Source organism: Limosilactobacillus galli (assembly GCF_947381495.1).
In the GTDB taxonomy this organism is placed as follows: Bacteria; Bacillota; Bacilli; order Lactobacillales; family Lactobacillaceae; genus Limosilactobacillus; species Limosilactobacillus galli.
This window is the reverse complement of the sequence record NZ_CANCWK010000001.1, coordinates 57,672-100,324: the sequence shown is the minus strand read 5'-3', so window position 1 is coordinate 100,324 and position 42,653 is coordinate 57,672. Positions and strand designations below refer to the sequence as shown.

At 50.9% G+C, this 42,653-nt stretch carries 45 protein-coding genes (1 of these 45 only partly in view); 36 read left to right on the top strand and 9 right to left on the bottom strand.

Going from position 1 to position 42,653, the window contains the following annotated elements; genetic code table 11:
• The first annotated feature begins 155 nt into the window (after window positions 1-155).
• The 7 genes from QOS10_RS00520 to QOS10_RS00490 all read left to right on the top strand — a co-directional run bounded on the left by QOS10_RS00520 (window position 156) and on the right by QOS10_RS00490 (window position 8,796).
• Window positions 156-623, top strand: coding sequence for a MarR family winged helix-turn-helix transcriptional regulator (locus QOS10_RS00520; protein WP_283593045.1), 468 nt, complete (start codon window positions 156-158; stop codon window positions 621-623).
• A complete protein-coding gene (locus QOS10_RS00515; RefSeq protein ID WP_283593043.1) occupies window positions 620-2,380 on the top strand; it encodes an ABC transporter ATP-binding protein in 1,761 nt (586 codons plus the stop codon). The genes QOS10_RS00520 and QOS10_RS00515 overlap by 4 nt, the downstream gene beginning before the upstream one ends.
• Complete coding sequence (locus tag QOS10_RS00510; RefSeq protein WP_283593042.1) at window positions 2,346-4,184, top strand: ABC transporter ATP-binding protein; 1,839 nt, start codon at window positions 2,346-2,348, stop codon at window positions 4,182-4,184. Before QOS10_RS00515 ends, QOS10_RS00510 begins: the two co-directional genes overlap by 35 nt.
• A gap of 109 nt (window positions 4,185-4,293) precedes the next feature.
• Window positions 4,294-5,307 (top strand): serine hydrolase domain-containing protein, encoded by a 1,014-nt coding sequence (locus tag QOS10_RS00505; RefSeq protein ID WP_283593041.1) that lies wholly within the window; start codon window positions 4,294-4,296, stop codon window positions 5,305-5,307.
• Between the two features lie 221 nt (window positions 5,308-5,528).
• The gene (gene arcA, locus QOS10_RS00500; RefSeq protein WP_283593039.1) at window positions 5,529-6,761 is read left to right on the top strand and encodes an arginine deiminase; all 1,233 of its coding nucleotides are present in this window, start codon (window positions 5,529-5,531) and stop codon (window positions 6,759-6,761) included.
• 126 nt (window positions 6,762-6,887) lie between these two features.
• Window positions 6,888-7,358 carry an arginine repressor gene (locus QOS10_RS00495; RefSeq protein ID WP_283593037.1) on the top strand — a complete coding sequence of 157 codons (471 nt, stop codon included), beginning with the start codon at window positions 6,888-6,890 and terminating at the stop codon, window positions 7,356-7,358.
• A gap of 16 nt (window positions 7,359-7,374) precedes the next feature.
• Complete coding sequence (locus QOS10_RS00490; protein WP_283593036.1) at window positions 7,375-8,796, top strand: basic amino acid/polyamine antiporter; 1,422 nt, start codon at window positions 7,375-7,377, stop codon at window positions 8,794-8,796.
• A gap of 131 nt (window positions 8,797-8,927) precedes the next feature.
• Here the strand turns inward: QOS10_RS00490 and QOS10_RS00485 are convergent, their stop codons facing one another.
• Genes QOS10_RS00485 through QOS10_RS00475 form a run of 3 tightly spaced genes read right to left on the bottom strand, consistent with a single transcriptional unit; the run spans window position 8,928 to window position 11,285 of the window.
• Window positions 8,928-9,203 carry a hypothetical protein gene (locus QOS10_RS00485; RefSeq protein ID WP_283593035.1) on the bottom strand — a complete coding sequence of 92 codons (276 nt, stop codon included), beginning with the start codon at window positions 9,201-9,203 and terminating at the stop codon, window positions 8,928-8,930.
• A gap of 34 nt (window positions 9,204-9,237) precedes the next feature.
• A complete protein-coding gene (locus QOS10_RS00480; RefSeq protein WP_283593033.1) occupies window positions 9,238-9,945 on the bottom strand; it encodes a type 1 glutamine amidotransferase in 708 nt (235 codons plus the stop codon).
• Window positions 9,945-11,285, bottom strand: coding sequence for a Mur ligase family protein (locus QOS10_RS00475; RefSeq protein WP_283593032.1), 1,341 nt, complete (start codon window positions 11,283-11,285; stop codon window positions 9,945-9,947). The genes QOS10_RS00480 and QOS10_RS00475 overlap by 1 nt, the downstream gene beginning before the upstream one ends.
• 181 nt (window positions 11,286-11,466) lie before the next feature.
• On the opposite strand from QOS10_RS00475, the gene QOS10_RS00470 reads away from it, so the two are divergent.
• From QOS10_RS00470 to QOS10_RS00350, 25 genes are all read left to right on the top strand, one after another.
• The gene (locus QOS10_RS00470; RefSeq protein ID WP_283593031.1) at window positions 11,467-12,054 is read left to right on the top strand and encodes a thymidine kinase; all 588 of its coding nucleotides are present in this window, start codon (window positions 11,467-11,469) and stop codon (window positions 12,052-12,054) included.
• 11 nt (window positions 12,055-12,065) lie between these two features.
• Complete coding sequence (prfA, locus tag QOS10_RS00465; protein ID WP_283593048.1) at window positions 12,066-13,148, top strand: peptide chain release factor 1; 1,083 nt, start codon at window positions 12,066-12,068, stop codon at window positions 13,146-13,148.
• A complete protein-coding gene (gene prmC / locus QOS10_RS00460) occupies window positions 13,141-14,007 on the top strand; it encodes a peptide chain release factor N(5)-glutamine methyltransferase (protein WP_283593030.1) in 867 nt (288 codons plus the stop codon). Before prfA ends, prmC begins: the two co-directional genes overlap by 8 nt.
• 5 nt (window positions 14,008-14,012) lie before the next feature.
• Window positions 14,013-15,041, top strand: a complete 1,029-nt coding sequence (locus QOS10_RS00455; RefSeq protein ID WP_283593029.1) for an L-threonylcarbamoyladenylate synthase — start codon at window positions 14,013-14,015, stop codon at window positions 15,039-15,041.
• A gap of 110 nt (window positions 15,042-15,151) precedes the next feature.
• Entirely contained in the window at window positions 15,152-15,787 is a 636-nt protein-coding gene (upp, locus tag QOS10_RS00450) for a uracil phosphoribosyltransferase (RefSeq protein WP_283593028.1), read from the top strand.
• Window positions 15,788-15,900: 113 nt separating this feature from the next.
• Complete coding sequence (locus QOS10_RS00445; RefSeq protein WP_283593027.1) at window positions 15,901-17,016, top strand: YibE/F family protein; 1,116 nt, start codon at window positions 15,901-15,903, stop codon at window positions 17,014-17,016.
• Window positions 17,013-17,801 (top strand): YibE/F family protein, encoded by a 789-nt coding sequence (locus QOS10_RS00440; protein ID WP_283593025.1) that lies wholly within the window; start codon window positions 17,013-17,015, stop codon window positions 17,799-17,801. The genes QOS10_RS00445 and QOS10_RS00440 overlap by 4 nt, the downstream gene beginning before the upstream one ends.
• 133 nt (window positions 17,802-17,934) lie before the next feature.
• Entirely contained in the window at window positions 17,935-19,212 is a 1,278-nt protein-coding gene (locus tag QOS10_RS00435; RefSeq protein WP_283593024.1) for a solute carrier family 23 protein, read from the top strand.
• Window positions 19,213-19,445: 233 nt separating this feature from the next.
• Entirely contained in the window at window positions 19,446-20,153 is a 708-nt protein-coding gene (gene atpB / locus QOS10_RS00430; RefSeq protein WP_283593023.1) for a F0F1 ATP synthase subunit A, read from the top strand.
• Between the two features lie 24 nt (window positions 20,154-20,177).
• Window positions 20,178-20,396, top strand: a complete 219-nt coding sequence (gene atpE, locus QOS10_RS00425) for a F0F1 ATP synthase subunit C (protein ID WP_003666561.1) — start codon at window positions 20,178-20,180, stop codon at window positions 20,394-20,396.
• Window positions 20,397-20,443: 47 nt separating this feature from the next.
• Window positions 20,444-20,962: a F0F1 ATP synthase subunit B gene (gene atpF, locus QOS10_RS00420; RefSeq protein WP_283593022.1), complete on the top strand. Its 519-nt coding sequence runs from the start codon at window positions 20,444-20,446 to the stop codon at window positions 20,960-20,962.
• Window positions 20,952-21,494 (top strand): ATP synthase F1 subunit delta, encoded by a 543-nt coding sequence (gene atpH, locus QOS10_RS00415; RefSeq protein WP_283593021.1) that lies wholly within the window; start codon window positions 20,952-20,954, stop codon window positions 21,492-21,494. The genes atpF and atpH overlap by 11 nt, the downstream gene beginning before the upstream one ends.
• 32 nt (window positions 21,495-21,526) lie before the next feature.
• Entirely contained in the window at window positions 21,527-23,059 is a 1,533-nt protein-coding gene (atpA, locus tag QOS10_RS00410) for a F0F1 ATP synthase subunit alpha (protein ID WP_283593020.1), read from the top strand.
• Window positions 23,060-23,094: 35 nt separating this feature from the next.
• Window positions 23,095-24,057 (top strand): F0F1 ATP synthase subunit gamma, encoded by a 963-nt coding sequence (locus QOS10_RS00405; RefSeq protein WP_283593019.1) that lies wholly within the window; start codon window positions 23,095-23,097, stop codon window positions 24,055-24,057.
• Between the two features lie 23 nt (window positions 24,058-24,080).
• Window positions 24,081-25,505 carry a F0F1 ATP synthase subunit beta gene (atpD, locus tag QOS10_RS00400; protein ID WP_283593018.1) on the top strand — a complete coding sequence of 475 codons (1,425 nt, stop codon included), beginning with the start codon at window positions 24,081-24,083 and terminating at the stop codon, window positions 25,503-25,505.
• Window positions 25,506-25,518: 13 nt separating this feature from the next.
• Window positions 25,519-25,947, top strand: a complete 429-nt coding sequence (locus QOS10_RS00395; RefSeq protein ID WP_283593017.1) for a F0F1 ATP synthase subunit epsilon — start codon at window positions 25,519-25,521, stop codon at window positions 25,945-25,947.
• Window positions 25,948-26,173: 226 nt separating this feature from the next.
• A complete protein-coding gene (locus tag QOS10_RS00390) occupies window positions 26,174-26,404 on the top strand; it encodes a DUF1146 family protein (protein WP_283593016.1) in 231 nt (76 codons plus the stop codon).
• Between the two features lie 18 nt (window positions 26,405-26,422).
• Window positions 26,423-27,739 (top strand): UDP-N-acetylglucosamine 1-carboxyvinyltransferase, encoded by a 1,317-nt coding sequence (gene murA / locus QOS10_RS00385; RefSeq protein WP_283593015.1) that lies wholly within the window; start codon window positions 26,423-26,425, stop codon window positions 27,737-27,739.
• Between the two features lie 83 nt (window positions 27,740-27,822).
• Window positions 27,823-28,815, top strand: coding sequence for a rod shape-determining protein (mreB, locus tag QOS10_RS00380; protein ID WP_283593014.1), 993 nt, complete (start codon window positions 27,823-27,825; stop codon window positions 28,813-28,815).
• 5 nt (window positions 28,816-28,820) lie between these two features.
• Window positions 28,821-29,057: a membrane protein insertion efficiency factor YidD gene (gene yidD, locus QOS10_RS00375; protein ID WP_283593013.1), complete on the top strand. Its 237-nt coding sequence runs from the start codon at window positions 28,821-28,823 to the stop codon at window positions 29,055-29,057.
• Window positions 29,058-29,072: 15 nt separating this feature from the next.
• Window positions 29,073-29,297 carry a DUF2969 domain-containing protein gene (locus QOS10_RS00370; RefSeq protein WP_104688323.1) on the top strand — a complete coding sequence of 75 codons (225 nt, stop codon included), beginning with the start codon at window positions 29,073-29,075 and terminating at the stop codon, window positions 29,295-29,297.
• A gap of 46 nt (window positions 29,298-29,343) precedes the next feature.
• Complete coding sequence (locus QOS10_RS00365; protein ID WP_283593012.1) at window positions 29,344-30,537, top strand: FtsW/RodA/SpoVE family cell cycle protein; 1,194 nt, start codon at window positions 29,344-29,346, stop codon at window positions 30,535-30,537.
• 14 nt (window positions 30,538-30,551) lie between these two features.
• Complete coding sequence (locus QOS10_RS00360) at window positions 30,552-30,851, top strand: glycine cleavage system protein H (RefSeq protein WP_283593011.1); 300 nt, start codon at window positions 30,552-30,554, stop codon at window positions 30,849-30,851.
• Between the two features lie 136 nt (window positions 30,852-30,987).
• Window positions 30,988-32,118, top strand: coding sequence for a D-alanine--D-alanine ligase family protein (locus QOS10_RS00355; protein WP_283593010.1), 1,131 nt, complete (start codon window positions 30,988-30,990; stop codon window positions 32,116-32,118).
• Between the two features lie 245 nt (window positions 32,119-32,363).
• Window positions 32,364-33,206: a helix-turn-helix domain-containing protein gene (locus QOS10_RS00350; RefSeq protein WP_283593008.1), complete on the top strand. Its 843-nt coding sequence runs from the start codon at window positions 32,364-32,366 to the stop codon at window positions 33,204-33,206.
• Window positions 33,207-33,332: 126 nt separating this feature from the next.
• Here the strand turns inward: QOS10_RS00350 and QOS10_RS00345 are convergent, their stop codons facing one another.
• From QOS10_RS00345 to QOS10_RS00325, 5 genes are all read right to left on the bottom strand, one after another.
• Complete coding sequence (locus QOS10_RS00345; RefSeq protein ID WP_283593007.1) at window positions 33,333-33,821, bottom strand: universal stress protein; 489 nt, start codon at window positions 33,819-33,821, stop codon at window positions 33,333-33,335.
• Between the two features lie 66 nt (window positions 33,822-33,887).
• Window positions 33,888-34,181: a hypothetical protein gene (locus QOS10_RS00340; protein ID WP_283593006.1), complete on the bottom strand. Its 294-nt coding sequence runs from the start codon at window positions 34,179-34,181 to the stop codon at window positions 33,888-33,890.
• Window positions 34,182-34,466: 285 nt separating this feature from the next.
• Window positions 34,467-35,771, bottom strand: coding sequence for a replication-associated recombination protein A (locus QOS10_RS00335; RefSeq protein ID WP_283593005.1), 1,305 nt, complete (start codon window positions 35,769-35,771; stop codon window positions 34,467-34,469).
• Entirely contained in the window at window positions 35,771-36,262 is a 492-nt protein-coding gene (locus tag QOS10_RS00330) for a YueI family protein (protein ID WP_283593004.1), read from the bottom strand. Before QOS10_RS00330 ends, QOS10_RS00335 begins: the two co-directional genes overlap by 1 nt.
• Window positions 36,263-36,368: 106 nt before the next feature.
• Complete coding sequence (locus tag QOS10_RS00325) at window positions 36,369-37,109, bottom strand: fructose permease (RefSeq protein ID WP_283593003.1); 741 nt, start codon at window positions 37,107-37,109, stop codon at window positions 36,369-36,371.
• A gap of 245 nt (window positions 37,110-37,354) precedes the next feature.
• On the opposite strand from QOS10_RS00325, the gene yaaA reads away from it, so the two are divergent.
• Window positions 37,355-38,098 (top strand): peroxide stress protein YaaA, encoded by a 744-nt coding sequence (gene yaaA / locus QOS10_RS00320; protein WP_283593002.1) that lies wholly within the window; start codon window positions 37,355-37,357, stop codon window positions 38,096-38,098.
• Between the two features lie 49 nt (window positions 38,099-38,147).
• On the opposite strand, the gene rpsD is transcribed toward yaaA, so the two are convergent.
• Window positions 38,148-38,753, bottom strand: coding sequence for a 30S ribosomal protein S4 (gene rpsD, locus QOS10_RS00315; RefSeq protein WP_283593000.1), 606 nt, complete (start codon window positions 38,751-38,753; stop codon window positions 38,148-38,150).
• A 316-nt stretch (window positions 38,754-39,069) separates the two neighbouring features.
• Between rpsD and ezrA the strand changes: the two genes are divergently transcribed.
• The 3 genes from ezrA to thiI form a co-directional block, all read left to right on the top strand.
• Window positions 39,070-40,770, top strand: a complete 1,701-nt coding sequence (gene ezrA, locus QOS10_RS00310; protein ID WP_283592999.1) for a septation ring formation regulator EzrA — start codon at window positions 39,070-39,072, stop codon at window positions 40,768-40,770.
• Between the two features lie 206 nt (window positions 40,771-40,976).
• Window positions 40,977-42,125 carry a cysteine desulfurase family protein gene (locus tag QOS10_RS00305; protein ID WP_283592998.1) on the top strand — a complete coding sequence of 383 codons (1,149 nt, stop codon included), beginning with the start codon at window positions 40,977-40,979 and terminating at the stop codon, window positions 42,123-42,125.
• A 35-nt stretch (window positions 42,126-42,160) separates the two neighbouring features.
• Window positions 42,161-42,653, top strand: the 5' end (the start) of a protein-coding gene (thiI, locus tag QOS10_RS00300) for a tRNA uracil 4-sulfurtransferase ThiI (RefSeq protein WP_283592997.1). The gene runs 728 nt beyond the window's last position; 493 of the gene's 1,221 nt are visible here — the first part of the coding sequence; the start codon lies at window positions 42,161-42,163; the stop codon falls past the right edge of the window.

The following is a 42,653-nucleotide window of genomic DNA, read 5'->3' as shown; positions in this document are numbered from 1 at the left end:
GAAGAACCATTCAGAATTTCTTTGGAAATTCCGAATGGTTCTTTTATTTCAAGGGACTTTTGTCACAGCCCCTTTTTTGTTTGCATTTTACCGATTGTGTAGTAGAATGATCAATCGTTATGTACCTAACTATTTTATGTGAGGAGGAAGATGTGGTGACGGTCACCGACGAAGAGTTTTTTAAGCGCTTGGCAAGCCTGGTTAAGGATATTAACAACACCATTCATTATTCCGCGCTGCCGTCTAACTTTCGCGGACAAGGGCGGATCATCGAATTGATTGCCCGTCATGAGGGATGTACCCAGCGAGAACTCGCCGGTCTGGCACAGATCAAGCCGGGATCCTTGACCGAGGTCCTGGAACGGCTGGAACGCAACCAGTACGTGACCCGGCGGCGCGATGAACGGGATCGGCGGATGATCAGAGTTTACCTGACCGACCAGGGCCGGCATTTTCATATCCAGCTGGATAAGCACCGCATTGCATTTGCTGACCGCCTGCTTGCGGAGGTTACGCCCCAGGAACGCGAACAGTTTATTCGGGTGGTCGATAAGATGCAGGTTCAACTCCATAAATACTATGGTGAGGCATTGAAAAAAGAGGAAAGGGATGAAGATAAGTGATTAAGATTGCCAAGAAGAACTTGGTTTGGTGGGCGACAGCTTTGGCAGTGGTGTTCCTGCTGATTCAGGTCGCCTGTGACCTTTACTTGCCGACGATTACGTCCGACCTGGTTGATAAAGGGATCATGCAGCAAAACATGCACTTTATCTGGCGTGAGGGTGGTCTGATGCTGCTGGTAGCAGCCATTGGCCTGGTGGCTGCGGGCGGCAATGTCTACTTTGCTGCCACTCAGTCCATGCAGGTTGGGGAGAAACTGCGCCGGCAGATTTTCAGCAAGGTGCTGCGCTTCTCAAGCAAGGAGGTCAATGCCTTTGGTGACTCCTCGCTGATCACGCGGTCAACAAACGACATCGTTCAGATCCAGAACGTAATGGTTCAGGTATTGCGGATGATGCTCCAGTCACCAATTATGCTGGTGGCGGCGTGCGTCCTCGCCTATGTCCGCGAGCCGCGGCTAACCCGGGTGTTCCTGATCAGTTTGCCGATTTTGGCCGTGGTGGTCGTGATCGTAATGTACTTTGCGGTTCCGTCATTCAAGAGCATCCAAAAGAAGACGGATAAGATCAACTTGGTCTTTCGCGAAGGCCTGACCGGGATCCGGGTCATCCGGGCCTTCCGGCAAGAGCAGCGTGAACAGGACCGTTTCAAGGCGGCAAACGAAGACTACACCCAGACTGGGATTAAGGCCTTCACCCTGGTTTCATTCCTCTTTCCGGTAATGACGCTGATCCTCAGCTTGACTAACGTCGGTATCATCCTGCTGGGCAGTCACCTGATAGCCAACATGACGATGCAGGTGGGGAACCTGATTGCCTTCATGACCTACGCTACCCAGATCATGATCAGTTTCATGATGCTGTCGATGGTCTTTGTGTTTGTGCCAAGGGCCTCTGCTTCTGCCAGCCGGGTCAACGCGGTGCTGGATACGCCGATCAGTGTTGCCGACTTACCAGCAGACCAGCAGGTCAAGATTGATCCGGCGCACCTGGCATCTCTTCAATTTGACCACGTTGATTTCCGCTATGATGGGGCCGAAAAGCTTGCTCTTCAGGATCTCAATTTTAACGTTAAGGCTGGACAGACGCTGGCGATCATCGGGGGAACCGGCTCTGGGAAGTCCACCCTGGTCAACCTTATTCCCCGACTCTTCAACATTGAAAGCGGCCGGATCGAAGTGGACGGTCAGCCGATCGACCGCCTCAGCCAGCATGACCTCCATAAGGTAATTTCAATCACGCAGCAGAAGGCCGTTCTCTTCACGGGAACGATCCGCTCCAACCTGCAATTCGGTAATCCGCAGGCCACTGATGACCAGATCTGGCGGGCCCTGGAGATTGCTCAGGCGGATGGCTTCGTGAAGGAGGCTGGCGGCCTTGACACCGTGGTTGAGCAAAACGGGAGCAACTTCTCCGGTGGTCAGCGGCAGCGGCTGGCGATTGCCCGGACGATTATCAAACCGGCTTCAATCTACATCTTTGATGATTCCTTCTCGGCCCTCGACTTTAAGACGGATGCCGAGTTACGGATGGCCCTGCGTCAAGACGAGCAGGTTCAGCAGGCCGTGACGGTGATCGTGGCCCAACGGGTTTCCACAGTTGCCGACGCAGACCTGATCATCGTCTTGGATGACGGAAAGGTTGTCGGTCAGGGAACCCATGCCGAATTGAAGGCCCACAACAAGACCTACCAGCAGATCGTTAACTCACAGATTCAGAAGGGGGATGAGGAACGTGCGGAACGCACCAGCCAAGACTAGGAAGGCTAAGCACTTCTGGCCGACGACCAAGCGGCTAATTGATTACCTGCGGCCGTGGAAAGCGGGCGTCATTTTCTCAATCTTCCTGGCGATTGTCTCGGTCATCCTCTCGATCATTGCCCCGAAGATCCTGGGGGAAGCAACAACGATCATCTATAACGGGGTGATGAAGGGGTACGCGGCGATTAAGGCCGGGCACCACCTGACGGCTTTGCCGATTGACTTCCACCGGATCATGATCATTGGAGTTACGGTGATCCTGCTGTATGTTTTCTCAGGCCTCTTTAGTTTTGCCCAGCAGATCATCATGACCCGGATCTCGCAACGGGTAGTTTATAACCTGCGGCAGGACCTGGAGGAGAAGATGGGCCGGGTGCCCGTCAGCTTCTACGATACCCACAGCAATGGGGATATCATGAGCCGGATGGTCAATGATATGGATAACATTGCCGGAACCCTCCAGCAGAGTTTCATCCAGATCATTACCAGTGTGATCACCTTCGTCGGGGTATTGATCCTGATGATCACGATCAGTTGGAAACTGACCCTGGTGGCCCTGCTCACGATTCCGCTGAGTCTGGCAGTGGTCGCCTTTGTGGCCCCGACTGCCCAGCGGCTCTTCAGCCGACAGCAGGCTGAGTTGGGGAAGATCAACGGCCAGGTTGAAGAGACCTACGCCGGACACACGATTGTCCGGACTTTCAATAAGGAAGAAGACGAGGAACGGCAGTTTGCCGAAAAGAACCATCGTTACTATCAAGCTGCCTGGAAGGCCCAGTTCTTCTCTATCCTGATCTTCCCGCTGATGAACTTCATCCGGAACCTTGGCTATCTGATGGTGGCCGTTACGGGGGCTATCCAGGTCATCCACGGTCAGATCACGCTGGGGAATGTTCAGGCTTTTCTCCAGTACACCAACCAGTTCTCGCAGCCAATCACCCAGATCGCTAACCTGAGCAGCACTATCCAGCAGACGGTGGCGTCGGCCGAACGAATTTTTGCCGTCTTGGATGAACCAGAGATGAGCGAAGAATTAGTTCCGGATCATCCATTAACGACTAAACCGGTCTCGAAGATTGAATTCCAGCATGTTCAATTCAGCTACCAGCCAAGCGAGCCGCTGATTGAGGACTTCAGCCTAAAGGCGCCGGCTGACCATATGGTGGCGATTGTCGGGCCAACTGGGGCTGGGAAGACCACCATCATCAACCTGCTGGAACGTTTCTATGAGGTTCAGGGCGGACACATCTACCTGGACGGTCATGATACCCGTTCAATGACCCGTCACGACCTGCGGCAGCACATTGGGATGGTGCTCCAGGATACCTGGCTGTTCACCGGCACGATCATGGACAACATCCGCTTTGGTCGTGAGAACGCGAGTGATGAGGAAGTCTACCGGGCCGCCAAAATGGCCTACGCCGACAGCTTCATTCGGGAGCTGCCGGATGGCTATCAGACGGTTCTGAATGAGTCGGCTTCCAACATCTCCCAGGGGCAGCGGCAGTTACTGACGATTGCCCGGGCCTTCCTGGCTAATCCCGAGATTCTGATCCTCGATGAGGCCACTAGCTCGGTCGATACCCGGACTGAGGCCCTGATTCAAAACGCCATGAACGCTCTCCAGAAGGGGCGGACCAGTTTCGTGGTGGCTCACCGGCTATCGACCATTCGGAATGCCGAACAGATCATTGTGGTCAACCACGGCCACATCATCGAGACTGGGAACCATGACCAGCTGATGAAGGCCAACGGTTTCTACGCCGACCTGTATAACAGTCAGTTCATGGGGCAAACAATTTAATCTATATAGAAGGGTCGTCCATTTGGGCGGCTTTTTTCCTTTGCCGGAAACTACCATTTTTCGATGGCGGGTTATAGAATGAGGAGGACATTTTAAAGGAGCTTGAGAGATGGAACAATATCAAGAAACAATTAATCAATTGAATGCCATGGTTGATGAGGGGATCGTTCCGGGGATGACCTACATGATCTTTGATGGCACGCAGGAATGGACGGCCACCCGCGGCTGGGCCCAGTTGAAGCCGACACGCGAGAAATTACGGTCGGGGATGCTCTTTGACCTGGCTTCCCTGACTAAGGTCGTTGGAACGGTGCCCGTGATCGCGATGCTCATCCAGGAAGGGGAGCTGCACTTAGATGACCCGGTGCAAAAGTACCTGCCGGAATTTACTGACAGCCGACCGACAATTCGCAACCTCCTGACCCATACTTCAGGCATCAGGGGTTACATTCCGCACCGCAATGAGTTGCCGGCCGCTCAATTAAAGCGGGCTTTTCTCACCCAGCAAACGGTTGATAGCACCCTGAACCGGCAGATTCGGTATGCTGACGTCAATTATCTTTACCTTGGCTGGATCATTGAGCGGCTCTGCAATCAGCCGGTGCAAGAGGTGATCAGGCAACGTGTGCTGGAGCCGCTGGGGATGACCACAGCCGGCTTTCATCCCGATCCGGCAGAAGCGGTACCGACAGAAATTCAGAAGGGCCGGGGGCCGATTCGCGGGCAGGTTCATGATCCCAAGGGCTATATCCTGGGGGAACACTGCGGCTGCGCGGGGCTGTTTGCCGGTCTGCACGATTTGGTAATTTTCGGCCGGCAGCTGATTGAAAATAACTTAGAGGGAATGCTCAACGATGAGCTGGTGGATGCGATGTTTAAGGATCAGACCCTAATTTCCGGACCACATAGCCGTTCTCTGGGGTGGAAATTGCTGCATGACCGCCGCGACGGCCACTTCTTGATTAGTCACACCGGCTTTACCGGAACCTGGATGATCCTCGATCGGCAAAACGATCAAGGCTTTATCCTCTTATCAAATCGGGTCCACCCGACAGCCCGCAACCAGAAATACCTAGATTGCCGTGACCAGATTTATGCGACCTACCTGCGTGAAAAGAACTAAATAAAAAGTTTGTGAAATTATTATTCAACTTTCATGCATACAGCAGACGCAAAATATGCAATTACGACCGGCGCAGTGCATAAAATAAGAGAGCTGATTTAAATTGATACATCCGGATGCATAACTACACAAAATATTGTCAAATCAGCATTTGACAACGGTTACATTCGTGCTATTATATATTACGTAATCAAGTGAATCTCTAAAAGGAGTGATTGTATATGCAAAGTCCAATTCATGTAACATCTGAAATTGGAAAGCTGAAGACAGTTATGCTTCACCGACCAGGGCACGAAATCGAAAACGTTTACCCTGACATCCTTCATCGGATGCTTGTCGATGACATTCCATACCTGCCAATTGCACAGGAAGAACACGATTACTTTGCCGACACGCTGCGTAAACAAGGAATTGAGGTATTATACTTCGCCAAGTTAGCCGCAGAAGCTCTGCAAGACAGTCAAGTTAAGGACAAGTTCCTTGAACAAATGCTGGCAGAATCCGGCTACGCAGCTGGTGCTGTTCACGATGCATTGAAGGAATACTTGCTCAGCATGGATACCCAAGCAATGGTTGACAAGATCATCGCCGGTGTTCGTAAGGACGAGATCGATGTTAAGTTTGTTTCACTTGCTGAAATGGCTGAAGACAAGGACTACCCATTCTTCATGGACCCAATGCCAAACGCCTACTTCACTCGTGACCCACAAGCTTCCATTGGTGACGGTATTACCATCAACCACATGACCTTCAAGGCTCGTCGGCGTGAATCTCTCTTCACTGAATACATCATCAAGTACAACCCACGTTTCGCAAACAAGGGCGTACATGTATGGCGTGACCGTTACCACGACACCCGGATCGAAGGTGGGGACGAATTGGTACTTAGTGACCACGTATTCGCCATCGGTATTTCACAACGGACGTCAGCAGATGCCATCATGGACATCGCACGGAACCTCTTCAAGGACTCCAACTACGACACGGTTATTGCTATTCACATTCCACACAACCACGCTATGATGCACCTTGACACCGTCTTTACGATGATCAACTACAACCAGTTCACTGTTCACCCGCAAATCTTGGATGAAAACGGTAAAGTTGACACTTACATCCTTCACCCAGGCAAGGATGGCGAGATCGAAATCAAGCACCGGACTGACTTGCAGAACGTTCTGGAAGAAGCTCTGGGCGAACCTGAAATCGACCTTATTCCAACTGGTAATGGTGACCCAATTGTTGCTCCACGTGAACAATGGAATGATGGTTCCAACACCTTGACGATTGCTCCAGGTGAAGTTGTAACTTATGACCGGAACTATGTATCAAATGATTTGCTGCGTAAGCACGGAATTCTCGTTCATGAGGTTCGGTCAAGTGAATTATCCCGTGGTCGTGGTGGTCCACGGTGCATGTCCTGCCCACTTGTTCGTGAAGATCTTAAGAAGTAATTTTAACTAAATGAAAGCAGCAAATATTATCCGCTTAACTCTTAGACGATCACGGAGGAAGGGTATAATTTTGCTGCTTTTTCTAGTATTATTTAGGTGTAACCACTTTATTGAGAGGGACCGCGAATGGATCGAAAAGCGAGACGGAAATTTATTGAGCATTTAGTCAATGATCGTAAGATTGAGACCCAAGACGAGTTGTTGCAACTCCTGACAGAGGCCGGCGTTGAGACAACCCAAGCGACCATTTCTCGTGACATTCATGCGCTTAATATTGTCAAAGCCAATGACGGCAAAGGACATACCTATTATGTTCAGCTGCATTTGGCGCCCGAGCACGATTTTAACCGGCTTTATCAGGGGATTCATGATAATGTCCGGACAATCGAGACTGTTCAGTTCTTAAATGTCGTCAAGACGGCACTGAATTCGAGCTACGCGACAATTTTAGCGGGGATGTTCGACGAGCTTGATATTCCAGAAGTTGTCGGAACAATCGCGGGAAATGACACCTTAATCATTATTAGTAAGGATAATGCGGATGCCAAGCTGGTCTATAATCTGATTACAAAGCACATTAACACACGCATTGTGTAGAAACGAGGGGATATAAATGGATACTGAGAAAAAAGGTATCGGTAAGGGCGAATTAATTGCCCTGATTGTTAGTTCATGTATTGGTACTGGGATATTCGGGATCACTAGTGATGTCTCAGCTGCCGCTGCACCAGGTCCAGCACTGCTTGCCTGGATCTTTGCAGGTTTAGGTTTCTTGATGTTAGTTCTTTCATTGAACAACTTATCTGAAAAACGGCCAGACCTTGAAGCCGGGATTTTCTCTTATGCCGGCGCTGGCTTCGGACCAATGGGTGAGTTCATCTCTGGTTGGTCCTACTGGTTATCAGCATGGCTGGGTAACATTGCCTTTGCCACGATGCTGATGGCTTCTCTGGGGACTTTCTTCCCAGTCTTTAAAGGTGGTCAGAACGTTCCGTCAATCATTGTAGCTATTATTTTCTGCTGGTTATTGACTATTCTGGTTAACAATGGTGTTGAAACTGCTTCATTCGTTAACATGATTGGGACGATCTGCAAGGTTCTGCCACTGATTATTTTCATCATCATCATGATTGTCAGCTTCAAGGGCGGCATGTTCACTGCCGACTTCTGGGGCCGGGTTGCCAACAACGCATCTAAGGGTACGACCACTGGTCCCGTTTGGAGTCAAATGAAGGGTACTCTGATGACACTGATCTGGGTATTTATCGGGGTTGAAGGTGCCTCCGTTATGGGTCACCGTGCTAAGTCCCGTTCTGATGCTCAACAAGCTACTTTGATCAGTTACGGCCTCTTGGTATTAGCTTACGTTCTGATTTCTGTTCTGCCTTACGGTGTTCTGACTCGTGCTCAATTAGCCGGAATGGGTCAACCTGCTATTGGTCACGTTCTTCAAATGACTGTTGGTAACTGGGGTTCAATCCTGATCAACGTTGGTCTGATCATCTCCACCATTGTTTCCTGGCTGTCATGGACCATGCTGCCAGCCGAAACGACGATGCTGGTTGCCGAAGATAAGGCTATGCCAAAGCTTTGGGGTAACACCAACGCCAAGAACGCCCCAACGGCTTCTCTGATGATCACTGGTGTATTGCAGACGATCTTCCTGTTCTCACTGCTGTTCACGCAAAAGGCTTACGAATTTGCTTACTCCCTTTGTGCCGCAGCTATCCTGTTCTCCTACCTCTTCGTTGGTCTTTACCAAATGAAGTACAGTAAAGAACACGGTGAATGGGGACAATTCACCATCGGACTTCTCTCCGCTGCCTTCATGTTTGCATGCATGTTCTTAGCTGGTTGGCAAGAAGTTCTGCTGGTTTCCATCAGTTTCATTCCTGGTTTCTACATTTACTACCTGGCATGCAAGGAAAACAACCACAAGATGTCTGCTGCTGAAAAGTGGGTTATGACCTTGATTCTGGTATTATCCGTTGTTGCCATCTGGCTTGTTGCTAACGGCACAATTGCCATTAGCTAATTAAGCGGGTAAAACTAATGCGAATGCAATAAGGTGATTAGGTGCTAAATGCATCTGATCACCTTATTTTTGTTGAGAACAACAAAAAAGCTAACATGAAGTTCATTAAGACTTCATGTTAGCTTTTTTTGCTAGCGGGTAATTTGATGTCTGAAGTAACTTACCCGAAAGACTATCACGGTTTCGATCGTAGTGAGAATACTGATCAACAGGATCGAATAGCGCTGGGACAGAATAATGAGGAGCAAGAAGAGCAGCCATGATAGCCAGTTCCAGGCCTGCTCAATTTGCAATATTCTTGGCAGATGGTGGTGATTGTCAAAGTGCGGAGCGTGCTGGGCAATAAACTTGAGTGACAGATATTGGTATATTTCGTAGAGACTCTCCACCAGGAAGGTGATCGTCAATCCTAAAAGCAGTAGCGAGTTCCCAGGTTCCTCCTTAAAAGGTTGGCTTGATCTTCAGGGCTTCCTGCTGGCTGAAGTCGACGTCCGGATACTTATTCTTTAAGGCCCGCAAGAGAAGGGTTTTAGCAATTTCGCCGTTCCGGGTCAGAATTGGACCATGGAAGTAGGAACAGTAAGTGGACTTGTAGATGGCTCCCTCAGTGTGGTCCTCACCATTATTACCGTGGCCCTTGACCACCATTCCCAGCGGCTTTTCTCCCTTCCCGATGAAGGTTCGGCCGTTGTGGTTCTCAAAACCGTGGTATTCCTGTCCGGTTTCAGGGTTCTTGATGGTGATATTGCCGATGAACCGGTTGTTGTCCTGGCTGAGGGTGTAGTGGTCGAGGATGCCCAGACCGGGGATCTTCTCGCCGTTGGCACCGATGTAGTAGTGGCCCAGCAGCTGGTAGCCCCCGCAGATTGCCAGCATCGGCTTGTTATCATTGATGAACTTGTCGATGCCGGCCTTCTTGTTGGGAAGGTCGCGGGAGACGACTAGCTGCTCGTAGTCTTGGCCACCGCCAAAGAGGGCCAGGTCGAAGTCGTTGGGATTGAACTGGTTATCGATGCTGATAACCTTGACACTGATGTCGGCGTCCATTTGCTTGGCGTAGTAGCGCAGGGCAATGATGTTGCCGACGTCGCTGTAAGTGTTCAGCAGGTCGCCATAGAGGTGGGCGAGCCGAAGATGATACTTTGCCATTAGTCCATTCCACCTTTCTTGATGTATTCCTTTTCTGCCAGGAGCTTACGCAACTGGAGCATGGCCGTGTAGGTGGCCAGGATGTAGACGTGTTCAGTCGGCATCTGCTTGATTTTGTCGATGACCTTGGTAAGGTCCGGCTCGTGCCAAACGTTATCGATGCCGGCCATGGTCAACCGGGTGGTGATGTCCTTGTAGCGTTCACCACCGGTCATGTACTGCGGAATCTGGTGGCGGGCTAGCTTCTCGAAGTCGCCGTCCCAGATCCAACTGGTGTCGATTCCGTCGGCGTAGTTAGCGTTGAGCAGGAAGGCGAAACTGAACGGCTTCGGGTCAGTTTCGATCATGTCAAGGACCTGGTTGAGGCCCACTGGATTCTTGACCAGGATGATCGTGACCTGCTTGCCATCCACGTTGATAATTTCCTGCCGGCCAAAGACCCGTTCGTCGGATTCAAAGGCGTGCTTGATCTGCTCAGGTGCAACGCCCATGAAGCGGCCCAAAGAGTAGGCGGCCAGGGCATTGTAGATGTTATAGAGACCACCAATTCCGATCGTGTACTGGTGCCCATCGATCTCAAAGGTCGAGTTGGTTGGGGTCAGCTTGTCAATCTTAGTGACGCTGTAGGTCAACTCTGGCCGCTTAAAGCCGCAGTGGGGGCAGAAGTAGTCGCCCAGGCCAGCATAGGTCCGCATGTGGTATTGCAGAATGTGCTGGCACTTTGGGCAGAGCAGGCCGTCGGTATTGGCTGGCGCATTGAAGGCCTCGTGGTGCTCGTGGTTAAACCCGTAGTAGATGATCGGGTTAGGCAGATCCTTGCTGTGGAAGAGCTGTTCGTCCCCGTTGGCGATGATCGTCGCCTTGGGAGCCAGTTTGACCCCGCGGAGGATTTTATTGTAGGTTGTGTAGATTTCCCCATAACGGTCCATCTGGTCCCGGAAGATATTGGTGAAGACGAAGGCCTTTGGGGTGATGTAGCGGCAGACAATTGGCACGTTGGCCTCATCGACTTCCAGCACTGCCAATCCCTTCTTCTTGGCACGAGGGGCCGTGATGAAGGTCGTCACGATTCCTTGTTCCATGTTGGAGCCGGTGGGGTTGGTGAGCACTTGGTCGTACTTTTCCCGGAGGACCCGGACGCTCAGAGCCGTGGTCAGGGTCTTTCCGTTGGTCCCCGTTACGATGACCAGGTCATACTTCTTACTGAAAGACTGCAGAATATTGGGGTCGAGTTTAAGGGTGAGTTTACCGGGCAAAGAGCTTCCACCATGCATGAAGGTGTGGAGGAACCAGTAGCTTGACCGGCCGGCAAACTCAGCAAATGAGCTTCGAATTGACATCGAGACAATTCCTTTCTTTGTGAGATTAAATACCGTTTAATTTTAAGCTTTATGGGGGTAAAAAGAAAGTTATTAGATTAAATACTTTGGTCGATACCAATGGCGGGGATGGTTAGTATTTAAAAGCATCCGGATTTTAGATATAATGAAAGGTAATATTGTAAAAAAAGGAGCGTTCATCGTGGCACAGCTATTTTTTAAGTACGGGGCAATGAATTCAGGAAAATCAATCGATATCCTGAAGGTCGCTCATAACTATGAGGAACAGGGCAAGCCGGTGGTACTAATGACCAGCGGTGTTGATAACCGGTCAGGCCAGGGCGTGATCGCTAGCCGGATTGGCCTCAAGCGGCGGGTGACCCCAGTCATGGATGACACCGACATCTACGAGTATGTCAAGGGCATTGACCATCCAGTATACTGTGTGCTGATCGATGAGGCACAGTTCTTGAAGAAGCACCATGTTCTGCAACTGATTAAGATTGTAGATGAGCTCAACATTCCAGTGATGACGTTTGGACTGAAGAACGACTTCAAGAATGAACTGTTTGAAGGCTCCAAGTACTTATTGATCTATGCTGATAAGATCGAAGAGATGAAGACCATCTGCTGGTTCTGCCCCCACAAGGCGACGATGAACCTGCGTATTCATGATGGCAAACCGGTCTACGAGGGTGAACAGGTCCAGATCGGCGGGAATGAATCGTACTATCCCGTCTGTCGTAAACACTACTTCCACCCATTGTTAGACCAAGGACAGGAGGAATAATTTTTATGGAAATGAAGGACATTTTCGATAAGTTGCAAGCGGTAGCAGACCGCTACGACGAATTGAACGAATTGATCAGCGACCCAGCCGTGATCGCTGACTCCCAACGTTTCATGAAGCTCTCCAAGGAAGAGGGGAGCCTGCGGGAAACAGTTGAGAAGTACGATGAATACAAGAAGGTCACCCAAACCATCAGTGACGATGAGGAAATGCTGCGAGAAATCGACGACCCTGACCTGACCGCCATGACCAAGGACGAGCTGAGTGACGCCAAGGAAAAGCAGGCTAAGCTGGAGAAGGAACTTGAAGTTCTGCTGATCCCGAAGGACCCGAATGATGATAAGAACATCATCATGGAAATCCGCGGGGCCGCTGGTGGTGATGAGGCCAGTCTCTTTGCCGCTGACCTTTACAACATGTACCTCCACTATGCTGAACGGCAGGGCTGGAAGGTTGAAGTGGTTGATAAGAACGAAACCGAAGTCGGCGGCTTCAAGGAAATCGCCCTGATGATCACTGGAGATAAGGTCTACTCCAAGCTGAAGTTTGAAAACGGGGCGCACCGGGTTCAGCGGGTCCCCGTTACTGAATCTGCTGGGCGGGTTCATACCTCAACGGCGACGGTCGGGGTAATGCCCGAGGCTGAGGACGTTGACGTGGAGCTGGATCCAAAGGACATCCGGGTTGATGTCTACCGTTCCAGCGGTGCCGGTGGTCAGCACGTTAACAAGACCTCTTCAGCAGTGCGGATGACCCACTTGCCAACGGGAATCGTGGTTGCCATGCAGGATGAACGGTCCCAGCAGCAGAACCGGGCCAAGGCCATGCGGATCCTGAAGTCCCGGGTTTACGACTACTACCAGCAAAAGGAACAGAGCGCTTATGACCAGAAGCGGAAGGATGCAATCGGTACCGGGGACCGGTCTGAACGGATCCGGACCTACAATTATCCCCAGAACCGGGTTACGGACCACCGAATTGGCCTGACCTTAAACAAGCTGGACAAGATCATGGCCGGTGGCCTCGATGAGATCATCGAGGCCCTGATTGTTGCCGACCAGACGAAGAAGCTGGAACAGTTGCGGAATGAGTAGCAACATCCAGAACTACTTTATGGCGCAGCGCTGGGCAAAGACACAACTGGCCGGGACGGACATTGATCCAGGAGCGCCGCAGTTCCTGCTGCAGATGCGGCACGGCTGGGATGCCACTCATCTGCTATTGCATAACCGCGATCAGATGCCGGCAGACGAGCAGGCGTGGTTCCACCAGGCCATCGAGCGCCTGCTGAAGCATGAACCGGCCCAATACATTGCCGGGAAGGCGCCGTTTTACGGGCGGACCTTCACCGTTACGCCAGCGGTCCTGATCCCGGAGGCGGAAACGGCCGAGCTGGTGGATTGGGTTTTGGCTGAGCTGCCAGATCGTCCCCTGAAGGTCCTCGATCTGGGAACCGGGAGCGGGGTGATCGGGATTACCCTGGCCCTGGAGCGTCCCCAGTGGCAGGTCACCTTGAGTGATGTTTCACCGGACGCCCTAAAGGTTACCTGCCAGAATGTGCGGCGGTTCGGCTTGGATCTGCCGGTAGTGGAGAGCAATCTTTTTGACGGCTTGGCTGGGCAGCGTTTTGACGTGATTGTCACCAACCCGCCTTACATTGACCCGGCGGCAACCGGCATAATGGATACGGCGGTACTGGAGTATGAGCCGTCGCTGGCCTTGTTTGCCGACGAGGCCGGGCTGGGCTTTTACCACCGGCTCTTTACCCAGGCGGGGGCCCACCTGATGGCAGAGGGTCAGCTGTTCGGTGAGACGGGCTTTGACCAGGAGAATTCGATTCAGACCCTGCTTCAGCGGTGTGATCGCCAAGCGAAGATTGAGAAACGCCATGATGTGGCTGATAAGATGAGGATGATACATGTATGGGATTTTTCAGGCGCAGGAGGAAATTAGCGAGAATGGATACCAAGATTTTTCAATTAAGTGAAATTGATCAGGCCGCGGCCGCAATTAAGCGGGGCGAACTGGTGGCGTTCCCGACCGAGACGGTTTACGGGCTCGGCGCTGACGCAACGAATGAGGACGCCGTTAAGAACGTCTACCTGGCCAAGGGACGGCCAAGCGATAACCCATTGATTGTCCACGTTAATTCGGTGGCAATGGTGGAAAAGTACGCGGCGGAGATTCCGGATAATGCTCGGAAGTTAATGAAGGCTTTCTGGCCGGGTTCACTGACGATCATCTTGAAGATCAAGAAGCACGTGCTTTCCAAGACGGTTACCGGCGGCTTGAAGACGGTGGCCTTCCGCTTTCCTGACTGCCAGCCAACCCTGGACCTGATCGCCAAGGCAGGAGTACCGATGGTGGGCCCATCGGCTAATACATCTGGTAAGCCAAGTCCAACCACGGCTCAGCACGTCTACCATGACCTGCACGGCAAGATTGCGGGGATCCTGGACAACGGGCCAACCCGGGTCGGTGTCGAATCGACGGTCCTGGACATGTCCACGGACCAGCCGGTAATTCTGCGGCCAGGGGCAGTCACCAAGAAAGATATCGAGTCCGTAATCGGTTCAATCGACGTCAACCACCACAAGGTTGGCAAAAACGAAACCCCGAAGGCCCCGGGGATGAAGTACAAGCACTACGCCCCGAACGCCCAGGTCTACATTGTGGACGAGGGGATCGACTGGGGCGACGTGGTCAAGTGGATCCAACAGCAGCCCTTCGATGTCGGCATGATGGCCGAGGAACGCATTCTTCAGCAGGCGACCCTGCCGATGAACGCGGTCCAGTTCTCACTGGGAACCGGTGTTAAGGATGCCAGTGCCCGGCTGTTTGATGGCTTGCGGCAATTTGATGACCAGCCAAACGTCAAGGCAATCGTCACGCAGGCTTTCCCTGCTCAGGGTCTCGGCGGGGCTTACATGAACCGCCTCAACAAGTCCGCTGGCGGGGTTCATTTTGACGCTGCGACGATGAAGTAAGCATGGTAAAATAACAATTTGAATAGTTGTGAGAAGGTAGACAAAGATGTTTTGTCACTTCTCATTTTTTTTGGTAGAATGGAGAAGAAATTCAAAGGAGTGTATTAGGCATGGGCAAGTTTGAAGTTATTGATCACCCACTGATTCAGCACAAGTTAACAATGATTCGGGATAAGAACGTTGGTACCAAGTTCTTCCGGGAAACGGTTAAGGAAATCTCAACCCTGATGGCTTACGAGGTCGCTCGTGATATGCCGCTCAAGAACGTTGAAATCGAAACCCCAATCGCCAAGACGACCCAGAAGGAACTGGCTGGTAAGAAGGTTGCCATCATCCCAATCCTGCGTGCCGGCTTGGGGATGGTCGATGGAATGACCGACTTGATTCCAGCTGCCAAGATTGGTTTCATTGGAATGTACCGTGACGAAGAGACGCTGAAGCCCCACGAGTACTTCGTCAAACTGCCAAACGACATCACGGAGCGGCAACTGTTCATCGTGGACCCAATGCTGGCCACCGGTGGTTCAGCAATGATGGCGATCGAAGCCTTGAAGAAGCGGGGCTGCCAAGAGAAGAACATGAAGTTCGCCTGCCTGGTAGCTGCCCCTGAAGGTGTAAAGGCTGTTCGGGATGCTTACCCAGACGTTGACCTCTACGCCGCGGGTCTTGATGATCACCTGAACGAAGACGGCTACATCGTTCCCGGTCTGGGTGATGCTGGTGACCGGCTCTTCGGTACTAAGTAGTTACTAACAATCAAAAGTGTTTACGAAGACCATAAGATTTTCGTAAACACTTTTTTATTTGCCGCAAAAGATAGTAGAATTGGCAACGAATAATTCATAAGGGAATGTTCAGATTGTTAAAATTATCCTGGCTGCGCTCCAGACGCTGGCTCTTGGTGGGCTTGCTCATCTTCGGCCTGATCAGTGTGGCCTTTACAATGAATAATCAGCGCTTTTACCAACGGCCAATCGCGAGGGTGGTCAAGGCAACCTCCGTGGGCCATCCGCGACGGGTTAGCGACCAGTTTCAAAACATTGACCACCAGTATGACCAGCAGATCACAGCCGTCATGATGAACGGGCGCTATCGAGGCAAACGGGTGCAGCTTTCCAACACCTATAGTGATTCGCGGCCGATGGACCAACGCTACCGGGTCGGCAACCAGGTCTTCTTGAGCCAGGTCCGCCGTCACGGCAAGCAGCTGACCGCTAATATCACGGGTTATAAGCGCGATACTGTGCTGGTTATAGTGGCCTGGTTAGTCATCTTTCTTCTCTTGGTGACGATGGAGAAGGCAGGGGCCTGGGCGCTGACCAGCGTGGTGGTAAACGCACTGCTCTTCATCCTGGCCGTGGAGTTCGACCTGCACAACAATGGTGAGCACATCATGGCCATTTTCAGTGTCCTTACCATTATCTTTGCCTTTGTCAGCCTCCTCTTAGTGCTGGGTCCGAATAAAAAGATGCTGGCGACGTTTAGCGCTACCGTGATCGGGACCTTTGCGGCGCTGGGGGTCAGCCTCCTGGTCTTCTCCTGGACGCACGAACGCGGAATCTACTACGAGTCCATGCAGTACGTGACCCAGGTTCCCCGGCCGCTTTTCCTAGCCGAGACGCTGCTGGGATCGCTGGGGGCGGTGATGGATGAATCTAGCGATATCATTGCCACCCTCTTTGAACTTAAGCAGTTGGAGCCCACGGTTACTCCGCGCCAGCTGTTTATGTCGGGACGCAATGTCGGCAAGTCGATCATGGGGCCACTGATCAACGTCCTTTTCCTGATCTTTATGGCTGATACCTTTACCTCCAGCCTGCTCTACATCAAGAACGGCAACTCCTGGGGGTACACCTTTGCTATGAACATGAGTCTGGGAACTGTCCAGAGCCTGGTCAGCGGGATCGGGATCGTCCTGGCAGTTCCCCTGGTCAGTGCTTTTGGGGCAATGCTGTTAGGGAGGCGAGCAAAGTGACGACAATTACTGCATTGGGATTGGTTCTGATGATCCTGATGATCCTGGTCGGGGGCAAGCAAGGCTGGTCGGCCTTTCTCAGTCTCCTGCTTAACTTCGGCTTCTTGTACTTTGCCATGGTGCTGATTGCTTTTCATGTGCCACCGCTCTTTGTGACGGTGGTCACGGGGGTCACCATCCTGGCGATCACCATCTTCATGGGGGAGGATGACCTGCGGACCACCGTGACGGCCTTTTACTCCTCATTGATTGTCATGACAATTCTGATTATCTTCATTATATTGATCGAGCACTGGGCCCAGGTCCAGGGATTCGGGACGGAGGATAGCGACGACCTGGAAGGGATGTCGATCCTGATTGGGATCAGCTATCTGAAGGTGGCCGTGACGGTGACCTGCTTGAGTACCCTGGGGGCCATTGCCGAGGCCGCCATGGCGATTTCTTCGGGGCTGACCGAGGTTTTGGAAAATCACCCGACCATCGAGAACCCCCGTCTGATCAAGAGCGGGATGGCAATCGGCCGCCAGATCATTGGGACGACCTTCAACACCCTGTTCTTCGGGGTCTTTGGCGGTTTCTTAGCCCTCTTCATCTGGTTTGCCGGGCTGCATTACTCCCTGGGGACGATTATGAATAATAAGATCTTCGTGGCTGAGATGCTGGAGATCCTGATTTCCTTCATCGGGGTCCTGATCACCGTGCCGATGACGGCCTGGGTGATGACTAAGCGGCGCCGGCAGCTGGTTGACAGACATGATGAAAGCAATTATGATAAGAATAATTAAAGAAGAAACCTTTAACCGGGTCCCGTGAGGCCCTCAAGGTGCGAAATAATAATGGATTGAGCGAGTCAGTCTAAATAGGAGCAGCTTCGGGGCAACGGTACCCTGAGGCTGCTTTTATTTTAGGAGGGATACGATGGCACACCGTCGCGATGTTGTGCTCGATGTTGATGAGAAACCCCGCCCGGGTCAATGGGTCGGGCTTTCCTTACAACACATGTTTTCAATGTTTGGGTCAACCGTCCTGGTTCCAATCCTGGTCGGCTTGAACCCCGGCATTGCCTTGTTTAGTTCTGGGGTTGGGACCCTGATTTACCTGTTGATCACGAAGCATAAGATTCCCGCTTACATGGGGTCCAGTTTTTCCTTCGTTGTACCGATGATGGCGTTGATGAAGTCGACTGGCTATCCGGGGATTGCCCAGGGGACCATTGCGGTCGGCTGTGTCTACCTGATCGTCGCGCTGATCGTCAGTCAGATTGGTTCGGCCTGGATCGATAAAGTCCTCCCGCCGATCGTGGTTGGGCCGATTGTCGTGGTGATTGGTCTTTCCCTGGCCGGAACGGCGGCCAAGGACGCCACGATTAACTCGGTTACGGGGCACTATGACCTGAAGTTCTTTGCGGTGGCGATGCTGACGATGATCCTCACGATCGCCTTTAATATGTACTTCAAGGGCTTCTTAGGACTGATCCCAATCTTGCTGGGGATCGTCTTTGGCTACCTGATTGCCTGCCTGTTCGGGATCGTGGACTTTACCCCGGTTATGCGGGCCCACTGGTTCAGTCTGCCGGACTTCCAGGTTCCATTCGTTACCTACCACCCGCAACTATATTGGGGTGCGATTCTCAGTATGGCTCCGATTGCCTTCGTCACGATGACCGAGCACCTCGGCCACATCATGGTGTTAAACGAGCTGACGGAACGCAACTACTTCAAGGATCCGGGATTGAACCACACCCTAGCCGGTGACGGGACCGCCTCCATCATTGCCGGGTTTGTCGGTGGACCCCCGGTAACCAGTTATGGTGAAAACATCGGGGTTCTGGCAATCACCCGGGTGCATTCTGTCTACGTGATTGCGGGGGCCGCACTCTTTGCGGTCTTCTTCAGCTTCATCGGTAAGCTGAGTGCCCTGATTGAAACAATTCCTTCACCAGTCATCGGGGGAATTTCCTTCCTCCTCTTCGGGGTCATCGCTTCAAGCGGTCTCCGGGTGATGATCGAAAACCAGATTGATTTCAACGCCAAGCGCAACCTGATGATCTCCTCGGTTATCCTGGTGATTGGGATCGGGAACGCCTACCTTCAGCTGGGCAAGTACCAGTTCTCCGGCCTAGCAGTAGCGGCAGTTTTAGGGATCATTTTGAACCTGGTTCTGCCCCAGAAGGCATTTGGTGAGCGTCGTCACTAATTCTTAGCGTTTTCTAATCGACACATTGCGGTAATTGTCGTTTAAGGTGAAAAGCGCGATGAGGCTTGGGCTGACGGTCCTTGCCGCCCTTAGCGAGATTTAATATTTTTTTGAATTTTCCCTTAAATAATGATATATTACTAGACGTAACTTGGGCTAACTAGTTCTTTCAGAGCGACTTTTAACCAACTTACAAGCCAAATTATTGTTATAAGGAAAGAGGTGGAATATGAATGGGCGGTGATGCTTTAACTTTTAAGCTTTTCGGACTCACGTTCAATACAACGAATATTGTCTCTGGACTGATTATCTACGCAATCGTGTTCTTCACTCTTTACGGGATGTCACGAAAGATTCAGATGAAGCCAACCGGCGCACAAAACGTCTTTGAATGGTTAGTTGACTTCACCAATGGAATTGTCCGGAGTCAGATGCCGGCAGCCGAGCAGGGACGCTACAGTTTCTTTGCTTTCGTGCTGTTCGTCTTCATCTTCTTCGCCAACCAATTTGGGTTGCTTTTCCAATTCCATTGGAACGGAGCGGAAGTGCTTAGAAGTCCAACGGCGGATCCAGTCGTTACGCTGACCTTCTCACTGATGGTCATGGCATTGGCACACTTTGCCGGTGTTGCCCACAACGGTCTTGGCGGTTACCTTAAGAACTACACCAAGCCGTTTGCCTTGATGCTGCCAGTTAACATCATTGAGGAGTTCGCCAACTTCTTGACGCTGGGTCTCCGTATCTTTGGTAACATTTTTGCTGGTGAACTGTTAATGAGTTTGATTGCCAATATGGCCTTCTCACACGGTGCCTTAACGATCATTCCGGGATTGCTTCTGGAATTAGCATGGCAAGGCTTCTCCGTATTTATCGGTTCAATCCAGGCTTATGTCTTTGTAACATTAACGACGGTTTATATTTCTCGGAAGGTTTCCGAATAATAATCTCTAAGGAGGAATTTTAAAATGGCATTAGGAGCAATTGCTGCAGGACTCGCGGCTATGGGTGCCGCTATCGGTGGTGGTATTGGTGATGGTATCTTAATCGGACACACTGTCGACAGTATCGCACGTCAACCAGAATTACAAAGTAGATTACAAGCAACGATGTTCATCGGTGTTGGTTTGATTGAAGCCATGCCTATTATCGCCATCGTTATTGGCTTCCTTGTTATGAACAAGTAATTATTGAATCACAATTTGATTTTTATATGACAAGGAGGTGTCAATAGATGTTTGTGAACAGTGTGTTAGCTGAATCGAACAGTTTATACATCGGGGACCTTGTATTCTACATCGTTACCTTCATTATCCTGATGCTGCTGGTCAAGCACTTCGCATGGGGACCAGTTACTGACATGATGAAGAAGCGGGCAGACAAGATTGCCAGTGATATCGACAACGCGGCGCGGTCACGGGCAAATGCTGAAAAGATGGCTGCCAAGCGTCAAGCTGAACTGCAAAATTCACGTCAAGAAGCTGCAGACATTGTAAGCAATGCTAAGAAGTCGGCTGAAACACAACGAGCACAAATTGTTGAGGCAGCACAAAACGATGCTCAAGCCCTCAAACAACAAGCACAAAAGGATGCGGATCAAGCACGTCGCGATGCGCTGAATGGTGCTAAGGATGACGTTGCAAACTTATCTATTGAGATTGCTTCCAAACTCATCCAAAAGGAATTAAAGGCAGACGATCAAAAGCAACTGATCGACTCCTATATTGAAGGGTTGGTAAATCATGAGTCTTGATAAGAAGACGGTTGCGGGGCGCTATGCCCGGGCACTGTTCGAATTGGTCGATGAGAACAACGAACTCGATCAAACTTATCAAGAATTGATTGCTTTACGCCAAGTCTTTGAGGACAATGAGAGCTTGGAATCCGCATTGGCGGGTGTCCAACTGTCACTCGATGAAAAGAAAGCATTAGTTCAGGACTTGCAACAGGGTGCTTCCCAGTACGTTGCTAACCTGATTCAAATGCTTTTTGATTACGGCCGCATGGATTGCATGGTCGCAATTATTGATGAGTTTGAACGGCGGTATGACGCTAAGAATAAGCGGATACATGCTGACGTTGTCACAGCGATCCAACTCGATAAACAACAACGGGATCAACTGAAGACCAACCTGGCCAAGCGTTTTGGCGCAACCGAGGTTATCTTAAACGAACAGGTTGATCCAGAAATTTTAGGTGGGGTTATTGTCCATGCTGATTACAAGACCTTGGATGGTAGTCTCAGCTCAAAGATTAAGCAAATTCGTCGTTTACTAGTTAGATAAAATAGATCTTTTGTTAAAGAGGTGAGACCTTTATGAGCATTAAAACTGAGGAAATCAGTTCACTCATCAAGAAACAGCTTGCCAACTACCAAGACCAAGTTTCTGTTGAAGAAACCGGGACGGTTACCTACGTTGGTGATGGTGTTGCTCGTGCCGATGGCTTGGAAAACGCCATGGCCGGTGAGTTGCTCGAATTTAGCAACGGTGTTTACGGAATGGTCCAAAACCTCGAAAGTAACGATGTTGGTATCGTTATTTTAGGGGACTTCACGGGAATCCGTGAAGGTGACACCGTTAAACGGACGGGTCGAATCATGGAAGTACCCGTCGGTGATGCATTACTGGGACGGGTTGTTGACCCATTAGGTCGGCCAATTGATGGTTTAGGTGAGATCAAGACCGACAAGACGCGTCCTATCGAACGGAAGGCTCCAGGGGTTATGGAGCGGAAGAGTGTTAGTGAACCACTGCAAACTGGTATCAAGGTTATCGATGCCTTGGTTCCAATTGGTCGTGGTCAGCGTGAGTTGATCATTGGTGACCGGAAGACCGGTAAGACGGCCATTGCATTGGACACGATCATTAACCAAAAGGGCAAGGATGTTATCTGCATTTACGTTGCCATTGGTCAAAAGGAATCAACTGTTCGTGCCAACGTGGAAACCTTACGGAAGTTCGGTGCCATGAACTACACGATCGTTGTTTCTGCTAGTGCTTCCAACCCAGCCCCAATGCTTTACATCGCGCCATATGCCGGTGCCGCAATGGGTGAAGAGTTCATGTTCGGCGGCAAGGATGTTCTGATTGTCTACGATGACCTTTCAAAGCAGGCCGATGCTTACCGTGAACTTTCACTGATTCTGCGTCGTCCTCCTGGCCGTGAAGCTTACCCTGGTGATATCTTCTACACCCACTCACGTTTGCTTGAACGGGCTGCTCGTCTTTCTGATGACCTTGGCGGTGGTTCAATGACTGCCCTGCCAATCATTCAGACCCAGGCCGGGGACGTTTCTGCGTACATTCCAACCAACGTTATTTCCATCACTGATGGCCAGATCTTCCTGGACTCTGATGAATTCTACGCTGGTCAGCGGCCGGCCATCGATGCCGGGACCTCTGTTTCCCGGGTTGGTGGTGACGCCCAGATCAAGGCCATGAAGAAGGTTGCCGGTACCCTGCGTCTGGATATCGCTTCCTACAACGAATTGGCATCATTCGCCCAGTTCGGTTCTGACCTTGATGACGCTACCCAGGCTAAGTTGGCTCGTGGTCAGCGGACGATGGAAGTCTTAAAGCAAGGCTTGCACGATCCACAACCAGTTGCTCAACAAGTTGTAACGCTGTTTGCACTGTCACGCGGTTTCATTGATAAGATTCCGTTGGATGATGTTCAACGTTATGAGAGTGAGCTGGCTGCTTACATGCACGCTAACCACCAAGACCTTTATGACGACATCACGAAGACTGGTAAGCTGCCAGAAGGCGATGGCTTACAAAACGCAGTTGCTGACTTTAGCAAGTCATTCCAAACGAGTGACAGCCAGAAGCAAGCTGCTGCCAAGTAATTAATGATAGTTAGTCGAAAGGACGGTGAGATTTAGTGCCAGCTTCACTTGCTGCAGTTAAACATAAAATTGAATCTACGAAGAGTACTCGGCAAATCACGTCTGCGATGCAGATGGTTTCAACTGCTAAACTGAACCAAATTCAACACCATACTCAAACCTACGAAGTTTATGCTGAGAAGGTTAAACAAATGTTGGCTGATCTGGTTAAATCTCACAGCGCAACATCTGCTGCTTCGCAAGATGATGTTTACGCTGCACTATTCAAAAAGCGTCCGGTTAAGAAGACCGGGATCCTGGTAATCACCTCAGACCGGGGCCTTGTAGGCAGTTACAACAGTAACATCATCAAGGAAACCATGGGACTGATGGCCAAGCACAACTTGACCAAGGATAATACCGTCTTCTTGACGATCGGAAAGACCGGGACGGAATTCTTCCAGAAGCGGGACATGAACATCGTGTACCAGTATTCTGGGGTTAGTGACGTGCCAACATTTAGAGAAGTTCTGCCAATTGTCCGGACAGCGGTCCAAATGTACAATGACGGGGTCTTCGATGAACTGTACACGGTCCACAGCCACTATGTGAACCGGATTACGTCACACGTGGTAGTTCACGATGCGATGCCAATTACTGAAAAGTCGCTGCTGGACGAGGACGAGCTTGCCCAATTGGCAGCCGCTAATGACCAGCAAGACAGTTCAGCAAATGGCAGTGCAACGACTGCCCACGTTTCGGCTGAATATGAATTTGAACCGTCAGATACGGCAATTGTTTCTGCACTGGTTGAACAGTACGCAGAGAGTGCCTTGTATGGGGCTATTCTGGATGCCAAGACGTCCGAACACTCATCAAGTGCTAACGCCATGCGTTCTGCGACCGACAATGCTGATGACATTGTTTCAACATTGCAATTGCAGTATAACCGAGCACGGCAGGCAGCTATCACCACCGAAATTACTGAAATTACCGGTGGGATGACTGCACAAGAATAATTTCAAACGTAGGAGGAAACAACATGAGTACTGGTAAAGTTGTCCAAGTTATCGGACCAGTTGTTGATGTTGAGTTCCCCTTAGACGAAAAGCTTCCTGAAATTAACGATGCCCTGAAGATTAAGGAAAGTGATGACAAGGTCTTAACGACTGAAGTTGCCCTGGAATTGGGTGACGGGGTTGTCCGGACGATTGCCATGGACGGAACCGATGGTCTTCAGCGGGGAATGGAAGTTGAAAACACTGGTGCCGCAATTAGTGTGCCAGTTGGTGACGATACTCTTGGTCGGGTATTTAACGTCTTAGGTGAACCAGTTGACAACGGACCGAAGTTTGGTCCAGATGCTAAGCGGATGCCAATTCACCGTGACGCACCTAAGTATGACGAATTAAACAACAACACGGAAATTCTGGAAACGGGGATCAAGGTTATTGACCTCTTGGCTCCATATGTTCGTGGTGGTAAGATTGGTCTTTTCGGTGGTGCCGGTGTCGGTAAGACCGTTTTGATTCAGGAATTGATTCACAACATTGCCCAAGGTCACAACGGTATTTCTGTCTTCACTGGGGTCGGTGAACGGACCCGTGAAGGTAACGATATGTACTACGAAATGAAGGCTTCCGGGGTTCTGGAAAAGACGGCCATGGTTTATGGTCAGATGAACGAACCACCAGGTGCCCGTATGCGGGTTGCCTTGACTGGTCTGACGATTGCGGAATACTTCCGTGATGTTAAGGGTCAGGACGTGCTGCTCTTCATCGATAACATTTTCCGGTTCACCCAGGCCGGTTCAGAAGTTTCTGCCCTGTTAGGGCGGATTCCTTCTGCCGTTGGTTACCAGCCAACGTTGGCTACTGAAATGGGTCAGTTGCAAGAACGGATCACTTCTACTAAGAAGGGTTCCATCACGTCTATCCAGGCCGTTTATGTTCCTGCCGATGACTACACCGACCCAGCTCCAGCCACGACTTTCGCCCACTTGGATGCTACTACCAACCTGGAACGGCGGTTGACGCAAATTGGTATTTACCCAGCCGTTGACCCACTGGCTTCAACCTCAACTGCCTTGACGCCAGAAATCGTTGGTAAGGAACACTACGAAGTTGCAATGCAGGTTCAACACGTTCTGCAACGGTACCACGAACTGCAAGACATCATCTCTATTTTGGGGATGGATGAATTGTCTGACGAAGAAAAGACGATTGTTGCTCGTGCCCGGCGGATTCAGAACTTCCTGTCACAAAGCTTCAGTGTTGCTTCACAATTTACCGGTCAACCTGGTAAGTACGTTCCATTGAAGGACACCATCAAGGGCTTCAAGGAAATTCTGGAAGGTAAGTACGATGACTTGCCGGAAGAAGCATTCCGTCTGGTTGGTCCAATTGAAGACGTTGTGGAAAAGGCAAAGAAATTACAGGCGGACACTGACGCAGACAGCAAAGATTAGGAGGGGATAATTTATGGCTGACAGTAAATTTAAGGTCACGATTATTACCCCTGACGGCACTGTTTACGACAATGATAATGCCACGATGGTCATCATGAACACCGCGGGTGGTCAGATGGGGATCATGGCAAATCACGTGCCATTGCTTGCTGCGCTGGAAATCAGCACCGTGCGGATTAAGCATGATGAAGGAACCGCCGAAGTTGCCGCCGTTAACGGTGGAATCATCCAATTCGATGGCCACCAGGCACTGATCGCTGCCGATAGTGCCGAAATGCCCGAGGAAATTGATGTTCAACGGGCTGAGGCAGCTAAGAAGCGGTCAGAATCAGAAATTGAAAAAGCCAAGCGCGAACATAATCAAGATGACTTGGCACGGGCTGAAGTACACCTCAAGCGGGCTATTAACCGTCTGAACACTTCTAAGCTCCTCAACAAATAAGGACTCGTCTGACGAGTTTCGTGACATAAGGGATTGCGACACAGCAATGTGTTGCAATCCCTTTGTTGTTATGAACGGCGGTTTTCATTGTTGATAACGAAAATAATGCTCTTATAATTGATGAAAGAAAAGCCTAATTATTTTGATTAAGTTAAGCTTTCTTAATATTACGGATCATCCGACTATGATATGATAGAATACAAACGTTTTGTTAGGAGGACCGGGCTTGGAACTGACGGGAATTCACGCATTAATTGAGATTGTGGTCCAGCTGTTATTTGTATGGCTGGCCTTCAACGCGATTCAAGGCTTTCACATCGAACGCTTCTTCAAGCAGCCGCCACGAACGTTGCCATTGGCAATTGTTTTGGCGGCAACAGCACTGGGCTACCTGTGTGCGAGCTTTTTCTTAAATATCATTAGTGCAATTAGCAACTTGGTATATCTGGTTCGCTAGGAATTGAGGGAGTAGACGATGGAGAAAATGGTGATTAAAGGCGGCCGCCGTCTAACCGGCCGTGTTCATATTGAAGGGTCCAAAAATGCGGCACTGCCGATTCAGGCGGCTAGTCTGCTGGCAACGGTAGGCAGCTTTCGTCTGGCTAACGTACCGTCGCTATTGGATATCATAACGATGAATCGCCTGCTGCAGTTCCTGAACGTAACGGTGGTCTTTGATCAGGAAAAGCACGAACTCCTGCTCGACGCCCAGAAGTCGGTGGCTAATGAGGCCCCGTTTGAATACGTTGATGAGATGCGCGCTTCATTGCTGGTGATGGGGCCACTGCTGGCCCGTACCGGTTACGCTAAGGTGGCCTTGCCGGGCGGCTGCGCCATCGGGTCCCGACCCATCGACCTGCATATCAAGGGGCTGAGTGCTCTGGGAGCCCAGGTTGACCAGCGCGACGGTTATATTGTCGCACAAGCTGACCGTCTGACGGGCGCCCGGATCTACCTGGATTTTCCGAGTGTCGGTGCGACTGAGGACCTGATGATGGCGGCAACGCGGGCCACCGGGATCACAACGATCGAAAATGCGGCCCGGGAACCGGAGATTATCGAGCTGGCCAACTTCTTGAACAAGATGGGTGCCCGGGTACATGGTGCCGGAACCACGGTGATCCGCATCCAAGGGGTGAACTTTCTGCATGGCTGTGAGTACCGTCTGATGCCGGACCGGATTGAGGCGGGAACCTTTATGATCGCCGCCGCAATTACCAATGGTGACGTCGTGGTCGCGGATACGATTGCCGAGCACAATGCTTCCCTGATCGCCAAACTGGAGGAGATGGGGGTAACAGTGGTGCGTCAGGATGATGGTGTCCGGGTTCTGGGAACAGCAGTCTTGTTACCGACCAACATCAAGACCATGCCGTACCCCGGCTTTCCGACCGACCTGCAACCGCAGATATCCGTTCTCCAGCTGTTGGCCAACGGGGTCAGTACCCTGGATGAGCGGATCTTTGAGAAGCGCTTCATGCACTTAGAGGAATTGCGGCGGATGAATGCCAAATTCCAAATCAGCGGTCCGGTAGCCGTCTTAGATGGGCCCACTAAGTTCAGCGGGGCGGAGGTAACGGCCTCTGATCTGCGCGCCGGGGCGGCCCTTGTGTTGGCCGGCCTGGCCGCTGACGGGGTCACCCGGGTCCGCAACGTCAGTGAGATTGATCGCGGCTACTACCACTTTCAGCAAAAGCTCCGGGCGCTGGGGGCGCAAATTGACCGGATCGATATTGCCGATAAGTTCAAGCTGTCGCCGGGCCACCCGACTAACGAAACTAACCATGACTGACCCGCAGTTTGCGGCGATATTATGGTATAATACGAACGATATTAACTAAAATAAAAATCTTTCTCGAGAAGGAGCAGTAAATAATGGCACAAGATATTGGTATTGATTTAGGAACAGCCAACGTGCTGATCTATGTTCAGGGCAAGGGCATTGTCCTGAACGAACCTTCCGTTGTTGCAATTGACACCCAAACCAACAAGATTTTGGCGGTTGGGTCCGAGGCCTACCGAATGGTGGGGCGGACACCAAGCAACATTCGGGCAATCCGGCCATTGAAGAATGGGGTCATCTCAGACTTCGACGTTACGGAAGAAATGCTGGCCTACTTCATTGGCAAGCTGAGCGTTAAGGGCTTCATGTCCAAGCCAAACATCATGATCTGTGCACCAACCAACATTACCGAGATCGAACGCAAGGCCATCATCCAGGCGGCTGAACAGTCCGGTGGCGGCAAGGTTTACCTGGAGTACGAGCCAAAGGTAGCGGCGATCGGTGCCGGCCTCGATATCTTCAAGCCGCGCGGCAGCATGGTTATCGACATGGGGGGTGGAACCAGTGATATCGCCATCCTCTCCCTTGGCGATATTGTTTCCAGCCGTTCTATCCGGATGGCAGGGGACAAGCTCAACAATGACATTGCCGCCTACATTAAGGATAAGCACGGCCTGGTCATCGGTGAACACACTGCCGAAAACATCAAGATGAAGATCGGGACGGCCCTCAAGGTTGAAAAACCGGCTGAGATGGATGTGCGCGGTCGTGATGTGGCTAGCGGGATGCCAAAGCAGATCACCGTCAACGAAAACGAGATTGAAGAGGCCATCCACGATACCCTGGAACAGATTCTGACCGCCACGATCAACGTCCTGGAGACCGTACCGCCAGAGCTGGCCAGTGATATCATTGATCGGGGTGTCATGCTGACCGGTGGGACGGCCCTCTTGAAGGGAATCGACAAGCTCTTCAGCGACCGTCTGAAGGTGCCGGTAGTGGTCTCCCAGAGCCCGTTGGACAACGTTGCCAAGGGTGCCGGTGAGATGCTGGAACGGATGCAAAAGACTGATAAGAAGAAGTAGCATTGATGGTTCAGGTATTATGCAAGATGGTACGGTGGTATCAACGAACGATTTCGGCGCGGCGACAGATTCGGGTCTGTCGTTACTATCCCAGCTGTTCTCAGTACATGCTCGAATCCCTGGAACGCTTTGGATTGAAAGGGGCCCTGCTGGGAATCGCTCGGATCCTACGTTGCCAGCCGTTTGTGCGCGGGGGCTATGACCCGGTACCTGACCATTTTACGTTTCGACGCAAATACTAAGTAAAAGGTGAAATTGTGGCTAAAAAAGACAAAAAGATTGAAGTAAGTGTTAAGGATATTGAACGGCAAAATCAACCGGTTCAGCAAATTTTCATTGGTGAACGGCTGATTGGTGAAGTGGTAACGGACAATGACCGCTTCAAGGCCCTGCTGACGGCGGACCAGAGCGAATTCTTCGTTCATTCGCAGGAAGAAGGCCTGGAGATGGTTCTCCAGCAGTACCACCTGCACCAGCACTAATGCGCTACTGTTCTCTTTGAAAATAATTGAGTAAAGGAGTTAGGTAATGCAACGTTCGCAAAGTGATGAAGAAAATCGGATTGACTGGGGGATCATCTTCTGTGTCCTCCTGCTGGCCCTGATCGGGTTAGCCTCAATCTACGTGGCAGCCGTTCACGATCGCCAGCCAACCAGTGTGGCGCGGCAGGTAATTACCCAGCTGGTGTGGTACGCGATCGGGACAATCCTGATTGTGGTGATCATGCAGTTTGATTCGGAGCAGCTATGGAAGATCGCTCCGATTGTCTATTGGCTGAGTCTCTTCCTGATGTTTGCCATCCTGGTCTTCTATAGCCGGTCGTACTACGCAAGTACCGGTGCGAAGAGTTGGTTTGCCATTGGGCCGTTTACCTTTCAGCCTTCGGAAATTATGAAACCGGCCTATATCCTGATGATGGGACGGGTGATTACCACCCATAACAACCGTTACAGCGTCCACACCGTCCAGTCCGACTGGCGGCTGATCGGGACAATGTTTCTGTGGCTGTTGCCGATTCTAGTTTCACTGCACTTCCAGAACGACTTCGGGACGTCGCTGGTGTTCTTTGCCATCTTCTGCGGGATGGTCCTGGTTTCCGGGGTTACCTGGCGGATCATCGCCCCAGCGGCCACCGTATTGGCAGTCGTTGGTGGTTCGGCCCTGGCAATGGTTACCTCGTCGGTTGGCCGGCGGATCCTGGAGCACGTTGGCTTCCAGGCCTACCAGTTCGACCGGGTCGACACCTGGCTGCATCCAGAACAGGATACGACTAACCAGGGTTACCAGCTGTGGCAGAGTATCAAGGCAGTTGGTTCTGGTGGGATTACCGGGACCGGGTTTAACAACTCGAAGGTCTACGTTCCTGTGCGGGAATCAGATATGATCTTCTCCGTAATTGGTGAGAATTTCGGCTTTATCGGTGGGGTTCTCCTCATTTTGATCTATTTACTCTTAATTTATCTGATGATTCGTGTTACATTTGATACTAAGAATGAGTTTTACGCCTACATCTCAACCGGGGTCATTATGATGATCCTTTTCCACGTTTTTGAAAACATTGGAATGAACATCGGATTGCTGCCGCTGACAGGGATCCCGCTTCCGTTCATTAGCGCCGGGGGTTCTTCTTTAATTGGTAACCTGATCGGGATAGGGATGGTAATGTCGATGCGTTATCACCATCATTCTTATATGTTTAGTAACAAAAAAGAGTTTAGATAGTGGGGTATTTAGATATGGCTGCAAAAAACAACTACTTTTGGACTAAGAAGCTCGACAATGGCAACACCCGGGTGGGCCTGAATGATCAGGGCCGCGATGACCTGGGCAAGATCAACTTCATTGATGTTCCTGCTAAGGGAACGGTCCTTGAAGATGGCGGCAAGTTTGTTTCTGTCGAAGCCGAAAAGGCCGTTACCGACCTGGACAGTCCAGTAGCAGGAACCATTGTGGCGGTCAATGACAAGATTGTCGATGACCCAGCCGGTTTGAGTTCCGACGATGAAGCACAAAACTGGATCGTCGAAGTTAAGTAATGAATAAGAAAAAGCAACTGCCAGTTGGCGGTTGCTTTTTTGTTTGGGCCCATTGGCGCCGTCGGTTAATCATGTTATACTTAAGGTTCTAGGAATAGCGGATTAAATAAAATCAATATGTAAGGTGGTATTTCAAATGTCTAAGAAGTTACAGATTGCGCTGCTCTTCGGTGGAAACTCCTCTGAACACGACGTTTCTAAGCGTTCGGCCCACAATATCTATGATGCCCTCAATAAGGACAAGTACGATGTGAGCCTGTTCATGTTTACCAAGGACGGGATTCTGCTGAATAATGAATACTCCCAGCGCATCTTTGACGGTGAACCGGAAGATACAGTGGTTAAGGATGCTTACTCAAAGATGGACCTTACCCAACCATTGGCACCGATTATGGCCCTAAACGAGTTGAAGACGATTGACTTCTTCTACCCGGTTATTCACGGTAACCTTGGGGAAGACGGGACCATTCAGGGCTTATTCAAGCTGTTGAACAAGCCATACGTGGGCTCCAACATTGCGGCAAGCGCGATGGCCTTTGATAAGGACCTGACCAAGAAGATTCTGACTGAAGCCGGAATCAGAAATACGCCGTACGTCCTGTTGACGCCGGAAAACCGGGCCGACTACTCATGGGGCAAGATTGAAGAGAAGCTCGGCGACCTGGTCTTCATCAAGCCAGCTAAGCAGGGCTCTTCAGTTGGTATTCACCGGGTTACCAACGCTGATGAATACGAGGCAGCCCTGGACGACGCCTTCAAGTATGACTTCAAGGTGCTGGCTGAGCAGGGGGTTGCTAATCCGCAGGAGGTTGAAATTTCAATCCTCGGTAACGAACACCCGATTGCTTCTAAGTTAGGGGCAGTGCGGGTGCCAGCCGGTGATCCGTTCTACGACTACGAGAACAAGTTCGTAGATGCCAGCGGGGTGGTCTTTGAACTGCCTGTCAAGCTGCCGCAGTACCTGACTGATGAGATCACCGACATGGCATTGAAGGCTTACAAGGCCCTCGGTATGAAGGGGATGGCCCGGATTGACTTCCTGGTGGACGAGAATAATGTGCCATACCTGGGTGAACCGAACACCTTGCCGGGCTTTACCAACATCAGTCTCTATCCACAGATGTGGGAAGTCTCCGGTATTAGTTATTCCGAACTGATTGACCGGCTGATCGAGTTAGGCCTGGAAGAATTCAAGCGCAACAGTCAGATTACCTATGACTTTAAGGAGCTCGGAACGGAGCGCGTCGGTAAAAAGAAATTCAATTAAAAATTTTTTGAAAGATATTGTTAAAAATAGGCGATAATGCTAAGATAATTAGTGTTACTGCCCATTTTTATTTTTAAAGTAAAAATAAATCCGGTAATGGGTAAATAATAGCACGGGTGAAATAGCATTGAGATGCTAATTACTAGTATAAATATTATAACAAATGTTATAATACCTTTAGAAAGTAATTAGTACTTTGTTGTCTTAAGTAACCTGAGAGAGAATTTATTTGAGGATGATAACCAATGAAACTCCGTGGAGACGTTTTAAAACAAATTCGCCGCAAGAGGGGCTTGTCGCAAACCGCATTAGCCGAGGGCATCTGTACTCAAGCGACGATTAGCTTGATGGAAAAGCAAAACCGATTACCAAAGATGGACATCTTGACTGCAATTTGTGAGCGGTTAAATATTTCGTCAGATCGGATTGTTGAAAACGAAGTCAGTGGGGTAAACGATACCTTTAACCAGGTGATCGACCTGCTGACGGCGCATGAATACGACCAGGCAGAGCAGCTGCTGGGTTCAGTCAAGGTAAAGCAGCTGGATAGCGACTTTGACAAGCAGCGTTACTACTACCTGTTGGGAATGGTCCAGGTCGAAAACAACCAGATTGACGATGCCATCTTTAATTTTGAATTAGTCTTAACTCAATTTGCGACAACTAGTGCCAATATTTACCTGGCCATGACAACGGCGGGGATGGCGATGGCTTACCTGAAGCGTAACGACCGTGAACGGGCCATTCGCCTGACTAACCGGTCCGTTAAGCTGATTGATAACAAGAAACTGATCGGGAGTCTGCACCAGTGGACCTCAATCAATGACCAGATCGCTAACCTGTACCTGGAATTAGGTGATCCGGATAGTGCCATTGAAATGGTCAACCGGGGAATCAAGATGTGCCGGGAGCACGATTCCCTGTTCCTGCTGGATGAGCTGTACCTGTATCTTGGCCGCTGCTACATTGCCAAGGATCAGCCAGCGGATGCCAAGCAGGCATTAGAGATCGCAAAGAGCCTCCATATTGCCCGTCACGGTACGCTGATGGAAGAAGATATTGAGACCGAACTGGCAAAGCTGCAATAAAATAGCGATTATTTAGGACCGTGTTCCTGTCGTTGAGATGGGCCATGGTCCTTTTAGTTCTAAAACTAAAAAACGTCCCGTAATTCGGCTTTCACCAATTACGGGACGTTTTTTATAAGGTAGATATTACTTCTTCTTGTTCTTTGGATTTTCAATCGGCTTGTTGTCAAGGTCAGTCCGGACAACTAGGACATCGCAGATTGCCATCCGGGTAACGTATTCGGTAACAGAACCGATCAGGATCCGTTCAACCGCGTTCAGACCAGTGGCCCCAATCATGATCAGGTCGGCGTTCATTTCCTTTGGAACGTCCCGGGCGATGATGGTCTTTGGGGCTCCATATTCGATGGAGTAGCTGACCTTTTGGACACCGTTCTTCTTAGCGTAGTCAACGTACTTGTCGAGGGTCTTCTTGGCAGTGTCGGTAACCTGCTCAACCATCGAGGTGTCAAAACTGGAGATGTTTTGGAATGCCCGGGTATCAACGACGTGGAGCAGACGCAGTTCAGCATCTTCACCGTTCCGCTTGGTAACGGCAACCGCCTTCTTAAAGGCTAATTCGGCTTCTGCGGATCCATCAACTGGAACCAAAATGTGTTTATATTCTTGTGCCATATTAGTGCCTCCTCATAAATCCTTTACCTTATTATACACTTTTCGCAGAATAGACGTAAAGCAAAGTCAGCGATTCTTTGCCCGAAATTCACTAGTGATTGAGAAAGCCATCTGGGTTTCCAGAATGCAGCCCAGGACCACCATGGTGACGATAAAGGCAATGCTGTTAGTCCAGGCAGCGATCAGGGTGATAATACCGAGAACGGTCATTATCACACCCCAAATCTGGAGCTGACGGTGGACAAAGCTACTCTTGACCGGGTCGAAGATCAAAAAGGGTTTGCCCAGGTGGGTGAGAAAGTAGATCCCTTCGAAGAGGGCGATCAGGGCGAAGAGGGTCACAAAGATTGATAAGATCATTGGTGTTCAGTCCTTTTGAATAAAAAATAGCGCGGTGACAAAGCTAATCATCACCGCGCCAAAAACTCCGTTGGTGCCGTTAATTGTCATTCAGTGTTGACCTGCGTTTAAGACAGGTGGGACACGGCCGCCCAGTCGCCAACTACCAAGTGAAAAGGCATGCTGTAGAAAGGGCATTGCACTAGTCCCAAAGTAAAAAGACTGTAAGGCAAACCTGCGTTTAGACAACGCGTACACTACAGAATTTTCAATTATTATGTTAGCATCTTTTGCTCAATTAGGCAATTATTTCCCCGGATGATGGTGACCGCGCAATGCCTGGTGCTGGGCGCGCCGCAGCTGCCAGTACTGGCGGTTTAAGGCCTGCTCAAAGTGCCCGTTCTGCTTAGGATGGAAGTATTGGGCATCCTTGATCCGATCAGGGAGATACTGCTGGGCCACCCAGTCCTGGGGATGGTCATGAGGGAAATCATAGTCGGTGCCGTGCCCCAGCTTGGCGGCGCCCTTATAGTGGGCATCCTTGAGGTGGTCGGGGACATCGCCGAACCCACCCTGCTTGACCTGGGCGATGGCGGCGTCAATGGCGGTGATTCCGGAATTAGACTTGGGCGATAGACAGAGTTCAATCACCGCATCGGCCAACGGGATCCGGGCCTCGGGGAAGCCAATCCGTTCGGCCGCCTGGACAGCAGTTACTGCCCGCTGAGCCGCCGGCATGTTGGCCAGGCCAATATCCTCGTAGGCAATTACCATCAGCCGGCGGGCAATGCTTGGCAGGTCCCCGGCCTCAACCAGACGGGCGAGGTAGTGGAGGGCAGCATCGGTATCGGAACCGCGAATGGATTTTTGGAAGGCGGAGATAACGTCATAGTGGGCGTCCCCATCCTTGTCGGCCCCTAATGCTTTCTTTTGGACACTCTCCTCAATAATCGGCAGGGTTAGGTGGATCTTGCCGTCATCGCCCGGGTCGGTCGACTTGGCGGCCAGTTCCAGTCCGTTGAGGGCGCTGCGCAGGTCGCCGTTGGTAGCAGTGGCCAACTGTTCTTCAGCCTCTGGGGCTAGCTCAATTGGGAGCTTGCCGAGCCCCCGTTCCTGATCCTTGAGGGCCCGCTCAATGGCCACCTTGATGTCGTCACTAGTCAGCGGGTGGACGGGGAAGATCTGCGTCCGGCTCCGGATGGCCGGGTTGATGCTGATGTAGGGATTTTCGGTGGTGGCCCCGATCAGGACAATCCGGCCGCTCTCCAGGTGGGGAAGCAGGAAGTCCTGCTTGCTCTTGTCCAGACGGTGGATTTCATCGAGCAGGAGGATCACCGTACCGCTCATCTTGGCCTCTTCCGCCACAATCTGCAAGTCCTTCTTGGAATCGGTGGCGGCGTTTAGTTTACGGAAGGCATACTTGGTTGAACCAGCGATGGCGCTGGCAATGCTGGTCTTCCCGGTGCCCGGCGGACCGTAGAGAATCATCGAGGAGAGCATCTTGGCTTTGACCATCCGGTTGATGATCTTGCCGGCGCCGACCAGGTGCTGTTGGCCGACAACCTCGTCAAGGGTGCGGGGCCGCATTCGGTAGGCGAGGGGTTGCTGCATCATGCTTCCCCCTTCTGATGGAAGAGCCGGTAGAAGAAGCCGCGTTTTTCGTTGTCGGCTTGTTTGGGGGCCGATGATGGAGCGCCCTTGAACTGGGGGTAGCGTTTTTCGACGTCGACCGGTGATTGGTAAACCCCGGTCTTGGCGGCGACTACCACGGCTAGTGATTCTGGATCAGTCCGGAATTCGGGATCAGTCTTCATGGTAAAGATCCCGCCGTGCTGGTTGGTGGCCAGCAGGTAGGGATGGAGATCTTCATGGGGAAGGTTGCCGTTCAGGAAAACCAGGTTGCCGATTCCCCGTTTGAGCTCAGCAACCAGGGCCGGCTGCCAGTTCTGCTCGTGCAATTCTTTAACACTGATGGTGAGGCAGACCCGCTCACGGAAGGTGCCCAGGTACTTGCGCTGTTCATCAGGCTTGATCTTAGGCGTCCCATAAATTGCATTTTCGATCCGCTGTTCAGCCCCGGATTTTTGGTTATCGGTTGCCATTAGGTGAACCATCCTTTCTCTTATTTTCGTGACTTCATTATAACAAGTTATGCCCTGAGATACGAAAAAAGCAGCCCGCACTGACGAGCTGCTTTAGCTATAAGAATTAGTTACCAACATCCAATGCTTGGTGCTTGAGGTGTGGGAAGATGTGCAGGTCCGCCCAGCCAGTGATGGCGCCCTGGAATGCTAAGGCAAACAGGGTCCCTAGACCGAAGTTGTAGATGCCGCCCTGGATGATCGCCGCGATGATGGCCATGATCGTCGGTGGAATGTAGGAAGCCCACATCGCAATGGTGGCATTTCCGTGGCAGTACCGGAACCGGATGATCTGGAAGAGGTCATCGGCCGGGTGCAGAACCAGGTTGGCCCGCTGGTAGATGGAAATGGCAGTCCCAATGAAGGCCACCCCTAAGAAGTTGATCAGTACGTAAAGAATGACCATCGGCAGGGTCGTGGCGTCGGGCATGATCCGGTTGAAGATGTTGGAGAACCACTGAATGAACAGGGAGAACGGCAGCATGAAGATGAAGTTGCCGCCGATCCGCCGCCAGTCCCACTTGTGCATCAGGATGGCGTTTAAGACTGAGGTCAGCATCCCCAGGATCATGAAGGCCCAGAACAGGGTGGTTGGTCGGTTACCCAGGATAGCAATCCCCAGGTTGTTTTCCGCAGCGGTCCAGTAAGCGGACCCCAGGAATTGGGGATGAATATGGGAACTGGTTACCAGGGTAAGCACGTTTCCCATCGAGTTAATAACAATTGAAAATGCAAAGAATGCCCAGCTGGCCGTAAGGGAAATGGTTCGCTTGGCGACTTGGCCATGGACTGGAATTTCTTCATCCATAAAAAACACTCCTTCTCTTATCTCTCTTAATTCGTGAATTCTTTCACTCGCATTACGAATGGTAATTTACAACGTTAGGGACTAGATGTCAACAAGCACTAATGTGACACATGCACTATTATAAATATATTTATTAGAGAATATGCCAACCGGTTGACATACAAGTGAGACAATACACGAATGAAAAATTTTAAATAAATTTTGCAAACATGATAGGATCATAATTAGAGAAAGGAGGAATTTCAATGAAAATCATTGTTTCACCGGCGCGGACCATGCAGATTGATACCGATTCGTTGCCTTATCAGCACCTGCCGCAGTTTTTACCACAGACCCAAGAGATACTGAACTGGCTGCGGGGATTGACCTATGACGAGCTCCATCGTTTATGGTGGAACTGCAGCACCCAAATTGCGAGGCTGAACTACCGGCGGGTCCAGGAGATGGACCTGACACAGAACCTGACACCGGCAATCTTGGCCTTCCGGGGACTACAGTACCAGTACATGGCGCCGGACGTCTTTACTGATCAAGGGTTAGCGTACATTGAACAACACCTGCGCATCCTCTCCGGCTTTTATGGTCTGCTGCGCCCATTCGACGGCATCGTGCCTTACCGCCTGGGAATGGGCGACCGGGCGAAGGTGGCAGTGACTGCCGACCTTTACCATTTTTGGGGCGGCCGGCTAGCTGAAGAATTATACCGGGAGGATCGGCTGGTGCTCAACCTGGCCTCCAAAGAATACGCACGGGCAGTGACCCCTTATTTGAGTGGCGAGCGGCGCCTGGTGACCTGTGTCTTTGGGGAAGTGATTGATGGCCGGGTCAAGCAGAAGGCCACTTTAGCCAAGATGGCCCGGGGAAACATGGTTCGCTACCTGGCGGAGAATAATATTACGGACTTGGCGGGGGTGAAGGCCTTTAATGTCGCCTATCACTACCATCCGGAATATTCGACGCCAGACCGGCTAACCTTCATCAAGCAATAAAAAAAGCAGCTCCACCGGGGAGCTGCTTTTTGGTATAAGTAAGTCAATCTTACTTGTTGTAGAATTCAACGATGAGGGCTTCATCGATGTCGGCATCCATGTCTTCACGGGCAGGGATCCGGTTCAACTTACCTTCGAGCTTGTCAGCGTCGAAGTCAACGTAAGATGGACGAGAAACAACGGCGTCAACCGCGTTCTTGATGATGTCCAGGTTCTTGGACTTTTCACGAACACTGATGACTTGGTTAACATCAACTTCGTATGAAGGGATGTCAACGCGCTTGCCATCAACAGTGATGTGACCGTGGTTAACCAATTGACGAGCTTGACGACGAGTAGTAGCCAAACCTAAACGGTAAACCATGTTGTCCAGACGACGTTCCAGCAGGGCCATGAAGTTAGCACCGTGGGTACCTTCCTTGATCTTGCCGGCACGAACGAACAGGTTGGAGAATTGACGTTCAGTCATTCCGTACATGAAACGCAGCTTTTGCTTTTCACGAAGTTGCGTACCATATTCAGAAAGCTTACCGTGACGATCACGACCGTGGTCACCAGGAGCGTATGGACGACGTGCTAATTCCTTACCAGTACCTGAAAGTGAAACACCAAGACGACGAGATACACGCCAACTTGGACCAGTGTAACGAGACATAAATAAATTCCTCCAATATATTTAGTTGGAGTAAAATAATCCGATGTGAGCTTGGCATTCGTGCAGGCTGATTTGAATTTTTCACCCTTGCAGCTGGGTTACTAAAAACACCGTTCGGCATTAGTCTGTTGACGAGCTTGCCCCTCACTGCTGCATTATTTTACACAAAAACTAGTATACAATGCCGAACCGGCCATCGTCAATTGATTTGTTGCAAATTGGGGATTTTTAGTAATTCACCCCTGGTGATCCTATGGTATAATTTCCCTAGTATTAGCTTATGTTAGGGCAAATTTATTTGTAGGTGGAGATTGTAATGTTTCAAGTCTTAATTGTAGTTTTGATCGTGATTCTGGTTATCTTGGGTGGGGTTGTATGGTACCAGCACCGCATCCTCAAACAGGTCCAGGGGATAATAGCGGCTTGCCAAAAGTTAATGGATAACAAGGTCGAAGAGCAGTTAAAAGAAACGGAACAGCTCCAACTGACGGGTGATGCCAAGCAGGAATTTGATCAGCTGAGGGACCGCTACAATGACAAAATTGTTCCCCAGCTTAAGGCCATTCGCTCCACGGGGCAGGACCTGGCTCAGGCTGCCCGCACGACTAAACTACTGACGATCAGTGCCCAAGTCAATGATTTGCGCGACGAACTGGCCAAAGCAACGACGGCGCGAAAAGAGGTGGCGACTTCCCTGCAGCAGATTGAACAGCAGAGCAAGTCTCACCAGCAGGCAATTGACCGGATTAAAAAGAACTATCAGAAGTTCCATCAGCAATTAAATGAAAAGAACTTTAAATACGGCGACAGCGCCAAGAAGCTGAATGAGCAGCTGGATGGTCTGGAGAAACAGTACGACCGCTTTGTTGAATTGACCAGAAAGGGTGACCAGGATGCTGCCCAGGAGGTCCTCAATGATTTGCAGCAGGGGAATCAGAAACTGGCCGCGGAGATCAAACGGGTGCCGGCACTGTATAAGCCGCTGGTAGCCGAATTCCCCGGTCAGCTGACTGAACTGACCAGCGGCTACCAGACCCTGAAAAAGGAACATTACCACTTCGTCGAGGACGATATCGACCAGCAGATCGAGCGGCTGCAAGCCAAGGTTAAGGCAACCATGGAGCAGCTCAATGACCTGCAGCTGGACGTGGTCAAGCAGGCTAACAGCGACCTGGCGGATCAGATCGACCATATTTACGCGGTGATGCAAAAGGAAATCGACGCGCGGCCCGAGGCCCGGCACCTGGTTGAGATGATGGGGCGGTTTACTCAGCATGCTCAGCAGCAGAACAATGAGCTGATTGCTGAGCTGGATCGGCTGAGTCTCAGCTACACCCTGAATAACAATGAATTTGAACGTGCGCGGCAGCTGAACGAACAGATTAAGACAATTGTCAAGCAATATAATGAGGACCACCAGGCGATCCGTGATCAGCAGGCGGTCTTTAGCCGGATTGTCGACCGGGAGAAAGCTAACCGTGACCGGCTGACGGATATTGAAGAGGAGCAGAACAAAATCAATGATGCGGTCGCCAAGTTGCAGACCGATGAGCAACGGGCCCGTAAGATGCTGCAGCAGTATTCTGTACGCTTGCGGACAATTCGGCGCCAAGTTGAGCAGCTTAACCTTCCCGGGGTTTCTCAGGAATATATGGACTACTTTTTCGGGGTCAGCGATGAGGTCAAGAAGCTGGCCAGTGAGCTGGACGAATACAAGATCAACATGGAGAACGTAACAAAGCAGCTGATCATGGTCGAGTCGGACCTGGAGAAGCTCCAGGACAAGACCAACGACCTTCGTGACAGTGCGGAGCTGACCGAACGCCTTCAACAGTATGCTAACCGTTTCGCGGGTAACGAGAAGGTGGCGGCGGCTGCTAAGAAGTCTCAGGAGTTGTTCAACCAATATAACTATGCCGGCAGTCTCGAAGCCATTGCCACAGCGTTGGAAGAGGCTGAACCGGGCAGCTATAAGCGGATTGAGGACAGCTACTACCAGGAAATAAATGAACAATAGAGTAATAATAATGCATGGGGATGGGCAAATAGCTTATCCCCATGCTTTTTTCAATGCCGCTCGGGTGATTTTCTGTTATAATATAAAGTCGTTTTAAGATTGAGTCGAACTATTCAATGGCATGCTCGCCAATATTTCGACGAGCCGTCAGTTCATCTGCTGATTGCTCGTTAATTATCATCTTTATGAGGAAAGGAACAGAGTTAATGATCTACTTTGATAACAGTGCAACGACCAAGATTGCACCGGAAGTTCTGCAAACCTACGATACGGTCAGTCAAAAGATCTGGGGTAACCCAAGCAGTCTTCACAACTTTGGCGAAAATGCCTGGAACCTGCTGGAACAGTCACGTCAGCAGATTGCCAAGCTGCTGGGGGTTAAGCCCAGTGAAATTATCTTCACCAGTGGTGGTTCCGAGGGGGACAATTGGGTGATTAAGGGAACGGCGATGGCTAAGCACCGCTTCGGCAAGCATATCATTACGACCAGCGTTGAGCATGCGGCGGTCCGCAACCCAATGGAACAGCTGCGGGAGCTGGGCTTTGATATCACCTACCTGCCGGTTGATAAGGAAGGCCGGATTGACCCGGCTGACGTCAAGGCGGCCATTCGTCCCGACACCATCCTGGTCTCCATTATGGCCATCAACAACGAGATCGGGACAATTCAGCCGATCAAGGAAGTCGGTGAGATCCTGAAGGACTACCCGAACATTCACTACATGGTGGACGCGGTTCAGGCAATTGACAAGGGTGTCGATGACCTGGTCTTCAGCGACCGGGTGGACTTTGCCACCTTTTCCGGCCACAAGTTCCACGCTCCCCGGGGGACCGGCTTTGTCTACGTGAAGAGCGGCCGGCAATTGGCCCCATTGGTTGCCGGTGGCGGTCAGGAACGGACGCTGCGGAGCGGAACCGAGAACACACCGGGTGACGTCGCCATGGCGCGGGCTATCCGGTTGATCAAGGAAGGCGAGGATGAGGCCGTCAAGCGTGAGCAGGCCATCAAGGAACGGATCTACGATCACCTCAGTCAGTTCGACCATGTTAAGCTGATCTCTGGCCGTGACAAGGGCTTTGCCTGCCACGTCCTCTGCTTCGCCATTCCAGGTGTTCGTGGAGAAACCATTGTTCACGCCTTCGAAGATAAGGGCATCTACATCTCTACCACTAGTGCCTGCTCTTCCAAGAAGCACTCCGAGGCGGGGACTTTGGCCGCAATGAAGATTCCGGAAGAGATCGCCACTAGTGCGGTCCGGATCAGTCTGGGGGACCAGAACACGCTGGCGGAGGCCGATGAGTTCAATAAGGTCTTTGATACCCTCTACGCTGGTTTCCAAAAGATTATTGATTAATATATCGTTGAAAAAATTGAAAGGAGGAATTGCGCTTGCAATACACCGAAATTATGGTTCGCTATGGTGAGCTGTCTACCAAGGGTCATAACAAGAAGTCGTTCATCGATCGGCTCGGCGATAACGTTCGCCACGCCCTTCATAGTTTCGACCAGGTCAAGGTGCACGCCCAGCGGGACCGTCTGCACGTTGAATTGAACGGGGCGGACTACGACCAGGTAATGGACCGGTTGAAGCTGGTCTTTGGGATCCAAAACTTCTCCCCATCCATTCGGGTTGAGAAGTCCTTTGATGCGGCTGCCAAGGCGGCGGCCCAGATGATTGAAGAACAGGTCGACCACCCGATCACCTTTAAGATCGAGACCCGCCGTTCTGACCACCATTTCGAACTGGATACCTTTGCGATGAACAACAAGTTAGGGGGCTACCTGCTGGATAAGTTCCCTGACAAGCTCAAGGTTGATGTTCACCATCCCGACCTGACCTTGCGGGTTGAAATCCGCCTCAACGGGATCTTCCTGTCCAGCG

What these genes read in the sequence shown, in the direction of transcription:
- rpsD (WP_283593000.1), bottom strand. Translation starts at nt 38,753, where the DNA reads ATGTCTCGTTACACTGGTCCAAGTTGGCGTGTATCTCGTCGTCTTGGT.
- yaaA (WP_283593002.1), top strand. Translation starts at nt 37,355, where the DNA reads ATGAAAATCATTGTTTCACCGGCGCGGACCATGCAGATTGATACCGAT.
- atpD (WP_283593018.1), top strand. Translation starts at nt 24,081, where the DNA reads ATGAGTACTGGTAAAGTTGTCCAAGTTATCGGACCAGTTGTTGATGTT.
- QOS10_RS00325 (WP_283593003.1), bottom strand. Translation starts at nt 37,109, where the DNA reads ATGGATGAAGAAATTCCAGTCCATGGCCAAGTCGCCAAGCGAACCATT.
- QOS10_RS00495 (WP_283593037.1), top strand. Translation starts at nt 6,888, where the DNA reads ATGGATCGAAAAGCGAGACGGAAATTTATTGAGCATTTAGTCAATGAT.
- QOS10_RS00330 (WP_283593004.1), bottom strand. Translation starts at nt 36,262, where the DNA reads ATGGCAACCGATAACCAAAAATCCGGGGCTGAACAGCGGATCGAAAAT.
- QOS10_RS00395 (WP_283593017.1), top strand. Translation starts at nt 25,519, where the DNA reads ATGGCTGACAGTAAATTTAAGGTCACGATTATTACCCCTGACGGCACT.
- QOS10_RS00355 (WP_283593010.1), top strand. Translation starts at nt 30,988, where the DNA reads ATGTCTAAGAAGTTACAGATTGCGCTGCTCTTCGGTGGAAACTCCTCT.
- yidD (WP_283593013.1), top strand. Translation starts at nt 28,821, where the DNA reads ATGGTTCAGGTATTATGCAAGATGGTACGGTGGTATCAACGAACGATT.
- QOS10_RS00435 (WP_283593024.1), top strand. Translation starts at nt 17,935, where the DNA reads ATGGCACACCGTCGCGATGTTGTGCTCGATGTTGATGAGAAACCCCGC.
- QOS10_RS00490 (WP_283593036.1), top strand. Translation starts at nt 7,375, where the DNA reads ATGGATACTGAGAAAAAAGGTATCGGTAAGGGCGAATTAATTGCCCTG.
- murA (WP_283593015.1), top strand. Translation starts at nt 26,423, where the DNA reads ATGGAGAAAATGGTGATTAAAGGCGGCCGCCGTCTAACCGGCCGTGTT.
- QOS10_RS00345 (WP_283593007.1), bottom strand. Translation starts at nt 33,821, where the DNA reads ATGGCACAAGAATATAAACACATTTTGGTTCCAGTTGATGGATCCGCA.
- atpH (WP_283593021.1), top strand. Translation starts at nt 20,952, where the DNA reads ATGAGTCTTGATAAGAAGACGGTTGCGGGGCGCTATGCCCGGGCACTG.
- QOS10_RS00335 (WP_283593005.1), bottom strand. Translation starts at nt 35,771, where the DNA reads ATGCAGCAACCCCTCGCCTACCGAATGCGGCCCCGCACCCTTGACGAG.
- QOS10_RS00455 (WP_283593029.1), top strand. Translation starts at nt 14,013, where the DNA reads ATGGATACCAAGATTTTTCAATTAAGTGAAATTGATCAGGCCGCGGCC.
- mreB (WP_283593014.1), top strand. Translation starts at nt 27,823, where the DNA reads ATGGCACAAGATATTGGTATTGATTTAGGAACAGCCAACGTGCTGATC.
- QOS10_RS00350 (WP_283593008.1), top strand. Translation starts at nt 32,364, where the DNA reads ATGAAACTCCGTGGAGACGTTTTAAAACAAATTCGCCGCAAGAGGGGC.
- atpE (WP_003666561.1), top strand. Translation starts at nt 20,178, where the DNA reads ATGGCATTAGGAGCAATTGCTGCAGGACTCGCGGCTATGGGTGCCGCT.
- prmC (WP_283593030.1), top strand. Translation starts at nt 13,141, where the DNA reads ATGAGTAGCAACATCCAGAACTACTTTATGGCGCAGCGCTGGGCAAAG.
- QOS10_RS00340 (WP_283593006.1), bottom strand. Translation starts at nt 34,181, where the DNA reads ATGATCTTATCAATCTTTGTGACCCTCTTCGCCCTGATCGCCCTCTTC.
- atpF (WP_283593022.1), top strand. Translation starts at nt 20,444, where the DNA reads ATGTTTGTGAACAGTGTGTTAGCTGAATCGAACAGTTTATACATCGGG.
- arcA (WP_283593039.1), top strand. Translation starts at nt 5,529, where the DNA reads ATGCAAAGTCCAATTCATGTAACATCTGAAATTGGAAAGCTGAAGACA.
- QOS10_RS00505 (WP_283593041.1), top strand. Translation starts at nt 4,294, where the DNA reads ATGGAACAATATCAAGAAACAATTAATCAATTGAATGCCATGGTTGAT.
- atpA (WP_283593020.1), top strand. Translation starts at nt 21,527, where the DNA reads ATGAGCATTAAAACTGAGGAAATCAGTTCACTCATCAAGAAACAGCTT.
- atpB (WP_283593023.1), top strand. Translation starts at nt 19,446, where the DNA reads ATGGGCGGTGATGCTTTAACTTTTAAGCTTTTCGGACTCACGTTCAAT.
- QOS10_RS00510 (WP_283593042.1), top strand. Translation starts at nt 2,346, where the DNA reads ATGAGGAACGTGCGGAACGCACCAGCCAAGACTAGGAAGGCTAAGCAC.
- upp (WP_283593028.1), top strand. Translation starts at nt 15,152, where the DNA reads ATGGGCAAGTTTGAAGTTATTGATCACCCACTGATTCAGCACAAGTTA.
- QOS10_RS00475 (WP_283593032.1), bottom strand. Translation starts at nt 11,285, where the DNA reads ATGTCAATTCGAAGCTCATTTGCTGAGTTTGCCGGCCGGTCAAGCTAC.
- ezrA (WP_283592999.1), top strand. Translation starts at nt 39,070, where the DNA reads ATGTTTCAAGTCTTAATTGTAGTTTTGATCGTGATTCTGGTTATCTTG.
- prfA (WP_283593048.1), top strand. Translation starts at nt 12,066, where the DNA reads ATGAAGGACATTTTCGATAAGTTGCAAGCGGTAGCAGACCGCTACGAC.
- QOS10_RS00305 (WP_283592998.1), top strand. Translation starts at nt 40,977, where the DNA reads ATGATCTACTTTGATAACAGTGCAACGACCAAGATTGCACCGGAAGTT.
- QOS10_RS00480 (WP_283593033.1), bottom strand. Translation starts at nt 9,945, where the DNA reads ATGGCAAAGTATCATCTTCGGCTCGCCCACCTCTATGGCGACCTGCTG.
- QOS10_RS00365 (WP_283593012.1), top strand. Translation starts at nt 29,344, where the DNA reads ATGCAACGTTCGCAAAGTGATGAAGAAAATCGGATTGACTGGGGGATC.
- QOS10_RS00360 (WP_283593011.1), top strand. Translation starts at nt 30,552, where the DNA reads ATGGCTGCAAAAAACAACTACTTTTGGACTAAGAAGCTCGACAATGGC.